Consider the following 55909-nt stretch of genomic DNA (forward strand, 5'->3'; position numbering starts at 1 on the left):
CCGCTACGACCGCAAAGGCGACCACTTCGAAGCCTTCGCCACCATCGCAAGCACCCTGATCTGCTACCGCCGCCTCACCAAATGAGACGCGCCCTAAGTAGTGTCCGCCGCGAGAACGGTGCGATCATCTTGACCGCACCGCCGTGCGAGACACCCCGCCGCTGGACGTGCCGGCTCACCACCTGCCCACCATGTGCCTCCACCGAAGCCGCCAGCAGGTCGAGCTTCGCCCCGGACTCTTTGTCCTTTGCCGAGAACAGGCCTACGAGCACCACGTTGGCGCCCGCCAGCACGGAGGTCGGTGGCGCGGTGCGGTGCGGATCGGTGCCTGCCAGACCCGGGAGATCCTCGGTGACGTGGACGCGGCGGTGACGGTCATCCAGGACTTCGCGGACGGTGCTGACGCGGCGGGGGTTGAACTGCTGCTGTTCCCAGAGTGCTTCCTACAGGGCTATCTGGTCACGGATGAGCATGTGCACCGCCACGCAATCGACGTGCGTTCGACGGAGTTCGCTGCGGTGTTGGCACGGCTGGCCGGCATCCGGCAGATGCTCGTGCTCGGCATGATCGAGCGGTGGCGGGGCCGGTACTACAACACGGCGCTGGTCGTCACGGGCGGTCGAGTGGTAGGCGGGTATCGCAAGACCTTCCTGACCGGCGGAGAGTCGGTGTTCACCGCGGGCGACACCTACCCGGTGTTCACCTACGAGGGTGTGCGATTCGGCATCAACATCTGCTACGACACGCAGTTCCCGCAAGCAGCGGCCGCGGTGGCGGCGGGTGGAGCGCAGGTGTTGCTGGTGCCGGCGCAGAACATGATGCGCCGCGATAAGGCACTCTGGTGGCAGGACCGGCACAACGAGATCCGCGCGCGACGGGTCCAGGAGACGGGCATGTGGCTGATCTCCGCCGACGTCACCGGCGAACGTGACGAGTCTCGGATCGGGCTGGGCCCGACCTGCGTCATTGACCCAGTCGGCCAAGTGGTGGCGCAAGTCCGCACGGGGACGACCGGAATGGCCACCATCGAGATCGACCCGCCGTAAGTCGCCCACCACCGACTTGCTCCACTCGGCTCGCGGCAATTGAGCGCGCTTCTGACGCGCAGCGATTTCCCGCATGGCTGGCCGTCAGCCGCGTCCGAAGGCGGTGTAGAAGGCGCTCGGGTCGGCGGCGAGTGACGCCTTGATGTGGGCGCTCCACTCGTCGGCGACGACCTCCAGTTTGCGGGCTTCAATGCCGTCGAGAGCGGCGCGGACGACATCGGCGGGATCGGTCTTGTCGCCGTCGTAGTCGGCCATCATGTCAGTGTCGGCGCTACCCAGGTGTAGGCCGGTCACCAGGGTGCTCTGGCTGGCCAGTTCAATCCGGATGCCGTTGGTGAGGCTCCAGGCCGCCGCCTTCGCCGCGCCGTAGGCGTTGGCCCCGTCGTACGAGAACCACGACATCGCGGACAGCACGTTGAGGATCGCGCCGCCGCCGTTGCCGCCGAGCACCGGCGCGAATGCCCGCACCATGCTGAGCGTCCCGTAGTAGTGGGTGTCCATCTCCAGCCGAATCCTGCTCAGGTCGCCGGTGACCAGGTTGGTCCAGGTGGAGATCCCGGCGTTGTTGATCAGCAGAGTGACGTCGGAAGCAGCCGCCGCCGCGGCGGCGACCTGTTCCGGGTCGGTGATGTCGAGCCGGAGTGCCTGCACGCCGGGAATGTCGATCCGCTCCGGGTTGCGCGCTGTCGCATAGACCTTTGCCGCGCCGCGCTCCAGCAGTTGCTGCGTGAAGTGCCGGCCAATGCCCCGGTTGGCGCCGGTGACCAGCGCGACAGAACCGGTGATCTTCATGTCTGCCTCCAGGCATTAGGGGGTGGACTGTTCGCGAGCTACGCTAAAACCTGACGTTGACGTGAGAGACAAGCGGTGTGGTCGAGGTCACCCTGGGGAGAGCAGCCATGCGAATCGGTGATCTAGCCGCGAGGACCGGCGTGTCGGTACGGGCGTTGCGCTACTACGAGGAACAGCACCTGCTGACCCCGGTACGCAGCAGCGGCGGGCAACGCCACTACCCGGACGACGCCGCCAACCGGGTACACCTGATCCAGACGCTGTACGCCGCCGGCCTGTCCAGCAAGACGATCCTCGACCTGCTGCCCTGCATCGACGCAAAGGTCAACACACCGGAGTCCCGCGCCCTGCTACACGCTGAACGGGACCGCATCGACCAGCGGATCTCCGAGCTCGTCGCGGCCAGGGACCGACTCGATGCGGTCATCACTTTCAGCGAAAGCCCGGCAAGCGGGTGCACTCGGGTGGATCTCGCACCGGTGTAGCCGGACCAGCGGTCTCGGGCCCAGTAGCGCGCTGCCGGTGCTTGATGACGCTGAACGTCCGCACATCGGCAGTTGAGGATGCCGTCCGAGTGACCAGCGAAAGTCCCGGATCTTGATACCCACGGGGCCGCTGAAGAGGTCAGCTAGCAGGAAGCCCTGCTCAGAAGGTTGCCGGTGGGAATCGTGTCTCGGCTTCCGGGACCCAGACCGGTGCCACCACGACGGATCCAAAGCCGTACCTCGATGCAGCGTGGCCCTTGTGAATGGCGTCAGCGGACCCCCGGACGACAGCCGGTACCAGCCATGCGGGGAGCAGCCCGCCCTGACCACTTCGGTGTGAACTCTCGGCGAGCGGGTCGCGTCGGGTCTGATGCGAGGTCAGCGGGCCTGCTGACGCACTTCTCAGCTCGGTTCGGCTGGCTCGGTTGCTGTACTTCGCTGCTGTACTGCTGGCATTAGACGAGGCGCCGGATACGCACCTTCGGGCGCTCGTTCCTCAGGTGGCCCTGCTTGTGCTGGCGGACCTGTTCGTCCCAGACCTCCTGGTCGTAGTCGGGGTCCGGCGGGATCCACTTGTGAGAGCCGTCGCTGTAGTGGAACTTCTCGTCGCCGGGTCGCAGGATGCTCACCGCAGCCAGCCGAGGAAGCGCTGGTGCAGCACCCCCGCCGGCACCCAGGTCAGGTCTTCGGAGGCGCGCACCAGTTGGGCACCCAGGTAGAGAGCCAGGGAAATCGGAGCGCCATCGAACTCCGCCCGCAGCTCACGCTGCCGGTTACGGCAGGGCCAAGGCGCGTCGCAGCCGCCGCAGCTCCAGATCGGCAGCACCGGGCCGTGTGTGGTCATGCGCGGCCCCCGAGCAGGGCCGCCGTCAGCGACCGCGCCTGCCGGCTGGTCGCCCAGTTCACCTGCCAGCACGGGTACGGCGTGAGCCGCGACCACCACACGCGACAACCGGTGCACAGGCCGTCCGTGCCTGGCAGATGTGCGACCAGGATCCGCTCCGCCTCGTTGCTCATTGCTCCTCCTGGGCGGGCCAGTGCTTCCTGTTAATCGGGATGCGGTGTCGGTTACGGCAGGGCAGGTCGACCCCACAGCGACAGACCCACGCCCACTTGCGCCACGACCATGCCGGGCGGTGTCGCCGCGCCAGGGTCATCGCGACGGCGATCAGGTACTGGTCGTAGGACACTCGTCGCCACGGTGGTGTTCTGTCCCGCATCACTGCCTCCCTCCGCCGGGCAGCGCTCCATGGCCGACCCCGAACCACGGGACCGGATCTGGAACGTTCGGTAACTGCGACGCTACGATCACGGGGACGGCGGTTGGACTCACCCGTAGTACGAGTGAGCCGGCCAAATGCCCTTCCGCAGCGTTGGTTTCACGGCGGGAACGTCGACCACCGGTCAATGTAGGGATGACGGATGGCAGGTCGCGGACGATCGGCACTACAGCGCGGCGGGGTGACCGGCTACCTGTTCAAGCTGATCCGGGAGTCCATCCCGCTGACGCAGGAGCAGCTCGCCGTGGGCCTGGGCGTCGACCGCGTGACCGTGCAGAGCTGGGAATCCGGGCGGCGGCCATTCACCGCGGTGCCGCTCGGGCACGCGGTCTCCGTCCGGCACCGGCTCAGACGGCTCGGCGCGAACGCAGTCCTGCTCGCCGCACTCGACGACGCTGCCGAGGCAGACTTCATCCTCGCCGCAGTCCTCGACGAACAGGTGGACCGCTGTGACATCGCCGAGCAGCCGCTGGGCTGGTCCGTACTCACCCACCGCCTGACCGACCTGATCCTCTGGGCCGTCCTCGGACAGACACCCACCTTCGCCAGAGGGCTACCCATCGCCCACCCGCGGCGAGGTCCGGTCGCGTCCGGGCCGACCCTGGCCGTTGACGAGCAACGCACGTTCTTCGCTCACCTTCACGTGCTCGCCGAACGCGCAGCCGCCGGACGGGATCCGTACGTACTGCTGCACCGGCAAGCCTGCTTCCTCGCCGGCATGGATCCCACCAAGGCGGCGGCAGGATGGCTCACCCGGAGCACAACCGGCGCCGGCCGGATGACCACCTTCCACACCTGGTCAACGCTGTGGCCGGACGCCCGCTCCGTCGTCACGTCCCTCGCCAACCAGGGCGACCCGGAACCTTTGCGGGACTTCATCGCCCACGCACACCCGGACGACGCCTGCGAGCGAGCAGCGCTCAACTACTCGGCCTACTGGGTGGGCGAGATCCCTTACCGCCACCGCGACGACTCCTTCATGCCCGGGACGCTCGCGGACTGGCACGGCTCAATCCTTCTTCGGCACCTGGTTCAGCGCCTGGACCCAGGACACCCCTTCGTCGACCTCAACATCCACAACGTCTGGGCTCTGCTGGCCGCACGACGCGGTCTCGCTCTCGACAATCCCGCCGCGACTCGGTCACTCCTCGACCGCAGTGTCCCGCTCCTGGACAGTGACCGGATCTCCGCGCAGTCGCGGCAGGAACTAACCTCAATCGTCTACAGCCTGCGGGCGGACGGACTCACCGGCACAGGGACGGGCAGATGAGCGACGACCACGACGCCGCCGGAGCGATGAGCTTCATCTTCGAAGCCGGCGTCCTCAAACGTGCCGCCCGTACCGGCTGGTGGTTCGCCGGCGTCAAGCACCCCGAGTCCATCGCCGAGCACTCCTTCCGGACCGCGCTCATCGGGATGATGCTCGCCGCCATGGAAGGCGCCGACCCGGCCCGGGTGTCGATGCTGTGCGTGCTGCACGACACCCAGGAAACCCGGATCACCGACATCCCACACATCGCCAAGCGTTACCTCACCGCCGTACCCAATACCGCCGTCACCGCCGACCAGGTTGCTGCTTGCCCATCGACCGTCGCCGACGTCATCACCGCCGCCGTCGCCGAGTACGAGGCTAGCGAAACCCTCGAAGCCGTCATCGCTCACGACGCCGACAAACTCGAATGCCTCGTCCAGGCCGTCGAGTACCGCCACCAGGGCATCGACAACGTCCAGCGCTGGATCGACAGCTCACGAGCGGCGCTCAAGACAGCGAGTGCCCATCGCCTCGCCGACGCCGCCCTCAGCGGACAACCTCTCGCCTGGCTCACTCCCCCGCCGCCGGAGTGAGCCCGAGCTATTGCTCGGCGGTCGACGCTTGCCCCAGGAACTCCCGGAAGAGCCGGCAGAGATTGGAAACAGCCCGCTTGTGGTCGTGATCGCTGACAAGGCGGTCCTTTGTGGCACCTTCACCGAAGGTCTCCACCAGTACCAAGGACCAGAAGGCAAGGCTGCTGCCATGGTGGCGGGCGGACATCCACTTCTGGAAGGCCGCCAGCTCGCCTCGGCCACGCGCGAGGTCAAATCCCGTCAGCGCCGAGAACCCTCGCTCATACGTTGGCCGCCCGACGTACATGCCTAGCCGATGATCCATATGCCACAGGAACTCTTCCCAGCTCACGGAGGCATTGTCCCTGGCCGGACCACTTCGGTGTGAACGTCGATCTCGCCTGCCGCCAGTTCACAGCCGATACCACGTGATGTCGTCGCGTGCGCTCCAGCCGCCGCCGGAGGTCGCCCCGTGACGGATGACGCCACACCTCGTGCTGACTTCTTGCTGACACAGCGACCGAGGGGTCTGGCCGCGACCGGCTTAGGCAATGCTGCTGCCAGACGCTGGCACCCCGGCGGGGAACCAGGCTGCCCGGCGGATCACCGTCGGTGGCACGACACAGGCTTGTCGCGTGGCTTTTATCCAACGACCGCCAAGAAATCCGAGTAGAACAGGCCGAGGCCGACCGCCACGCAGACGCCGGCCACGATCCAAAACCGGACCACAATATTGACCTCGCTCCATCCGGCCAACTCGAAGTGGTGGTGCAACGGCACCATCCGGAAGACACGTCTACCGGTGGTCCGGAACGAGACGATCTGGATCACCCAGGTCGTCGTGATGATGACGAAGAGCCCGCCGATCATGATCGAAAGCAGCGTGGTGCGGGTTGCCACCGCGAGCCCGCCGATCAGGGCGCCGAGCCCGAGCGAGCCCACGTCACCCATGAAGATCCGCGCCGGGGACGTGTTCCACCACAGGAAGCCCACGCAGGCGCCGGCGGCAGCCGCCGCGATCATGGCGATCTCCAGGGGATCCCGAACCTGGTAGCAATAGTCGTTCACGCGGGCGTACGCGTCGTCGGCGCACCAGTGCCGGTACTGCCAGAACCCGATCAGTGCGTACGCGCTGAGCACCAGGATCGACGCGCCGGTGGCCAGGCCGTCGAGGCCGTCGGTGAGGTTCACGCCGTTCGACATCGCCATGATCACGAAGACGATGACCATGACCGCGCCGACCTTGCCGACGTCCAGCCAGCTGATGTCGCGGATGAGCGAGATGTGCTCGCTGGCCACGGTCTGGCCGTCGGTGCTCGGCACGTAAAGCGCGGCGATGCCGAACCCGCCGCCGACGATCGCCTGGCCGAGCAGCTTGCCTTTGGCGGACAGTCCGTCAGAGTTGCGCCGGCGCACCTTGAGGAAGTCGTCGAAGAAGCCGACCGCGCCGCAGAAGACGAACAGCCCGAGCAGCACCAGGGCCGTCATGGTCGGCCCCTCCTGTGCGATCTGCCGCTCGGGCAGGGTGGTCAGGGCGATATGCCCGGCGACGTAGGCGAAGACGGTCGCCACGATGAAGACGACGCCGCCCATCGTGGGCGTGCCCTTCTTGCCCTGGTTGCTGGCGAGCCCGATGGATCGGATCGGCTGGCCGGCCTTGAGCGCGGTGAAGACGCGAATCGCCACCGGCGTGCCGAACAGGGAGATGATGAACGCGACCGCGGCCGCGACGATGACCGCCCTCACGGGCGAACCTCCACGAGATCCGAATTTCTCACGGCGTCCCCACCCAGCTTCCAGATCAGCGCCTGACGTATCGACCTGAGCTGGCCGTGCAGATCGTCCTTAGCGAAGTCATCGATCACGAGGCAGGATCTTGCCATCCGACGGCGAGCGGAGCGGCCCTGGACCTCACAGCGCCATGGTTCGTAACTCACCGACACGATCCGACGACGATCTTGCAGCGCCAGGCCCATGAGCCTTGCGCGACCAGGAAGCCTAAGCCATCCCGTCTGCCGCCGACCCACACCTCGTGGAGCGGGCCAGGGCCAGGGTGACAAGGTGGAGCGTCCCCAGGCGGTGATGGGCCACGAGGAGCCGTCAACGACGTTGAACTACACCCACCGGTCGGACGGGCGGGATCAACGCATCCGCGACGCGTTCGCTGACGATCCGCTGACGCCCAACGACAACTGACGATGGAATCAGCAAGAGCCACCCTCTTCCGAGGGTGGCTCTTCTGGTTACTTCGATGGTGGGCGATACTGGGATCGAACCAGTGACCTCTTCGGTGTGAACGAAGCGCTCTCCCGCTGAGCTAATCGCCCTCAGCGCCGATGACTCTACCTGATCGTGTGAGCGGACCGGAAATCCGGGTCCCGCGCGCCGCACCCTGGCCCGCCCGCTCCCCGCACCCCGGCTCCGCGACCCCGGTCAGTGCGTGGCGAGGTAGTGCAGCAGCCGGGCCACCAGGTCGATGCCGAGGCTGTACTTGAGCGAGAGCCACACCACCGTGGCGACGAAGATCAGGCCGACGGAGCCGAGGGCGATGCGGACCGGCAGGGTCCGGGAGGTGGCCCAGCGGGTCCAGGCCTGGACGTGCCGGCGGGTGAAGGCGAGCAGCCGGCGGGCCCAGTGGAACTCGACGGCCCAGATGGCGAGGCCGCCGATCACGATCAGCCAGCCGGGGCCGGGCAGCGGGATCAGGGCGAGGCCGACGGTGACCACCAGCGCCCCGGCGATCGCGATGAAGATCTTGAGGGCGACCCGGCCGGTGGGGTTGGCGCGGATCAGGTCGAGACTGGTCCGGACCCGCTGCCGGAAGCCGGTCGGCGGGCGATCAGCGAGGGTGGTGCCGGCGCCACCGGAGGCACGGGTGGGACGGCCGGCGCCGCCGGCGCGGACGGGGCGCGGGGCGGCGCCGCGGGCAGGCGCGCGACCTCGACCGGAGCGGCCGCCGGCGGCAGGCCGACCGGTCCCGTCGTGCTGATCCTTCGGCACCGCGTTCCCCCGCCTTTCGGCTGCTCGGACCCCTACTTTCGGTGAGTCGGTCGCGGCCGTCGCATCCATTGAGGATCGGTTCGTGACCATTTCACCCCCCAGTGTCGCCTCGGCCCGTCACTTGCGCAGACCACTGGACGTTACCGGAGTAAGTCGACGACTGAGCCACCCGACGCCGGGCGGGATCACGCACTGGGCAGACCGGAAATCGTACAAGAAGTTTCACATTCTGGCGGCGCTTCCGAGGCACTTCCCACCACTGGGTGAAGTCAGCGTATGGCGGAGCGTAGCCAGGAGTAGCACCTGAGTATGGGAAAAGCGGGACACGCGCGTTCCGCAGCGGTGCCGGGGGGAGAACGTCCATGAGTGTCATCCGACCGACGACCGTAGAGGTCGAGACGTCGCTAAGGCTCGTCGCACCTGACGCCACCGCCTTGCCGGTGCGTGCCAGTCTGCGTTACGACCCTGCTGACCCGTATGCGGTCCATGTCCTGTTCCACGCCGAATCCGCCGGTGGCGAGGCCGTCAGTTGGTCCTTCGCCCGCGAGCTGCTGGTGACCGGTCTCGACGAACCGGCCGGCATCGGCGACGTCCGGGTCTGGCCCTGGGCCACCCCGCGCGGCGACTTCGTCGCGCTGGCGCTGTCGTCACCCGACGGCAACGCGCTCTTCGAGGTGCCGCGCAGCGTGCTGGTGCGCTTCCTGCGGCGAACCTACGTCGTCGTCCCGCGCGGCCGCGAGGCCGAGCACCTCGACGTCGACACAGCGGTGAACCGGCTGCTCGCCGGCCGCTGACCCATCCGATCGGAGCCGCGCGGATCTGCCGAGTCCGCGCGGCTCCGGCTCACCCGCGACCGGGTACGCCTCAGCCGTGCGTGGTCAGGCCGCCGTCGACGGGTATCACCGCGCCGGTCAGGTACGCCCCGGCGCGGGACGACAGGTAGATCGCGGTGCCCGCCATGTCCTCCGGGCGGCCGATCCGGCCCAGCGGCACCTGCTGTTCGATCGCCGAACGGGACGCCGGGTCCTGCAGGGCGAAGGCCATCATCTTGCTCTCGAACGGGCCCGGGGCGATCGCGTTGACCGTGATCTGCTCACCGGCCAGTTGGTGGGCCAGGCTGCGGGTCAGCATGTGCACCGCCGCCTTGGTGGCCGAGTAGGCGTACACCTCCATGAACGGCACCCGGATGCCGTCGACCGAGCCGATGTTGATCACCCGGGCCGGGTCGTCGGCGGTGGCCGCGGCGCGCAGCGCCGGCAGCAGCGCGGTGGTGAGCCGGAAGACCGCCTTGACGTTCACCGCCCAGAGCTTGTCGAACGCGCTCTCCGGGTACGCCTCCAGCGGCGCGCCCCAGGTCGCGCCCGCGTTGTTGACCAGCACGTCGAGCCGGTCACCGGTGCGCTTCCGCACGGCCGCGGCGAGCCCCTCGGCCCCCGCGTCGTGGCTCAGGTCGGCCGGCACGCCCTCGCACCGCCCCTCGGCGGAGAGCTCCTTGGCCACCGCCTCGCAGACGTCGGCCTTGCGGGAGGAGACGATCACCCGGGCGCCGGCCTGCACGAAGCCCCGGGCGATCATCAGCCCGATCCCCCGCGTGCCGCCGGTGACCAGGACCGTCTTGTCGGCGACCGAGAACAGCTCCGTCATGCCCATCCCTCGCGAGTCGGTGGACCTACCGCTCGGTAACGTAACCGCGCCCCCGACCGGGGACAACCCCCGCGTACGCGACGCCGCGGTCCCGTCGCCGGGATGCGACCACTCCCACCTCCGGTTACCGTCGCAGGTGATGGTCCCTTCCGGTCAGCTCTCCCCGGCAATCCGCCCCGACCTGCCCACCCCCGAGATCGACCTGCTCGACCTCCATGACCTCGCTTCCGAGCCCGGGTGGCGCCGCCCGACGCTGCTCGACGCGGATCTGCTGATCCTGGTCACCGGCGGCCACGGCACGGCCGAGCTGGACTTCCGCGCGCTGCCGTGCCGGCCGGGCACGCTGCTGCGGGCCAGCCCCGGCCAGGTGCTGCGCTGCACCCCGCAGCTCGACGCGACGGTGGTGCGCTGGCGCGGCGAGACGCTGCGCGGCCTGGACGTCGACCCGGACGCCGTGCCGACCCACCACCAGCTCGCCGGCGAGGACGAGGACGCGGTGATCAACGAGGTCAGCCAGTTGGCGGTGGACAGCCGCCGGCACCGCGACAACCCAGCCGCCCGGGCTTTGCTGCGCCATGAGCTGGCGGTGCTGCTGCTGCGCCTGGCGCTGCTCCCCACCGACCGCCCCGGCGGCGCCGACGGCGGTCCGCACCGGTCGGAACTGGCCACCTTCCACCGGCTGTGCCGGGAGATCGAGCGCGGCTACCAGCACACCCGCCGGGTCGAGGACTACGCCGCCCAGTTGGGCTGCTCGGTGCGTACCCTGACCCGGGCCTGCCTGGCGGTGACCGGGCGCAGCGCCAAGCAGGTGGTGGACGAGCGGGTCGCGCTCCAGGCCAGCCGGCTGCTGGCCGCCACCGACGAGCCGGTGGCCCGGATCGGTCGCCGGTTGGGCTTCCCCGAGCCGACCAACTTCGGCCGCTTCTTCACCCGCGAGGTCGGGGTGAGCCCGGGGGCGTTCCGGGCCGCGCGGGAGCAGCCGCTGCGGCGGATCGTCCGGCAGCGTCGGCCCGCCGACCCGGCGGACCGAGCCGGGCGGGCATGATGGCGGGGTGCAGATCTCCGCGCGCGGCGACTACGCGGTACGGGCGGCGCTGAGCCTCGCCACCGCGTACCCCTCGCTGCTGTCCACCCAGGCGATCGCCACCGAGCAGGACATGCCGCGCAAGTTCCTCGAGGCCGTCCTGGCCGACCTGCGCCGGGCCGGCATCGTGCGGGCCCAGCGCGGCGCGGAGGGCGGCTACACGCTGGCCCGGCCGCCCCGCGAGGTCACCGTCGGGGCGATCCTGCGCGCCGTCGAGGGCCCGCTGGCCGGGGTACGCGGCCTGCGCCCCGAGGAGACCCGCTACGAGGGTTCGGCGGAGAACCTCCCCCGGCTCTGGGTGGCCGTCCGGGCCGCCGTCCGGCAGGTACTCGACGAGGTCAGCCTCGCCGAGGTGGTCAGCGGCCGACTGCCCGCACACGTCCGAAAGCTGACCGCTCTGCCCGACGCCTGGGAGCCCCGCTGATGCCCACCCCCACCCTGCGCACCGACCGGCTGCTGCTGGAGCCCTACCGCCCGGCCGACGCCGACGACTTCGTCGCCCTGCTCAGCGACCCGGAGGTGGCCCGGTACATGGGCGACGGACCGATGACCCCCGCCGACGCCGCCGCCCTGTTCGGCCGGGTGTTCACCACGGTCTACGCCGAGGACCTGTTCGACGTGTGGGCGGTGCGCCACGACGGCCGGTACGTCGGGCACGCCGAGATCAAGCGCACCGACGAGGTCGACGGCCACGAGCTGGTGTACGCCCTGGCGAAGCCGGCCTGGGGCGCCGGCCTCGGCACCGAACTGGCCCGGGCCCTGGTCCGGTACGGCTTCGACACCCTCGACCTGACCCGGGTGCACGCCACCGTCGCCGAGGCCAACACGGCCTCGCTGGCGCTGCTGGCCAAGCTCGGCTTCGTCCACCAGCGGGACGTCACCGAGGACGACGGCAGCGTCACCCGGGTCCTCGCCGTCGATCGCGCACCGGCGCCCGCCTGAGCCGACGCCGGCGCGCCCCCCCGGAGTCACAGCGTCCGGATCACCTCCTCGGCGGCCAGCCGAGGCAGCCGGTCATGACAGCCCTTGTCACTTGCCAGTTCCGAATCGCGTGCCGGCAACTCGACGTAGATCTCGGCTGGGCCGAGCAACCTCTGGCCGCCCAGTTCCCTGGCACCGCTTTGGCGGTCGCGCCGAGCGGCGGTTGCGACCTCGTGCCGACAAGGTGCCAGGTGACCGGATCGGGGATGCCCTCAAGGACTTGGCGCCCTGCGCGTCGGAGCCGTATTGACGTTCTCTCCGCCCGCCGGGGCGAAGATTCCCTCCACGCTGCGTGTGAGCCGCGCAGCGTCCGGGTGGATTACCGCTTCGCCGCGCGGCGCCACCATCGCTGGTGGTCTCACCCGCGCTCCACGGTCGTTTAGCCTGTCCGCCCGTCCGGCGGCCAGAATGTTGATGGCGGCGCTGACGTCCCTGTCGTGACAACTACCGCAAGGACATTCCCATGATCGGACATTGAGTGCGATCTTGTCGCTGATGCGCCCGCAGTCCGAGCACGTCCGAGTGGAGGGGAAGAACCGGTCCACCCGCGCGAAGGTCCGCCCATACCGGACGGCCTTGTACTCCAACATGCCGGTAAAACTTGCCCATCCTGCGTCGTGCACCGACTTCGCAAGACGCGTCCGACAGAGTCCGACAACGCACAAGTCCTCGACGTACACCGCTTGGTTATCGCGGATGACCTGTGTCGAGAGTTGATGCTGCCAGTCACGCCGGATGTCAGCGACCTTGGCGTGCGCCCTCGCCACCTTGACGACGGCCTTCTTGCGGTTCTGACTACCCCGCTGCTTACGGGACAGGTCTTGCTGCAACCGTCGCAGTCTGCGGGCAGCCCGCCGCAGGAACTTCGGCGCGGTCACCTTTCTGCCGTCGGAGAGGACCGCGAAATGCATCAGGCCCAGGTCGATGCCGACCTCGGATGCTCGTACAGGAAGCGCCTCCTCCCGGGGCGTGATCACGACGAAGGAGGCGAAGTACCGGCCTGCTGCGTCCTTGACGATCGTCACGGAGGTCGGGTCCGAGGGCAACGGACGCGACCACCGCACGTCCACGTCGCCGATTTTTGGCAGACGCAGCCGACCGTTGTTTAGCACTGCGAACCGTGAGTTCTTGGTGAAGCGGATCGCCTGCCGGTTGTCCTTGCGCGACCGGAACCGCGGCGGGGCGACCTTCCGGCCTTTCCGCTCTCCGGAGAGCGAGGCAAAGAAGTTGCGGTACGCCCTGTTCAGATCGGCGAGGGCTTGTTGGAGCACGACCGACGACACTTCGCCCAACCACCCCCGCTGGGGCGTCTTCTTCGCCTCGGTGATGACTTGCTTGGACAACTCCCCATCTGAGACGTAGGGCAGGTTGTTCTCCCGCGCGCTCTGCCGTGCCCGCAGTCCATCATTGAACACCACTCGAGCACACCCGAACGCCTGCGCTAACCCTCGGCACTGGGCAGCGTTCGGGTAAATCCGGTAGTTGTAGCGGAGCTGCACCCACGCAGATTACCGTCCGCCCGCGTCCTATTTCGAGTAGTGCGCGCTGATCCACACCGGCATTCATCTCGGCGCGACCCATCTCCTTCCACTGGTCGAACGCGCCGCTGTCACTCCGACCTTCAGTCCCGTGAAATGCTGCTGGTAGGGGCGCCACAGGACCGCGTCGACGCCGAGCGACGCGGGTTGGATTGAGGGCTCTGCGACCAGGGAGGCCCGGTGGCGCCGGATATGCCGGCCCTCGCGCGGGGCCCCGGGGGGAGGGGGAGGTAAGGCGGGAAGGACTGCTGGTGGCGACGCCTGGTCCTCTCCCGGTCCCATCGCTGACTTAGTTGGACCCCTTGCCGAGCTGCGTTTACCGCCCGGCAACACCTACCTGCTGAGTAGAGATTGCGGTGACCGTCCAGAGCGGATCGTCGCAGGTTTCACGAATCCGCGGTTCGGGCATGTTCGGTAACGTCAGAGCAGGGCACGAGAGGGAACGGCGAAGGGAGCCCCCGATGGGTCTGATGTTCCGCAAGCGCAAGAAGTACGGGCCGATCATCCTGAACTTCACCGAGAACGGCTTCTCCTCGTGGAGCATCAAGATCGGTCGCTGGTCCTGGAACTCCAAGGCCAAGGCGCACCGTGTCGACCTGCCGGGGCCGCTCTCCTGGAAGCAGGACAAGACCCGGGCGTGACGTCCCGAGGTCGAGCGGGGTGCCGGTGATTCACCGGCACCCCGCTCGACGTTCGCCGGCCCGTACCCGCAACCCGCGGCCCCCGGCCCGGGCGGTGGTCTGCGGGCAGCTGGTGGTCAGCATCGCCGGTGGTGGCCACCGGCGCGTCGGTGCTGGTCAAGCAGTTGACCGGGCGGCTGCGGCCGGGCCGGCGGTGATCAGCACGTCGCCGCCGAGCCGGCCGTGCTCCGGGTCGCGGCGCACCGCGCCGGAGTGCAGCAGGCTGGTGAGCGCGCCGACGGTGTCCGCGGCCCGGTAGACGGTCGCGGTGAGGGTGTGTCGGCGCAGCTCGGTGACCGTACGCGGGCCGGAGCGGGCCAGCTCGGCCAGCAGCTCGCGGCGCAGCGGCCCCGGCTCGGGGTGCAGGGCGATGTCGAGCAGCCCGCCCGCCGGGTCCTCGGGGTCGCGGTAGCGCACCCCGGCGAACTCGTCGACCTCCCACAGCGCGTCCTTGAACGCCTCCAGGCTCTTCTCCAACCCGGTGCCGAACGCGACCCGCCGGGCCGGTGAGCCGTCGGCCGGTACCAGCTCGACCTCGGTGATCAGCGCAAAGCCGGCGTCGGTCAGGGCCGGCCGCAGCGACGCCGGCGCGGGAGCGGTGAGCAGCAGCTCGGCCGGGCGACCGGTCGCCGCGGCGGCCAGCAGCGCCGGCTCGGCGACCGCGGCGTCCACCATGGTCAGCAGCGGTGCGCCGGCCGCGCCGCCCGCCTTGAGCACCACCGGCAGCCGGGACGCGTCCCCCGGGACCAGGTGCACGGCCACGTCGGCCGGCAGCGTCGCCTCGACCGCACCGAGCCGGGCCGGCAGGTCGGGCTCAGCGCCGGCGAGCACCAGGACGGTCAGCCGCCGCCCGCGCAGCCGGTCGGCGAACTCGGCCACCACCCGCAGCGCCGCCTCGGCGGCTTCGGGATCGGGGTACGACAGGGCGAGGGTGGCCCGCCGGGAACGGTGCAGCGCCCCCGGCAGCCAGTGGTCGAGCTGCCGGACGAGCAGTTCACGCAGGACGGTGTCGGTGGCCATCCTGCCGTTGTACCGTACGGCGACCTTAGGCCGGCACGGAGATGCCCACGCCGCCCCGGGTCTGGCCGCCGTAGCGCCGCCGCTCCCGGTCGAGGTCCAGCCGGCCGATCCGCTTGCGCGCCGCCAGCGCCTCGTCGTCGAGCAGGTCGGCCGGGACGATCCAGACGATCTCGAACTCCAGGCCGTCCGGGTCCTGCCCGTAGAGGCTCTTGGTGGTGCCGTGGTCGGAGGTGCCGACCAGCGCGCCCGCGGCGGCCAGCCGCTCGGCGGTGGCGCCCAGCTCGTCCAGGGTGTCCAGCTCCCAGGCCAGGTGGTAGAGGCCCACGGTGGCGCGCCCGGCCTGCGAGCGGCCGGCCGCCGCGCCGATCTCGAACAGGCCGAGGTCGTGGTCGTTGGTGGAGTCGGGCGCCTGGAGGAACGCGGCGCCACGGAACCCGTCCGGGGTCATCGCCACCGGCCGGAAGCCCAGCACGTCGCGGTAGAAGGCGACGCTGCGGTCGAGGTTGCTGACGTAGAGAACGGCGTGGTTGAGGCGGTGGATTCCCATGCACCCCACGCTAGCGCTGTTTGGTTGAGCGTTCAACCATTGCCGCTATGATGGACGCCATGACCCGGTGGCTGGACCCCGACGAGCAGCGCACCTGGCGGGCCTTCCTGACCGCCTCCCGGGCGCTGATGGACACCCTCGACCGCGAGCTGCAACGCGACGCGGGGATGCCGCACGCCTACTACGAGATCCTGGTCCGGCTCTCCGAGGCCCCACGACGGCAACTGCGGATGAGCGAGCTGGCCGACCTGACCGGCTCCTCGCGCAGCCGGCTCTCGCACGCCGCCGCCCGACTGGAGGCGGCCGGGTGGCTCCGGCGCGAGGACTGCCCGACCGACCGGCGCGGCCAGATCGCCGTCCTCACCGACGACGGCTTCGCGGTGCTCGCCGCCGCCGCGCCCGGCCACGTCGAGGGCGTACGCCGGCACCTCTTCGACGCGCTCAGCCCGGCCCAGGTCGACCAGTTGCGCCGGATCAGCGAGACGCTGGTCGCCCACCTGACCGGTTGACGACTCCGATCACCGTCGGGGCTTGTACAACCCGTGGCCGGACGAGCACGATGGGGCGTGCCCTCCGGCTTCGGTGAACTGACCCTCCAGGCGCACCACCTGGTGTCCGCCGGCGACCTCGCCGGCGCGCAGCGACTGCTCGCCGACGCGCTGACCGACGCCGACCCCCGGCCCGACCACGCCTCCCCCGAGCTGGCCGACGCCGCCGGGCTCCAGGCGCGGGTGCTGGTCGCGCTCGGCGAGCCGCACTCCGCGCGCGGCTGGGCGGCCTTCGCGTACGCGGCCGCCACCCGGCTCTACGGGCGCTCGGACGAGCGGACGATCTCGGCGGGAGCGACGCTGGCCGCCGTGCTGCACCGGGTCGGCAGCAACGCCCGCGCGGCGCGGCTCTACTCCGAGGTGATCCTGGAGCTGACCGCCCGCGACGGGCCGGAGTCGCTGCGGGTGCTCGCCGCGCACGCCGACCTGGCCACGGTGGAGTACGCCCGGGGCCAGTGCGCGCAGGCCCGGGAACGCCTCCAGGACGCCTGGGAGCTGCACCGCGAGGTCTACGGCGACGGTAACCCCAGCGGCATCAAGATGCTGGCCCGGCTCGGCGCGATGCAGCGCGACTGCGGCCGGTTCACCGAGGCGCACGACAGCCTGGCGCTCGCCCGCGAACTGGCCCGGCAGCACCTGCCCGCCGACGACCCGCTGGCCCGGCAGGTCGCGACCCTGGCCCGGGCGGCCGCCGACCCGGACCACGTCTGCGACGACGAGCCGCCCCCGGAGCGGGACACCCCGGTGGTGCCGGCCGCCCGCACCGCCCCGGCCGACGAGGGGCCGCCCGAGCCGCCCGCCTGGCCGGTGGGGCCGGCGGCGACCGACCAGGCGTACCCGCCGACGGTGCCCGGCCAGCGGCTGCCCACCGAGGACACCGACATCCCGGAGGCCGACGACCCGTACGCCGACTGGTGGCCGCCGGAGCCGGTCGCCGAGCCGGAACGGGCCGCGCACGAGCGGGTCCCCCCGTCCGTGGTCGGGCTGGCCGACGGGTACGCCGAGGAGGCCGACGGGGTGCACCGGGTGGGTCAGCGCCACCCGGAGGAGTCCCGGCTGCTGCCGGTGGTGGTGCCCCGGCACCACGCGCCGCCACCGCGCCGCAACCGGGCCACCCCGGCCGTGGTCGCCGGGCTGACCGTGGTGGTGCTGGGCACCGTCGCGGTGGTCGCCGGGGTCTCCCAGGTCGACGGCGGTGGCGACGACCCGCCGGCGCCCGCCGCCGTGCCGACCGGCCCGCCGAGCCCCACCGCGTCGTCCGCGCCGACCGGCGCCGGGATCGCCGCCCCGCCCGGCACCCCACCCGCCCGGGTGACCCTGCGCGACCGGCGCGACAACATCGCGCTGGACTGGGAGTACCCGGTGGGGGCGGAGGGGCCGGTGGTCATCTCCGGCGGCCGCGCCGGGCAGGACCCGCGCGCCTTCCAGGAGTTGCCCGCCGGCACGAACAGCTTCGTCGTCTACGGCCTGGACCGCACCAACGACTACTGCTTCACCGTCGCGGTCGCCTGGTCCACCGACACCGTCGCCCGCGCCCCCGAGGTCTGCACCCGCCGCCGCTGACTCCCCCACCCCGCTCGATCTGGCCGCTTTCGGAGAAAGCGTGGCCATCCGGCACCGTAAAGGCACTCTTTCTCGGAAAGTGCGCCAGCGGGCGGCCAGGTGGGATCGGCCCGGTGCGGCGGGCGAAGGGGGTGGCGGGGGGTGTGACGTGGGTGTCCGCGCGGCCGGATGCTTGGTGCGGCGGGTCGCGGCGCGGTATCTTTCTCCGTTCGGAGACACAAAAAGGAATGGCAACTATGGCCATTCCTTCGCCCATGTTAACTGACGAGGAGACGGCTTGTCAACGCAATCCGACGGTTCCGTCGCGCAGCAGCCCGACGACGAGATCGGCCACGAGCAGGAGTACGTCTCGCTGCTCTACGGCCGGCTGGACGACATGCGTGAGCAGGCCGCCCAGCGGCTCACCGAGGAACTGCGGACCACCGGGGGCACGTTGCAGGCCCGGTCCCAGCGCGACAGCGCGGTCCAGATGTACGCCGACCAGGTCGAGCAGTTCTCCGCCGTGGAGAACGGGCTCTGCTTCGGCCGGCTCGACGACACCGACGGGGCCCGGCACTACATCGGCCGGATCGGCATCTTCGACACCACCGGCGACTACGACCCGCTGCTGATGGACTGGCGCGCCCCCGCCGCCCGGCCGTTCTACCTCGCCACCGCCGCCAACCCGCAGGGCGTCAAGCGGCGCCGGCACCTGCGTACCCGGCAGCGGAAGGTGACCGGACTCAACGACGAGGTCCTCGACCTCGCCACCGCCTCCCCCACCGCCCACGAGGAGCTGACCGGCGAGGCGTCCCTGCTCGCCGCGCTCAACGCCGGCCGGACCGGGCGGATGCGCGACATCGTGGAGACCATCCAGGCCGAGCAGGACCGGGTGATCCGGGCCGACCTGCCGGGCGTGCTGGTGGTGCAGGGCGGCCCCGGCACCGGCAAGACCGCCGTCGCGCTGCACCGCGCGGCGTACCTGCTCTACACCCACCGGCGGGAACTCTCCAGCCGGGGCGTGCTGCTGGTCGGCCCGAACGCGACCTTCCTGCGCTACATCTCGCAGGTGCTGCCCACGCTGGCCGAGACGGGCGTGCTGCTGCGTACCCCCGGCGACCTCTTCCCCGGCGTCAGCGCGCGGCGCGCCGAACCGGCCGAGACGGCGGCGCTCAAGGGGCGGACGGTGATGACCGAGGTACTGGCCGAAGCGGTCCGCGACCGGCAGTGGGTGCCCGACGAGCCGCTGGAGATCGAGATCGAGCGGGACACGGTGCGGCTCGACCCGGAGATGGTCCGCCAGGCCCGCGACCGGGCCCGCCACTCCGGCCGCCCGCACAACCTGGCCCGCGCCGTGTTCGACGTCGAGGTCGTCCACGCGCTCGCCGCGCAGATCGCCGAGCGGATCGGCGCCGACCCGCTGGGCGGGGAGAACCTGCTGGAGGAGGCCGACCGCGCCGAGATCCGTCGGGAGCTGCGCGAGGAGCCCGGCATCCGGGCCGCGCTCGACGAGCTGTGGCCGGTGCTCACCCCGCAGCGCCTGCTCGCCGACCTGTACGCCTCGACCGACCGGATCGCCGCGGCCGCGCCGATGCTCACCGACACCGAGCGCGCGCTGCTGCACCGGGAGCCGGGCGGCTGGGCGCCGGCCGACGTGCCGCTGCTGGACGAGGCCGCCGAGCTGCTCGGGGAGGACGAGCGGGCCGCCGCGGCCCGCCGCGAGCGGATCCGCTCCTTCCAGCGCGAGTACGCCGAGGGCGTGCTGGAGATCTGGAAGGGCTCCCGCTCGATCGACGTGGAGGACGAGGCCGACGGCGGCGAGATCCTCGGCGTCACCGACCTGATCGACGCCGACCGGCTGCTGGAGCGGCAGGAGGAGGCCGACCGGCTGACCACCGCGCAGCGGGCCGCCGCCGACCGGAGCTGGGCGTTCGGGCACGTGATCGTCGACGAGGCGCAGGAGCTGTCGCCGATGGCCTGGCGGCTGCTGATGCGCCGCTGCCCGAGCCGGTCGATGACCATCGTCGGTGACGTGGCGCAGACCGGCGCGCTGGCCGGCACCCCGTCCTGGGCCGACGCGCTGGAGCCGTACGTGGCCCGGCGCTGGCGGCTGGAGGAGCTGACCGTCAGCTACCGCACCCCCGCCGAGATCATGGCGGTGGCCGCCGAGGTGCTCGCCGAGATCGACCCCGCGCTGCGCCCACCCCGCTCGGTACGCGCCGGCGGCGTACCACCGTGGGACCGCGCGGTGGACGCGGCCGGCCTGGCCGGGGAGCTGGTGGCGGCGACCACCCGGGAGGCCGCCGGGCTGGACGACGGGCGGCTCGGGGTGATCGTGCCGGCGGGCCGGGCCGACGAGCTGGCCGCCGCGGTGGTGGAGGCGCTGCCGGAGGCGGCGGTCGGCGAGCAGCCGGAGCTGGAGAGCCGGGTGGTGGTGCTGACCGTGGGTCAGGCCAAGGGCCTGGAGTTCGACTCCGTCCTGGTGGTCGACCCGGACGCCATCGTCGCCGAGTCCCCGCGCGGGCGCAGCGACCTCTACGTGGCGCTGACCCGGGCCACCCAGCGGCTGGGCGTGCTCCGCCCCACGTCCTGACCCCTGCTCCCGGCTGCGGCGGCGAGGAGCGATGTGGACGGCAGTGGCCTCACCCGTGCGGGTGAGGCCACTGCTTCGCTGTTCAACGCGATCGTCGCGGGACCGGGTCAGCCGGGGTTCGCGCGATCGTTGGTGAAGTTGCCCACCTGGGAGCCGGTCGAGGACTTGTCGCTCGTCGAGCCACCGGCGGGCGTGCTCAGGCCGCCCGTGGTGGCGTCGCCGGTGGTGGTCGGGGCGACCGTGCCGCGGTGTCGCTCCGGCTGGCGGGCCAACCGGCGCACGCTGGCCGGGCCGGCGGTGCCGCCGGTGGTGGTGATCGCGCCCTGCCCCCGGGTCGGGCCGCCGTCGCGCAGCACGTTCGGGTCGACCGGGGCGTCGGCTGGATCGTCCGGGTCCTGCTCCTGGATCACCCGCAGCACGTCCGTCTGCGGCACGGTCACCTCGTCCAGGGCGCCCTCGCCGTAGACGCCGGCGGTGAGGCGCTCCTCGGCCAGCCGGGTGGACTCCCGCATCATGTCGTTGTCACGCACGTCCATCACCTCGCAGATCTGGCGGTAATCCACTGCCTGCCCGGCCAGGCCGCGACCAAACCGGTCCGCGCCGGTTCACCGGCCGGCCGCCCGCCGCTCGCCTGCCGGCTGTTCCCGCTGCCCATGCTGACCGGCGGGTTGGCGGGAACCGCCCGCCCCCGTAGGAGAGACAGCGTGCGCAGAATGCGCCGTACCGCCATCGCCGCCCTGGTGGTGGCGACCGTGACGTCCGGTCTGGCTGCGCCCGCCCAGGCGCGGCCGGGACCGGAGCGGACCTTCGACCTCCAGGCCCACCGCGGGGGCCTCGGGCTGCGGGTGGAGAACAGCCTCGCCTCGTTCGGCAACGCCCTGCAGCTCGGCGTGAACACGCTGGAACTGGACGTTCAGATCACCGAGGACGGCCAGGCCGTGGTGACCCACGACCGTAGGGTCAGCGGGGCCAAGTGCGTGGACACCGCCCCGGTGCGCCCCGGGGACCCGGAGTTCCCGTACGTCGGCAGATACGTCAACACCCTCACCCTGGCCCAGGTGCGCACCCTCGACTGCGGCTCCCGGACCCTGCCGGACAAGCCCGGTCAGCTGGCCGTGCCCGGCGCCCGGATGCCCCTGCTGCGGGAGGTCTTCGACCTGGTGAAGCGCTACCGGGCCGACGACGTGATGCTCAACGTGGAGACCAAGGTGGAGGCCGGCGCGCCCACCGAGACCGCGCCCCGCGAGCAGTTCGTCCAGGTGACCGCCCGGGAGGTCCGTGCCGCCGGGCTGCTCAAGCAGGTCACCGTCCAGAGCTTCGACTGGGGCGCGCTGATGCGGATGCGCCAGGTCGAGCCGCGGCTGCCCCTGGTCGCCCTGACCAACTACGACTTCCTCCAGGTCGGCCGCCCGGGCGCGTCGCCCTGGCTCGGCGGCCTGGACATCGACGACTTCGCCGGCGACCCGATCCGGGCCGTGCGAAGCTTCGGCGCGAGCGCGTTCTCCCCGGTGCACGGCTTCCCGCAGAACGGCGCCGTCACCGACCCCGGCTACCGGCCGTACGTCACGAAGGACATGGTGGAGCACGCGCACCGCAACGGGATCAAGATGATCCCGTGGACGGTCAACGACGTGCCGACCATGGCGAAGCTGCTCGACGACGGGGTCGACGGGCTCATCACCGACTACCCGGACCGGCTCCGCGACCTGCTGGCCACCCGCGGCCGGCACCTGCCCGCGGCGTACGCCTCGCCGTTCGACATCCAGGCGCACCGCGGCGGCCGGGCCACCCGCCCGGAGAACACCCTGCCCGCCTTCGCGCACGCGCTGGAGCACCCGGCGATCTCCACCCTGGAACTGGACACCGGCGTCACCGCCGACGGGCACCTGGTGGTGCTGCACGACCGGACCGTCAACGGCTCGCACTGCGTCGACACCGCGCCGGCCCGCCCGGGTGACCCGCGGTTCCCCTACGTCGGCAAGCTGGTGCACGAGCTGACCCTGGCCCAGCTGAAGACCGTCGACTGCGGCTCGCGGACGTTGCCGGAGTTCCCGGCCCAGGTGGCCGCGCCCGGCGCCCGGATTCCCACCCTCGACGAGGTGTTCGCCCTGGTGCGCGCCAGCGGCCGCGACGACGTGCGGCTGAACGTGGAGACGAAGATCAGCCCGCTGGTCGACGACACCGAGCCGTACCCGAGCTTCACCCGCAAACTGGTCGGCGCGATCCAGCGGGCCGGCTTCACCCGCCGGACCACGATCCAGTCGTTCGACTGGCGCACCATCCGCTACGCCCACCGGCTGGACCCGCGCATCGAGACCGTCGCCCTGGTCTGGCAGTACGGCCCGGCCGAGTGCGCCTCCCTCGCCGACGAGTGCTCGCTGCGCGCCGTCCACGGCGACCCGTCGGTCAAGAGCCCGTGGACCGGCGGCCTCGACTGGTGGCAGCACCAGGACCTCGGCAAGCTGGTGCGCGCCTCCGGGGCGACGACGGTCTCCGCCAACTGGCAGGTGCACGACCCGGCCCAGGGCAGTGTCGCCTCGGCCGACTGGTACCTGCGGGAGGACCCGGCCTACTTCCACGGCCCCCGGGTGCCGGAGCTGCAGCGGCGGTACGGGCTCACGGTCGTGCCGTACACCGTCAACGACCCGGCGGTCATGCAGCGGGTGATCGACCTGGGGGTGGACGGCATCATCACCGACGACCCGGAGCTGCTCGTCCGGGTGGCCGTGCGCAACGGCCTGCGCTGACGTACCACGCCGGTGGCGCTCTCCCCGCAGGGCGCCACCGGCGACCGCAATCCCCTGGTGAGCCGGTGTTACCTCTCGGGGGCGTCGGGTAGACGGAGGTTGCCCGCGCCATGAACGCGAACCGTGCCGTGGCCGAAACGCGGTAGCGGGGCGAGGGAGTGCAGGTACTCATCAAATCCTGAGGAGGACCAGATGAGCACGCAGGCTGCATCCACCAGGCCTACCAACCGGCCGATGCAGGAAGCGCCCAACCGGGCGATGACCGAGGCTCCGACCCGTCCGATGCCGATGATGGGCGACGGGCGCCGCGAGCAGGCGATCCCCGCACCGGGGACGGAAACCAAGCCGTCGCTGCGTACGACGGAGTTCTGGGTCTACATCGCCGGCGTGATCGGCATACTGGCCGCGTCATTCCTGGTCGGTAAGAACTCGGTCGGGGTGGACATCTTCCGCGCCCCGCAGGCCTGGTTCTTCATCACCCTGCTGACCATCGGTTATCTGGGCAGCCGGGGCCTGGCCAAGGCCGGCAGCAACTTCCGCAGCAGTGAAGAGCGCAAGGCCCGTCACTGACCCACAAGATCAACGCCGTGAGAACGACGGCCCCCGGGATGCGTCCCGGGGGCCGTCGTCGCGTCGGCTCACTCGAAGTCGCCGCCGAAGTCGCCGCCGCCGAAGTCACCCTCGAAGGCGTCCTCGATCATCTCCCCGGCGACCAGGCCACCGGCGACGCCGAGGGCCGCCCCGGCGACCATGCCGCCCATGCCGTGACCCCGGCGGCCGTACCCGTGCGGGGCGCCGAAGCCGGCGGCGCGCAGGCTGCCGTAGCGGGAGGTGGTCTCGCGCAGCCAGCCGTCGACGACCTGCGCCCAGTCGACCCGGTCGGCGTCGGCGTGCGAGACGGTGTACCGGCCGAACGCGTCGTGGCCGGCGCTGAGGAAACCACCGCGCTTGTCGCACTCGAGGATCACCTCGACGCCGTGCGGGCTGGTCACGAAGGTCAGCTCGACCTCGGTGACCGCCTGGGCGTACTGCGGCGCGGCGAAGAACTCGATCTCCTGGTAGAACGGCAGCGTCTGCTGGGTGCCGCGGAGGTGACCGCGCTCCAGGTCGGCGTGCTTGAACCGGAAGCCCAGCCGCTGGAAGGCCTCCAGGATCCGCTCGTGCACCGGCAGCGGATGGATGTTGACCTGGTCCAGGTCGCTCTTGTCGATCGCCCGGGCGATCGCCAGCTCGGTACGCAGACCCATCGTCATCCCACGCAGGCGCTGGCCGTAGACGTCGGTGATCGGGGCCTCCCACGGCACCGGCAGCTGGAACGGGATCGACAGCTGCTGCTTCGGGGCCAGCTGCAACGGCCCGCTGACCGCCATCCGCTGGAACTCCATGATGCCGGCGTACTCGGTGTCGCCGCTCTCGATCTCCACCCGGGTGACCAGGCCGACGGTGATCTGCTCGATGTTCGCCGGGGCGTCGCCGCCGACGAGGTTGACCTGCCCGTCGAGGGTCAGGCCCGGCCGGGTGTTCGGGTTGGCCAGGACCGTGTCGACGCTGGGCCCACCCACACCGAACGCGCTCAGCATCTTCTTGAAGACCATCGGAACTCCCGCTTCCCGCCACCCGCGCTCCACCACGGAGCGCACGGTTACCGAGGGCACCCTAGCTCGGACGACTGTGAGCTGCCTGGGAAGCGCCGCCACGGCGGATCACCACCGGCGCGATGGGACGCCGGCGGCGAGGAACACCGTCATGGACAGCGCCGTGGCGCCGCCGGTGGGCGATTCAGCCGCCGGTCACCGCGGCGGTCACCTCGACCTCCAACACCGCGCCGTCCAGGAAGAGTCGGCTCACCTCCACCGTGGTGCTGGCCGGCTTGGCGTCCGGAAAGTACCGGCGGCGGACGGCGGCGTAGCCGGCCAGGTCACCGAAGTCGGTCATGAACGTGCGGACGTGCATGACGTCGGCGAACGTGGCGCCGTGCGCGGCCAGCAGGGCACCGATCAGCTCGAAGATCCGTTCGGCCTGCGCGCGGACATCGCCGGGTGCCACCACGGCGCCGTCGTCGTCCACAGCGACCTGGCCGGAGAGCACGAGCAGCGCACCGCCCGCCAGGTCGAGGCGGGCCACGTGGGCGAACCGGTCGCCGAACGGCGCCGACACGGTCGCGGGGTTGTCCAAGGTGACGGTCACAATTTCTCCTTGTCAGCGGTGGCGACGGCCGCGGGGCGTACGTCGGTGAGGGTGGCGATGTCGGCGTCGGGCCGCGACGCGGCCGCCAGCACGGACGCGCTGGCACTCAGCACGGGTGCCGGCACGTCTCCGAGCGCGTCGAGAGCGAGCCGGGCGTCCTTGGCGGCCAGCGCGACGGCGAATGCGGCGTCCGTGGCGCTCGCGCGGGCGACCGCGCCGCCGAGCGGTCCGGTGGCGAGCGCCTCCCACGCCGTACCCCGATCCACGCCCACCGCGTCGGCGACGGCCAGCGCGTCGGCGACCGCCGCGACCGCCGTGAGCAGGGCGGTGTTGAGCACCAGCTTCATCGCGGCGCCGGCGCCGGGGCCACCGCAGCGGCGCAGCGTGCCCAGGTTCCCCAGCACCGGGGCGACCCGGTCCACGGCTACCCCCTCGCCACCGGCCAGCACCACGAGCCGACCCGCCTGCGCCGCGCCCGCGCTGCCGGCGACCGGCGCGTCCACGAGCCGTACGCTCCGCGGCAGCCGCTCGGCCAGCTCGCGGACGGCCGGCGGGCCGATCGTGGACATCTCGACAAGGTGGGCGCCCGTCCGCAAGGCGGCCGCCGCCCCGTCGACGTCGAACAGCACCTCCCGTACGGCGGTCGCATCGGTGAGCATGGTGATCACCACATCGGCGTCCCGGACGGCCTCCGCCGGGTTGGCGGCGGCCCGGGCACCGGCGTCGACGAGCGGCCCGGTGCGTTCGGCGGTGCGGTTCCAGACGGTGAGCCGGTGCCCGGTGGCCAGCAGCCGGCAGCCGAGCGCCGTACCCATCGTGCCCGTGCCCAGCAGTGCGATGGCGTCCATGACCGGCAACGTTAGGCGGATGTCACTCATGCGACCAGCGACTGTTTGTCATGTCTGCCATGCGGTGTAAGCATGGCCCGGTGCAGCCACACACCCTTCGGGTCTTCCGCGCCGTCGCCGAGCACGGCTCCATCACGGCCGCGGCCCGGACCCTGCGCTACACCCAGTCGGCGGTGTCCCGGCAGATCGCCGCGCTGGAAGCCGACATGGGTTGCCCGCTGTTCGACCGGTTGCCCCGTGGCGTCGCCCTCACCGAGCACGGCCGGTGCCTGCTCGGCCATGCCACGGCGGTGCTCGACCGGCTCGACACCGCGCGTCGGGACATGGCCGCACTGCGCGACCTGACCGCCGGCCGGCTCCGGGTCGGCGCCTTTCCCACGGCGGTCGCCGCGCTCGTGCCGCGCGCTCTGGCCACGTTCCGCTCCGACCATCCCGACGTGGCCCTCTCCCTGGTCGAGGGGCTGACGTCCGGTCTGCTGGAACGCCTTGTCGACGGCGACGCCGACGTGGCGGTGCTCAGCGCCGCACCGGATCAGCCGCTGGACAGCGAGCGGGTCGACCTGCACCACCTCCTCGATGAGGCCCTGCTGGTGGCGGTGCCCCGGACGCACCGGCTCGCCCGACGGCGCACCGTCCGGCTGCGCGAGCTGGCCGACGACGCGTTCATCGCCGGTTCGGCCACCGCGGAGGAGACCCTGCTGCGCGCCACCCTGCCCACCGGCTTCCGACCCAGGATCGACATCGTGGCCGCGGAGTGGACCGGCAAGCTCGGCTGTGTGGCGGCCGGCCTGGGCGTCGCCCTGGTCCCGGCCCTGGCCGTCCGGGCCGCCCCGCCCGACCTGGCGCTGCTGCGCGTACACCCCGACGACGCGTCCGTTCGGCGGATCTTCGCCGCCACCGTCGCCGGCCGCAGCCGACCTCCGGCGGTACGGCGGTTCCTCACCCACCTCGACACGGCAGCGGCCGGTCTCAGGTGACGTCCGCGCCGGGCCGTCCGGGGTGGCCCGGCGGCCGGGAGGACGCGGGTCAGTCCGGCTCGACGACGACCAGCTCGCCGACCTGCTCGCCGACCTGCCGGCGCCCCTCCGGCGGCAGCTTGGCGTCGGTGATCAGCACGTCGGCCTCCTCCAGCGGGGCGATGGTGGCGATGCCGATGGTCTCCCACTTGGTGTGGTCGGCCAGCACGACCAGTCGCCGGGCGGCGCTGATCAGCCGCCGGTTGACCGCCGCCTCCAGCAGGTTGGGCGTGGTGAACCCGGTCCGCGGGCTCATCCCGTGCACGCCGAGGAAGAGCAGGTCGACGTTGAGGGAACTGATCGCCGCCTCGGCGACCGGCCCGGTCAGCGCGTCCGACGGGGTGCGGATGCCGCCGGTGAGCACCACGGTCTGGTCGGCGCGCGGGTTCTGGTAGAGCGCGTCGGCGACCGGGATCGAGTTGGTCACCACGGTCAGCCCGCGTACGTCGGCGAGCATGGTGGCCAGCGCGGCGGTGGTCGTCCCGGCGGAGAGGGCGATCGCCATGCCGGGCTCCACCATGCCGGCCGCGCGCTCGGCGATGGCCCGCTTCTCCCCCTGCTGGCGGATCGACTTGGCGGCGAAGCCGGGCTCCTCGGCCGAGCCGGGCCCGGCCAGGGTCGCCCCGCCGTGCACCTTGTCGATCAGCCCCCGCTCGGCGAGCACCTCGAGGTCCCGCCGGATGGTCATGTCGGAGACCCCGAACCGGCTCACCAGGTGGCTGACCCGCACGCCGCCGCGCTGCCGGATCAGTTCCAGGATGGCGGTCTGCCGTTGCTGGGCGAGCATCGAGCCTCCTAACCGGGCGGACGGGGAAACGGTACGCAGGTCAGGCCGTCGCCGTCGGCTCGTCGAGCGGGACCGGACCGGCGTGTCCCTCTCGGACCACCGCCACCTCGCCGGCCGGCACGCGCAGCTCACCGGTGCAGCGTGCGCCGCCGAGCAGCTCGGTGCCGGTGACGTCGAGCCGGACCTCGGCGTCGGTGTGGTTGATGACGAATAGCCAGGACCGGTCGCCGTCGCGGCGGCGGACCACCTCGACGCCGGTCGGCGCGGCCACCGGGGGGCGCGCCCCGGCCTCGGCGAGCAGCCGGGCCACCAGCCGGTCGGTGGCCGCCTCGTCCAGCCGGGTGCCGACGTACCAGGCGGTGCCCCGGCCCACCCGGTGCCGGGTGACGGCGGCGACGCCAGGCAGCGGCCCGTCGGCGTACGAGGCGAGCACCTCGGCGCCCTCCGGGTGCAGCCACTCGGTCCACACGTCGGCGGTGGCACCGTCGTCGAGGCGTACCCGCTCGCACTCGCGCAGCGGGAAGAACTCCTCGGTGCGGACGCCGAGCAGGTCGCGGAACGCCCCCGGGTACCCGCCGAGGTGGATGTGGTCGTGCTCGTCGACGATGCCGCTGAAGTAGGTGACCAGGGCGGTGCCGCCGCCGTCGACGTAGCGGCGCAGGGCCTCGGCGTCGGCGTCGCGGACCAGGTAGAGGGTCGGCACGAGGACCAGCTGGTAGCCGCTGAGGTCGGCCGAGGGGTGCACCACGTCGGTGGTGACGCCGGCCCGCCAGAGCGCGCCGTACAGCGCCTGGAGCCGGTCGACGTAGGTGACGTCGACGCTGGGGTGCGAGTCGAGCTCGGCCCCCCACCAGGCCTCCCAGTCGAACAGGATCGCCACCTGGGCGTCGACCCGGCTGCCGCGCACCTCGGCGAGGGCCTTCAGGTCGGCGCCGAGCTGGCACACCTCGCGGAACACCTTGGTGTCCGGGCCGGCGTGCGGCACCAGCGCGGAGTGGAACTTCTCCGCCCCGGCGCGGGAGGCCCGCCACTGGAAGAACAGCACCCCGTCGGCGCCGCGCGCCACATGCGCGAGGCTGTTGCGGCGCAGCTGGCCGGGGGTCTTGGCGACGTTGCGCGGCTGCCAGTTGACCGCGCTGGTGGAGTGCTCCATGAGCAGCCAGGGGTCGCCGCCGGCGACGCCGCGGGTGTGGTCGGCGGCGAGCGCCAGCCCGAGGTGCGACAGCGCGTCGGCGGCGGTGAGGTAGTGGTCGTTGGAGACCACGTCCACGTCGGACGCCCAGGAGTGGTAGTCCAGGTACTTGATCCCGGTGCCGATCATGAAGTTCGTGGTGACGGGCTGCCGGACCAGCCGGGCGAGCACCTCCCGCTCGGCGCGCAGCTGGGCCCGCTGCTCGTCGGAGGAGAAGCGCAGGAAGTCCAGCTGCTGGGTGGGGTTGGCGAAGGTCGGCGCGCTGCGCGGCGGGTTGATCTCGGCCCAGTCGCCGTACCGTTGGCTCCAGAAGGTGGTGCCCCAGGCGGCGTTGAGGGTGTCCAGGTCGCCGTAGCGCTCGCGCAGCCAGTGGCGGAACGCCTCGGCGCTGACGTCGCAGTAGCAGTGCACGTTGTGGCAGCCCAGCTCGTTGGAGATGTGCCACATCACCACGGCGGGGTGCTCGGCGTACCGGCCGGCGACCGCCTCGACCAGGGCGAGCGAACGCTCCCGGAAGATGGGCGAGCTGGGGCAGTACGCCTGCCGCCCGCCGGGCCACAGCACCGTGCCGGCGGCGGTGCGGGGCAGCGTCTCCGGGTGCCGGTGGGCCAGCCACGGTGGCGGGCTGGCGGTGGCGGTGGCCAGGTCGACGTTGATGCCGCCGTCGTGCAGGACGTCGAGGGCCCGGTCCAGCCAGCCGAACTCGTACCGGCCGGGGGTCGGTTCGAGCAGGGCCCAGGAGAAGATGCCGACCGAGACCAGGTCGACGCCGGCGCGGCGCATCAGCGCCACGTCCTCGGCCCAGACCTCCTCCGGCCACTGCTCCGGGTTGTAGTCCGCGCCGTAGAAGATGCCGTCGCCCTGCCAGGTGCCGTGCTGCCGCATGAGTGCAGAGAGTGCCCCCGATGACTGCGCAAGTCAACACTTTCCAACATCGACTCATTTCCAACGTTTACCAACGGGATCCCTTGTCAACGCTGCGGTATCGATCCCCAGCAGCCCTCTTGACACGGCCGCAGGGAGGGGTAGCTTCAAGCGCCACCGGCTGTTCTTGTTCGCCAATGTTGGATCTCGGTGAATCTGTGTTGGCATTCGCGGACACGCCGGCACCTCCACCACTGACCACCTTGGGCGCCGCACCTCTTCATCCGCAGGAGGCACCATGTCCCGTCCCCGTACCGAAGCCGAGTACCTCGCCCGGCTCGTACCGCCCTCCGTCGCCGGCATCGGACGGCGTTCACTGCTCGCCGGCGCGGGCGCGGGCGCGCTGCTCGGCACCGGCCTGCTGGCCGGCTGCGGCTCCGACTCGGACTCCGGCTCGGACAGCAAGACCGTGTCGATCGGCTCGAACCAGTCGGACCCGAAGCCGAAGGAGGTCATCGCCAAGGTGATGGCCGGCTTCCAGACGGCGTCCGGCATCGAGCCGAAGGTCAACACGGTCGACCACAACACGTTCCAGGAGAACATCAACAACTACCTGCAGGGCAAGCCGGACGACGTGTTCATGTGGTTCGCCGGCTACCGGATGCGGTTCTTCGCCGCCAAGGGGCTGGCCGGCGACCTCAGCGACGTCTGGGGCAAGCTCTCCGGCTACTCCGACGCGTTCAAGAAGGCCTCCACCGGCGACGACGGCAAGCAGTACTTCGTGCCGTCGTCGTACTACCCGTGGGCGGTCTTCTACCGCAAGTCGGTCTGGCAGCAGCGCGGGTACCAGGTGCCCACGACGCTCGACGACCTCAACGCCCTCGGCGCGCAGATGAAGAAGGACGGCCTCACCCCGATCGCCTTCGCCGACAAGGACGGCTGGCCGGCGATGGGCACCTTCGACATCCTCAACCTGCGGATCAACGGCTACCAGTTCCACGTCGACCTGATGGCCGGCAAGGAGGCCTGGACCTCCGACAAGGTGAAGAAGGTCTTCGACGCCTGGAACGGGCTGCTGCCGCTGCACCAGGCCGACAGCCTGGGCCGCACCTGGCAGGAAGCCGCCCAGTCGTTGCAGCAGAAGAAGAGCGGCATGTACCTGCTCGGCCTCTTCGTCGCCCAGCAGTTCAGCAACGACGAGCAGGACGACCTCGACTTCTTCACCTTCCCGGAGGTCGACTCGACGATCGGGGCGAAGGCCCTGGACGCGCCGATCGACGGCTACATGATGGCCCGCAAGCCGAAGTCCGAGGCGAACGCCAAGAAGCTGCTGGAGTACGTCGGCTCGAAGGCCGCCGCGGACATCACCGTGAAGAACGACCCGAGCACCCTGGTGGCCAACGGCGGCGCCGACACCAGCGGCTACACCGCCCTGCAGAAGAAGGCCGCCGAGCTGGTCGGCTCGGCCACCGAGATCGCCCAGTTCCTCGACCGCGACACCCGGCCGGACTTCGCCTCCACTGTGATCATTCCGGCGCTCCAGCAGTTCATCAAGAACCCGAAGGACATCGACGGGCTGCTGAACAGCATCGAGAACCAGAAGAAGTCGATCTTCACCAGCTGACGGCGAGAGGGGGAGGACCTCGTGTCCGACCTGCCCCTGATCCAAGCGGATCACGCCGTGCCGTCGCCGGCCGCGACCACCACCTCCACGGGTGGTCGCGGCCGCCGGCTACGGCTCCTGTCCCGCACCGACCGCGTGGTGATCACGCTGATGGTGCTCGTACCGCTGCTGCTCGTCGTCGCGCTGGTCTGGCTGCCGGCGCTGGCCACCGTGGCCCTCTCCGGCACCGACTGGGACGGCATCGGCCCGCTCAGCGAGATCGAGTGGGTGGGCGGTCGCAACTACTCCGACGTGGTCAACATCTACCCGCCGTTCGTGCCGGCGGTGCAGAACAACCTGCTCTGGCTGGCGGCGCTCTTCGTGGTCGCCACCCCGTTCGGGATGTTCCTCGCCGTGCTGCTGGACAAGGAGATCCGCGGCAGCCGGTTCTACCAGACCGCGCTCTACCTGCCGGTGGTGCTCTCGCTGGCGCTGATCGGCTTCGTCTGGCAGCTCATCTACTCCCGCGACCAGGGCCTGCTCAACGCCGTGCTCGGCGGCGACACCGACTGGTACGGCGACCCGAACGTCAACATCTGGGCGGTGCTGTTCGCCGCCGGCTGGCGGCACGTCGGCTACATCATGCTGCTCTACCTGGCCGGCCTGAAGGGCGTCGACCCGTCGCTGCGCGAGGCCGCCGCCGTCGACGGCGCCTCGGAGACCAGCACCTTCTTCCGGGTGGTCTTCCCGGTGATGCGGCCCATCAACATCATCGTGCTGGTGGTGACGGTGATCGAGTCGCTGCGCGCGTTCGACCTGGTCTGGGTCATCAACAAGGGCCGCAACGGACTGGAACTGCTCTCCGCGCTGGTCACCCAGAACGTGGTGGGCGAGGCCAGCCGGATCGGCTTCGGCTCCGCACTGGCGACGATCATGCTGGTGGTCTCCCTGGTCTTCATCACCATCTACCTGGCCACCGTGATGAGGGAGGACCGGCGATGAGCGCGTCGACCATGACCCGCGAGCCGGCGGCCGACGCCCCGGCGAAGCGCCGCGCGCCGCTGCGGCCGGCCCGGGTGGCCCTGCACCTGTTCCTGGGTGCGGTGGCGATCGGGTGGCTCTTCCCGATCATCTGGGCGGTGCTGAGCTCGCTCCGGTCGTACGACTACACCGCCGCGAACGGGTACGCCTCGCTCGGCGGCTGGACCTTCGACAACTACGTCACCGCCTGGCAGACCGCCGAGTTCGGCAAGCACTTCCTCAACTCGGTCTGGATCACCGTCCCGGCGGTGCTGCTGACGCTCTTCCTGGCCTCCTGCGTGGCGTTCGTGATCGCCCGGTTCAGCTGGAAACTCAACATCGTCCTGCTCGGGCTCTTCACCGCGGCCAACCTGCTGCCCCAGCAGGCGCTGCTGATCCCGCTGTTCCGGCTCTTCACCGAGGTGCCGCTGCCGGAGTTCATGAGCGACTCGGAACTGCTCTACGACAGCTACTGGGGGTTGATCCTGGTCAACGTCGCCTTCCAGTGCGGCTTCTGCGTCTTCGTGCTGAGCAACTACATGAAGGCGCTCCCCCGCGACCTGTACGAGGCGGCGATGGTCGACGGCGCGAGCGTCTGGCGGCAGTACTGGCAGGTGACCATGCCGCTGTGCCGGCCGGCCCTGGCGGCGCTGGCCACCCTGGAGGTGACCTGGATCTACAACGAGTTCTTCTGGGCCACCGTGCTGATGCGCAGCGGCGACAAGTTCCCGGTGACCAGCTCGCTGAACAACCTGCGCGGGGAGTTCTTCACCGACAACAACCTGGTCTCGGCCGGCTCGGTGCTGGTCGCCATTCCCACGTTGGTGATCTTCTTCCTGCTCCAGAAGCAGTTCGTCCGGGGGCTGACCCTCGGCGCCTCGAAGGGCTGACCTCGCCGGCCGCCGGGCCTCCGGCTCACGCCCACTGGACATTCGGAGGAGCGATATGCCTGTCAGGCATAAATATGACTGACAGGCATATCGCTCATTGCGATTCGGCCGCCCGATCCCGTCACGGACAGTGACGGACACCGGCGTGCCCCTTACGGAGAGATGAGCGGCCATGACGAATCCGACCGTCATCCACGTCCGTCGAGCGCGGACCAGTTTGGTGCTCGACGCGCGCGGCCCGGGCCTGCCCCGGGTCGTGCACTGGGGCGCCGACCTGGGCCCGCTGCCCGCTGACGACCTGCCCGCCCTGGTCGACGCGACCGTCCCGCCGGTCGTGCCGAGCAGCTTCGACGCGCCCACCGTGCTGTCCCTGCTGCCCGAAGCCAGTGCCGGCTGGAGCGGCCGTCCGGGGCTGGCCGGACACCGCAACGGACGGGACTGGTCGACCGCCTTCCGCCTCGACGGGCTCGACGTGTCGGACGGTGGCCCCGACCCGGGCCGCGTGGCGCTGGGTGGCGATTCGGTGGTCGTATCCGAGGAAGACAGCAAGCCCGACGAGTCCGGCGCGGCGCGGGTGACCGTGCGGGCGTCGGACCCCGGCGCGGCACTGTCGCTGACCATCGAGATCACGCTGGACGCGCATGGCCTGCTGACGCTGCGGCACCGGCTGCGCAACGACGGCGACGCCCCCTACGACCTGCGCGAGCTGACCCCGGTGCTGCCGGTCCCGGCGGTCGCCACCGAACTGCTCGACCTCACCGGACGTTGGTGTCGGGAACGCGCGCCGCAGCGGCACCCGTGGCCGATGGGCGCCTGGGTGCGGGAGGGCCGACACGGGCGGACCGGGCACGACGCCACGCTGCTGCTGGTGGCCGGCACGCCCGGCTTCGGCTTCGGCCACGGCGAGGTGTGGGCGGTGCACACCGCCTGGAGCGGCGACCACCTCACCGTCGCCGAACGCCGGCCCACCGGCGAGTCCACCCTGGGCGGTGGGGAACTCCTCGCCCCCGGTGAGATCGTGCTCGCCCCCGGCGAGGACTACGCCACTCCCCTGCTGTACGCGGTGCACTCCGCCGCCGGCCTGGACGGGCTCAGCGACGTGCTGCACCGCCACCTGCGGGCCCGGCCCGAGCACCCGGGCACGCCCCGACCGGTCACCCTGAACGTCTGGGAGGCCGTCTACTTCGGCCACGACCTGGCCCGGCTCACCGCGCTGGCCGACCGGGCCGCCCAGGTGGGCGTGGAGCGGTTCGTGCTCGACGACGGCTGGTTCCGGGGCCGCCGCCACGACCGGGCCGGCCTGGGCGACTGGTACGTCGACGACGGGGTCTGGCCGGACGGGCTGCAACCGCTGATCGACCACGTGCGCGGGCACGGGATGCAGTTCGGGCTCTGGGTCGAACCGGAGATGGTCAATCCCGACTCCGACCTGTTCCGCGCCCACCCGGACTGGGTGCTCGCCGCGCCCGGCCGGCTGCCGCCCGAGTGGCGCCACCAGCAGGTGCTCGACCTGGCCCACCCGCCGGCGTACGACCACCTGCTCGGGCGGCTCGACGCGCTGCTCACCGAGCACCCGGGCATCGCGTACCTCAAGTGGGACCACAACCGCGACCTCACCGAGGCCGGCCACCGGGGCCGGCCGGGGGTGCACGCGCAGACCGTGGCGGTCTACCGGCTACTCGACGAGCTGCGCCGCCGGCATCCCGGCGTGGAGATCGAGAGCTGCTCCTCCGGCGGGGCGCGGGTCGACCTGGAGATCCTGCGCCGCACCGACCGGGTCTGGGCCAGCGACTGCAACGACGCCCTGGAACGGCTCGCCATCCAACGCTGGACCGGCCTGCTGCTCCCGCCCGAACTGGTCGGCACCCACATCGGGCCGGAGCGCTCGCACACCACCCACCGGGTGCACGACCTGGGCTTCCGGGCCGTCACCGCGCTCTTCGGCCACCACGGCATCGAGTGGGACATCGGGTCGGTCGACGCCGCGCAGCGCGCCGAACTGGCCGCCTGGGTCGCGCTGCACAAGCGGCTCCGCCCGCTGCTGCACTCCGGCCGGGTGGTCCGGGTCGACCACCCGGACCCGGCCGTGCAGGCCCACGGCGTCGTCGCCCACGACGGCTCCCAGGCGGTGTACGCGGTATCCAGGCTGACCACCTCCGCCACGCAGGTGCCCGGAGCGGTACGCCTGCCGGGCCTGAACCCGGCCCGCCGCTACGCGGTACGCCCGCCGGCGGGCCTGCCGGAGCCGGCGGTGCTGCAGCTGGCCGAGCCGGGCTGGCTGCCGGAGGGGGTCACCCTGAGCGGGGCGGTGCTGGGCACGGTCGGGGTGCAACTGCCGGCGCTGCACCCGGAACAGGCGCTGCTGCTGGAGGTCACCGCGGTCGACTGAGAAAGTTCGGAAAATCTTCGGGATGGATGTCGAGAACCGGGGCGGCGGCTTCTACCTACGGGTGCAAGCACCGAGAATCGGTGCTCGGACGTGAGGAGCCAGCCGTGAAGTACATGCTGCTGATGCAGTTCAGCGCCGCCGGGACCGACTTCCCCTCGATCGACACCTGGACGCCGGACGAGATCGCCGCGCACATCGCGTTCATGCAGGAGGTGAACGGCAAGCTCGCCGCCGACGGCGAGTGGGTCCAGGGCGAGGGACTGGGCGGGCCGCAGCAGGCGCGGATCGTCCGGGCCGGCGCGGGCGGCGCGCCGGTGGTCACCGAGGGGCCGTTCGCCGAGACCAAGGAGTTCCTCGCCGGCTGGTGGATCGTCGACTGCGAGACCCCGCAGCGGGCGGTCGAGATCGCCGCGCACATCTCCACCGCGCCCGGCCCCGGCGGTCGGCCGCTCAACATGCCGATCGAGGTCCACCCGGTGATGTCGGCACCGCCGCCGGAGATGTGACGACTGGACACCCCGGACCGCACCGTCGAGGACCTGCTGCGCGAACTGGCGCCGCAGGTCCTCGGCGTGCTCGCGCGCCGCTTCGGTGACTTCGCCACCGCCGAGGACGCCGTCCAGGAGGCGCTGCTCGACGCGGCCACCCAGTGGCCGGCCGAGGGCCTGCCGGACAACCCGCGCGGCTGGCTGGTGCAGGTCGCGTACCGCCGGATGATCGAGCTGGTCCGGGCCGAGACGGCCCGGCGCGAGCGGGAGGACCGCGCCGCCCGGCGGGAGCCCGACCGACGGGGGGCCGCCCCGGCGGCGGACGAGTCGCTGGCCACCGACCGGGACGACACCCTGGTGCTGCTCTTTCTCTGCTGCCATCCCACGCTGTCCACCGCGTCGGCGATCGCGCTGACCCTGCGTGCCGTCGGCGGGCTCAGCACCGCCGAGATCGCCCGGGCGTTCCTGGTGCCCGAGGCCACCATGGCGCAGCGGATCAGCCGCGCCAAGCAGCGCATCCGGGACTCCGGCGTGCCGTTCCGGCTGCCCGACCAGCGGGAGCGGCAGGAGCGGCTGGCGGCCGTGCTGCACGTGCTCTACCTGATCTTCACCGAGGGGCACACCGCCACCCTCGGCCCCGACCTGCGCCGGGTGGACCTGTCGGAGGAGGCGATCCGGCTGACCCGGGCCATGCACGCGCTGCTGCCCGGCGACAGCGAGGTCGCCGGGCTGCTCGCGCTGATGCTGCTCACCGACGCCCGGGCAGCCGCCCGCACCGGCCCGTCCGGCGAGCTGATCTCGCTGGCCGACCAGGACCGGTCCCGCTGGGACGCGACCGCGATCGACGAGGGCACCGCGCTGGTCACCCGGGCCATGACCCGGGGGCCGGTCGGGCCGTACCAGCTCCAGGCCGCCATCGCCGCGCTGCACGACGAGGCGCCGACCGCCGAGGCCACCGACTGGCCGCAGATCCTGGCCCTCTACCAGGTGCTGGAACGGCTCTCCGGCAATCCGGTGGTGGCGCTCAACCGGGCGGTGGCGACGGCCATGGTGGAGGGTCCGGAGGCCGGCCTCGCCGCGCTCGCCACCCTCGCCGCCGACCCTCGGCTGGCCGGGCACCACCGGCTCGACGCGGCCCGGGCCCACCTGTACGAGATGGCCGGGGACCGGGAACGGGCCGTCACGCACTACCGGGCGGCGGCCGGCGGCACGACCAGCCTGCCCGAGCAGCACTACCTGAGGATGCGGGCGGCTCGGCTGTCAGTGGCCGGATCGGTGGGCCATCCAGGTGACTAACGGGCTCGCTGTGCGCGGCTATGAGCACGCCGCGCGGTGCGATGGGAGACACTCGGACGATGACCGGCATGCCCCCGGAGACGTTGTATCACCGATGCCTGGGCTGGCACGCCCCTGCCCTGCGGCGAGCCGTCCTCGTCGCCTCCATCGGGCTCGTTGTCGCTCTCGCGCTCCTGCCGTTCATGACGTGGCAGTTGGCCGCGGTCGGGGGCTGGGACGCCGCCGCGCTCGCCTTCCTCCTCAGCATCTGGCCGGTCATCATCCGAGCGGACAGCTCCCACACCGAGATGATGGCCATGCGTGAGGACGAGACGCGGGTGACCGCCGCAGTGCTGCTGGTAGCAGCGGGCGTCACCAGCCTGCTGGGTGTCGGCCTTGCTCTCGCCCTCGCCGGCAAGCAGAGCGGCTCGATGCGGGTGCTGCTCGTCGGCGTCGCAATGCTGACCGTCTTGCTGTCGTGGACCGTTGTCAACACGGTCTTCACCCTGCGCTACGCCGACCTGCAATTCCGATCGACGACCGGGGGGATCGGCTTCGAGGGCCAGCCTGTGCAGGGGCAGACCACCTACCGCGACCTGGCCTACGTCGCCTTCACGATCGGCATGACCTACCAGGTATCGGACACGGCCATCGGCGATCCGAAGATCCGGGGCAGCGTGCTGTCCCATGCCGTCCTGTCGTACATATTCGGTGTGGTGATCGTGGCGGGCTCCGTGAACCTCATCGCCGACCTGGTCCGCTGACGATGTCGGACCACCGACCGGTTGGTGGCACGCGCGGAGCTCAACGAAACGTGCTTCGCTCGCGGCCTCTGACGTACCACTCCCAAGCGGCGCCGCAGAGCATCCGTCTATCCAAGATCAAACGCCCCGGAGGCATTTTCTGGTTCGATCTCGAGCCGGTCCTCCAGGACCGTGACGGGACCTGGCTGCGAGGCCCGGCTGGCTCACCATGGGGTGCTCCGCACGACAGTGGCACTTTTCCGATACCCGTCGTGGTCCTACTTCTGACGGGCCGCCCCTGGGTGGCGTGGTGGGTCGGCGACCCTACCGATCGTCGGCTTGAGATCGACGTGTGCCTCCCGCCGGAGCGTACCGAGGCAGGCTGGCGGTATATCGATCTCGAACTGGACCCAGTGCTCCATGAGCGGGATTCGCGTGTCGAGATCGAGGACTGGGACGAGTACGAACAGGCCTGCCGCGACGGCTGGATGAGCGCGGATGACGCCAAGCTCGCAAAGTCCACGGCCGAAAGCCGGGCCGAGGCACTCCGGCGCCGGGACGAGCCCTGGCAGGAGCGCGGATGGCAGCTGCTCTTTCATTGGACGTGAGGACTCGGATGCCGCACGCTCATCGGCGGTTCAAGGTGTCGGCGGGGCCGATCACCCACCGTGACGGCTAATCGCTGGCCGACGCCTGCTGGGTCGATCGGTAACTGTGTAGCGTGTTGTTACGCCTGTTGGGACACTGCCTCGGTGACCGGTCCTGCGCCGCTTCGACCTCGTGCCCTGAGACCCGGTGATCTCGTCGTAGTCGCATCGCTGTCCGGGCCGCTCCATGCCGCTTACGAGCCCGACCTCGAGCAGGCGGTAGTCGTGCTCGAGCGGATGGGATTCCGCGTGCGTCGGGCACCGCTACTCGAAGCAGGGCGGCACCATTGGTGGAGCGCGGCTACGCCGGCGGAGATCGCCAGGGAATTCAATGCTCTTCTGCGTGATCCTGAGGTGCGCGCCATCATCGCGCATGACGGCGGCCAGACGGCGCTCGGCTACCTCGACCTGATCGACGTTGAGGCGATCGCCGCCGACCCCAAGCCGATCCTCGGGTACAGCGACATCTCGCTGCTGCATCTGGTGCTCTACGCACGCACCCGTCTGGTCGGGTTCCACGCCGACTTGGCCACGCCTGGACTCGGCGGGGCGTGGCAGGTTGCGCCCGCAGCGCGCCGAGCGGAACTTGAAAAGCTCTACTCGGCGTTGCTGACCGGTACCGAGGCGATCGGTGCGCTGCCTGCCACCCCGTCGTGGGAGTGCTGGCGTCCCGGTCGTGCCGAAGGCCGGCTGATCGGCGGGGTGCTCAATCGCATCATGCGGGCGCAGGCGACGCGTTACGCGCTGCCGCTCGAATGGTTCGACGGCGCGGTGCTGTTCTGGGAGGAGATGGGCGGCCAAGCGTCGTGGGTGTGGAGCGATCTGCAGGTGCTGCGGCACTGCGGCATCCTCGATCGGATCTCCGGCATGGTCGTGGGCGTCCCATACGCGATCGACGGGCTCGGGGCGCCCGACGGGTCCCCGACCCTGCCCGAGATAGTCCTCGACGTCCTCGGCGACCGTGACATCCCGGTCCTGGGCAACGTCGAGTTCGGACACGCCGGCCCGAATCTGCCGATGCCGGTCGGCATCCGCGTCGGCCTCGATGCGCAGCAGTGGACGTTGTCGCTGCTCGAACCGGCGGTACGGCCGCACGCGACAACGGGACCGGTCGGCTGAGCAACGCGGATCGGTGGGCTTACGGTCTCGGCAGCACCCGGGGGCCGGCTCACGGCGCCCTCGAACTCCATCACGGCATCAGGCCACGCAGAACTCGTTGCCCTCGGGGTCCGGCATGACGACGTGCCCCAAGACGTCGCCGTACCTACCCCAGGACACGTGCCCAGAAGGTTGCGATCTCCTGGGGATCCTCGGCATCGCATCCCAGGGTCCAGTGGGTTGCCATGGCGCCAACGTACGTGAGCCAGGACGCGCTGTCATCGGCAGGCCAGTTCACCCTGGCAGCTCCGCTGAGGCGAACGACGCAGCTCTTCGCGTACCCGACAGGGGAGGTGGCCGGGTCCGTGCGGACCCGGCCACCGGTGATACGCCAGGGCTCAGCTCGCGGTGCAGGTCACCGCGGGCGCGGGGTTGGTGCCGTTCCAGCTGGCGATGAAGCCGAAGCTGGTGCTGGCGCCGGCGCCGAGCCGGCCGTTGTAGTCGACGTTGCGGGCGGTGTACGCCGCACCGGAACTGCTCAGCGCGGCGTTCCAGGACTGGCTGACCGTCTGGCCTCCGGCGAAGGTCCACTTCGTCGTCCAGCCGGTGATGGCGGCCGAGCCGGCGGTCACCTTGACCTCACCCTGGAAGCCGCCCTGCCACTGGTTGACGATCGTGTAGCTGGCCGTGCAGCCGCCGGCCGGGGGCGTCGTGGGCGGCGGCGTGGTCGGGGTGGGGGTCGTCGGCGTCGGCGTGGTGCCGGAGTAGACCGAGGCCTCCTTGGCGGTGGCCTTGATGCCGTTGGCGCCGTTGAAGATCCGCTGGCCCCAGCTGGTCAGCTGGGCCGGGTCGAAGTTGGTGGCCATGTCGAGGTACTCGACGCCGCCGCCGTTGCCGCTCCACGACCAGCCGAGCCAGCCGATCCGGTTGGCCTGGCTGTAGGAGAGGATGGTGTCCTCGTCCGGGTTGCCGTCGGAGTGGTTGAAGCCGAACTCCCCGACCACGATGGGCAGCCCGGCGCTGCGGAACCGGCCGAGGTAGTCGGCGATCTCGGCGGCGGTGTCGAAGACGCCGTACATGTGGATCGAGAAGACGGTGTTCTTCGCCGGGTCGGCGTTGAACACCGTGGCGGCGTTGTCCCGCATGGTGAAGGACCAGTCCTGGCCCCAGTTCGGGGCGTCCACCATGATCGTGTGCGTGAGGCCGCCGGCGCGCAGCCGCTTGATCGCGTTGGCGCTGTCGGTGGCCCAGGTGGCGTAGCCCTGGTTGCCGTACGGCTCGTTGCCGATGTTGACGATGACGTACTTCTCCTGACCGTTGAGCGCGTCGGCGATGCTCAGCCAGTAGTCGACCGCCCGGTCCAGGGTGATCGCCCCGCTCTGCTCGCCGTAGCCGGTGGTGTCGTGCACCTCCAGCACGCAGATCAGCCGGTTGGCCTTGCAGAGCGAGATGACGTTGCTGACGTCGGCGGCGCTGTTCTTCGCCCAGCGGTCGCCGGTGGCCAGCACCACCCGGACGGTGTTCGCGCCGAGCGCCTTCACGTTGGCGAAGGAGCTGGTCTGCTGCGGGTACCAGGTGTGGGCGTGATTGACGCCGCGCATGACGAACTCGGTGCCGTTGGCGTCGTAGAGGCGGCCGTTGGCGACCGAGAACCCGGCGGCGGCGTGGGCCGGCTGGACGAACGCGAAGACGGCGGCGAGGACGGTGAGCAGGGCGGCGCCGGCGACGGAGAGTCGCTTTCTCATGGCTTTCCTCAGGAAGTGTCGACCCCGTTGCCCTGGCGGGGTTGCGGTGGTTGGTGACGGTCGTGGCGGCTGTAGCCCGGCAGCCGCCGCTCGACTCCCTGGTCGTGCGCAGGGATCAGCGTAGGACGATGCGATCGGGAAAGCAACCGGTTAAGTGAGCGGCCCGCTCGGCGGGACGGCCTGTGGCGGCCCCCGCCGACCGCGAGCCGCCACAGGGGCGGTCATCCCCACCACAAGGATGTGACGCCACCGGCTCTGAACCGGTTAAGCCTGGACCCTAGGCCCGCCTCGCGTTCCCGTCAAGGGTGACCACCGGGGAGCCGCCGCACCGACGGGGCGAGGATCACCGCCACGGGTGACGGCCGCGCCGGAACGGGACGGGTGGGGTTGACCGGCACCGGGCGGGGTATCCCGTGACGATCGTGGGGCGGAAGGAGAAACCAGGATGGTCACCGTCGGCTACACCCTGATGTGCGAGCAGGCCGGCCCGAAGCAACTGGTCGACTACGCGGTACGGGCGGAGGCGGCCGGCTTCGACCAGCTGGTGATCTCCGACCACTACTACCCGTGGCTGGACTCCCAGGGCCACTCCCCGTACGCCTGGTCGGTGCTCGGCGCGGTCGCGCACGCCACCAGCCGCGCCGAGCTGATGTCCTTCGTGACCTGCCCGATCCTGCGCTACCACCCCGCCGTCGTGGCGCAGAAGGCCAGCACCGTCGGCGCGCTCTCCGACGGCCGCTTCACCCTCGGCCTCGGCGCCGGCGAGAACCTCAACGAACACGTGGTCGGCGGCTGGCCGCACGTGCAGCAGCGGCACGAGATGTTCGAGGAGGCGTTGCAGATCATCCGGCCGCTGCTCAACGGCGAGACGCTGACCTTCTCCGGCAACCACTTCGACGTCCCGGAGGCGTACCTGTGGGACCGGCCGGACCAGCCCGTCGGGATGGCCGTCGCGGCCTCCGGGCCGTCGTCGGCCGCGCTCGCCGCCGAGTACGCCGACGGCATCGTCGCCACCGAACCCGACCGCCGGATCATCCAGCTCTACGACGACGCGGGCGGCGCCGGCCAGCCCCGCTACGGCCAGGTGGCCATCTGCTACGGCCCGGACGAGGCCGAGTGCCGCAAGCTTGTGCACGACCAGTTCCGCTGGTTCGGCATGGGCTGGAAGGTCAACGCCGACCTGCCCGGGCCCGAGGCGTTCGCCGCCGCCACTCAGTACGTCCGCGAGGAGGACGTCGCCGAGGGCATCTCCTGCGGCCCCGACGTCGACCGGCACGTCGAGGCGTTCAAGCAGTTCGTCGACGCGGGCTTCACGCACGTGGCGATCGTGCAGGTGGGCGGCGAGACCCAGCCGATGTTCCTGGACTGGGCGCAGGAGGAACTGCTCCCCCGGCTACGCGAGCTGTGAGACTCCGGCCCACCGCGCCCGGGCGTTTCGGGGCGTCCGAGCTGCGGCTGGCCCTGGCCGCACCCCGCCCGGCCGCCGGCCTCACCAGTGAGTGGCGGCTGGTGGACGGGCTGCGGACGCACACCCGTCGCTCCCGGAACCCGGGCAGCGACGCGCCGCCGGTGGTGCTGGTGCACGGGCCTCGCGGTGTCCCACCGCTACCTCACCCCGCTGGCCGTCGCGCTCTCGGCCACCCATCCGGTGTACGTGCCGGACCTGCCCGGCTTCGGGCTGACCGCGCGCCCCGGGCGGGCGTACGACGTCGGCCGGCACGCCACGTTCCTGGCGGCCTGGCTGGCCGCGTACCGGCTGCCGCCGGTCTGCCTGGTGGGGCACTCGTTCGGCGCGGAGGTCGCCGCCGCGCTGGCGGCCCGCCGGCCCCGGGCGGTCCGCGCGCTGGTGCTGGCCGGTCCGACCAGCGACCCGGCCGCCCGGTCCCGCCGGGGCCTGGTCGGCCGCTGGCTGCTGGACACCGTGGCGGAGGCGCCGCTGCAGGCCCCCGTCCTGCTCCGCGACGTGTGGGACGCCCGCCCCTGGCGGGTCTACGCCACCGTGTCGCACTCGGTGCGCAACCCCGTGGAGGAGGACCTGGTCCGGGTCGCCGCGCCGACCCTGGTGCTGACCGGAGCCCGGGACACCGTGGTGCCGCCGGCCTGGAGCGCCCAGGTGACCCGGCTGGTCCCCCGCGCCCGGGCGGCGACCGTGCCCGGTGCCGCGCACAACGTGGTCACCACCGCGCCCCGGCAGGTGGCCGACGCGATCCGTGCCCTGCTCGCCCCCGACCCTGACAAGGTGGACCCATGCGCATCGGAAACACGGAGGTCCGATTCCTCGGCGGCGGCCTCGGCTGCCTCCTGATGATCCTCTTGTCGATCCTCGCCTCGGTCGTGCTGACGGTGCTGCTCAACGTGATCATCTAGCCCCGCTGTCCGGCCATCGCCATCTCCGACGACGGTGGCCGCCCGCTCAGAGTGGACGCCAGGCGGCCGGATCGTCGCTGCCCTCGACCATGCGGATCGACGCGGCGACGTCGAGGGCGCCGTCCCGCCCGCCGACCGAGGCCCAGCCTGCCTCGCTCTCCAAGTTCACCTCCGCGACGCAACCCGCGCAGCCCGGTACCCGCGCCACCCGGTACGCCCCGAACCCCTTCGGCCCGTCTTCGGCGGACGCCGGGCGGCCGGCCACCGTCAGCTTTGTCCTCCCGAAGTCCGAACCGTTCCCGGCGTACATGCCGTCCGTCACCCCGATGATGACGTCCCGACCCGTGGCCCGGCCCGCTCCGGACGACATCACGTAGTACGCGAACACGCTGAGCCAGCGTCCCCGGAAGTTCCGCACCTCCACGCCGTCGAGGGTGGTGCCGGGCGGAGCGGCGACCGGCGCGAACGGGACCGTCATCCGGGTCGTCTCCCAGACCAGACCCGCCACCACCTGACGCGCGACCGCCTCCGGACTGGGCAGATCCCACACCGTGACGGCGATCGACCCGCCCGGCGCGTACTCCCAGGAGAGCACCGTCTCCCCGTCCCCGGTCCAGAGGTGGGCGGGGTGTCCGTCCACCGGCGCGACCGGGGTACCCGGCAACGGAGCCGGGGTCCCGCCGCCCAGGCTGGGTTCCCGTTGCTCGGCGAGGACGTCGACCCCACGCGCCCCCATCCGCACCGTCACCGAGCCGGAGGATGCCATGATGGGGCCCGCCTCGACCGGACCGCCCGGGCTGATCGCATCCGGCACGTCCGCCCTCGCCACAATCATCTTTTGGTCGGACTGGTACGACTGGTGACCGGCGTTCGGCGGAAGCGAACCGAGGCGGAACATCCTCAGCGTCGGATCGAACCGTTCGGGGGCCAGCGTTGGCGCGGCGCCACGGGTTGCCGTCGGCGCGCTACGGGTTGCCGTCGGCGCGCTACGGGTTGCCGTCGGCGCGCTACGGGTTGCCGTCGGCGCGCTACGGGCGACCTCCGGTGATCGGTTGTCGCCGGGCGTCACTGCGGGGCGCACTCCCCCCATCAGGACCGCCGAGCCGAGAAGGATCGCCGCGGAGACCCCCGCCACCGCACCGGCGGCGAGCCCACGACGACGGCGCACCGCCCGCTGCCCAGCGACCAGCAGCGTCTGCGCCGGCACGCCACCGGCCGGCAGGTCGTCCGCCGCCCGGGCCAACAGCGACCGGATCTCCGCCTCCTCGTCCCGGTTCACCGGTTCACCTCCGTCCCGTCGCCCAGCGGCAGCCGCCGGCGCAGCGCGGCCAACCCCCGCGCCGTCTGGCTCTTCACGTTCCCGGTCGAACAGCCGAGCACCTCGGCGGTCTGCTCCACGCTCAGGTCGGCGTAGAAGCGCAGCACCAGCACCACCCGCTGGCCGGGCGGCACCGCCGCCAGCGCGGCCCGCACCGCCACCGCGTCCACGACGGACTCGTCCGGGCCGGACGAACCACCGCGGGACTCGGGCTCGGGTGCCCGCTCGAAGAGCTGCACGCCGAACCACCGCGAGCGGCGCTCCTGCCGGAACGCGTTGACCAGCATCCGGTGCACGTACGCGCCGACGTCGTCGGCGCCCCGCGCCCGGCCCCACTTCACGTAGAGGCGGGTCAGGGTCTGCTGCACCACGTCGTCGGCCCGGTGCGTGTCACCGGTCAGCAGGTACGCCGTCCGTCGCAGCCTCGGTGTCGCCGCCTCGACGAACTCGACGTACTCCTGCCGTTGCGCGGCATGCATCGACCACTCCCCGTTCCCGGACGCCGGCGTCCTCACCGTACGGATGGGCGCGGGGCCCGCAACGGTTGCACGGCTCACGGAAGCCGCCAGGCGGACTCGTCGCCGGGGCGGTCGACCAGCCGCACGGCGGCGGCGAGGGCGAGGGCGCCCTCCGGCCCGCCGAGCGCGGCGAGACCCCGGATGGTGAGTGCCACGACCTCGCCGGCGCACTCCTCGCCCAGCCCACCCACCCGGTACGCCCCTAGGCCGCCCGGCGCGGCGTCGACCACTCGTCCGGCGGCCGTCGTGCCGGTCCGCACCACGCCGACGGTCAGGTCCTCGTGCGGCCCCGCCGCGCCGAGGACCCGGTACCCGCACCGCGCCCGGTGCCACCGGCCGTCGCGCCAGTCGACCACCGTCGTCTCCCAGCGCGCGCCGTCCGGCGGGGCCACGGCGAGGAAGGGCACCCGGGCGGGCTCCTCCGTCCAGACCAGCCCGTCGGCGATCCGCCGCAGCGTCCGCGCCGGGGCGGGCAGATTGGTGCCCAGGACGGTCACCGCCGTGCCGGGCCGGTGCTGCCAGGTCAGCGAGGTGTGCCCCTGGTCCGGGTCGGCGTACAGCGCCGCCGGGCGGCCCTGCACGGACACGTCCGGGCCCCGCCGCCAGCGGCGGTGGGTGGCCGAGACGTCCACGGCGGACCCCACCCGCACCGACAGCACCCGACTGCCGGCCATCGGGCCGGTCACCGGGCCCTCCCAGGCGATCAGGGACCCTTCCCCCCGGTGGCTGGCGCATGTCCGGTGGGTCATCCCGTCGGGCAGCCAGTCCGTCCGGAAGTGCGGCCGTACCAGGTCGAGATCGGTCCTGCCGTGCATCGGTCGCTCCCCCGCGTCGTCAGCGCTGTCACCCAGGTGATGGCCGTGACGGTGTGAAGGGTTGCACCCGGGAGTTCAGCGGCGCAGCCCCGGCGGCCGGCGCCTGCAGGGGTGGCGGCCCGGACGACGTCGATCGACACCACATGCGGCGTGTCGCGGTGACCGGCGGCGAGGATGCCGCGACCCGCCGCGACCGGCGTCGATCAACCGCCGCGCACGCCCGCCGGCCAGCGGGTCAGGCCGGGTGCAGCTCCAGCTCGGCGACGACCGGGTAGTGGTCGGAGGCCCGGTCGGCGTCCCCGCCACGGACCACCCGCACCTCGCGGGTCAGCGCGGCGACCGGCGCGGTGCCGAGCAGGTAGTCCAGTCGCATGCCGGCGAACTCCGCCCCGCCGTGCCGGGTCGGCACCGTGTGGCCGTCCGCCTCGGGCGCGCCGGCGGCGCGGGCCGGCCAGAGGTCGACCAGGCCGGCGTCGAGCAGCCGGGCGACGGCCCGGGTGTCCACGGTGCGGCCGTCACGGCGCAGGTGCCGGCGGCGGTAGTGCGTCGGCAGGCCCGCCAGCCGGTCGGTGTGCTCCGCCGTGGGCTCCAGCGTGTTCAGGTCGCCGGCGAGCAGCGCCAGCGGACCGCCGGTACGTCGCACGGCGGCCGCCAGCCAGTCCGCCTCCATCCGTCGCCGGCCCCCAGAGTACGGGTTGAGGTGGGTGCTGAACACCGTCAACGGCCCCTGCCCGGTGTCCACCCGTACCCAGGCGGCGGCGTGGTGGAACGGCCGGCGGACCCGGCCGGCGGCCAGCACCCGCAGCGGCGGGCGGACCAGCACGGCCACCGGCTGCCCGAAGCAGGAGCGGGCCAGGTGCGGACGCATCCCCAGCCGGCCCGCCACGTCGTCGAGCAGCCCACCCCGGTCGAAGCCCCGCAGCTCCTGCAGGGCCAGCACGTCCGGCCGCTGCGCGGTGACCACCCCCACCACGAGGTCCCGCCGGTCGGGCCCGGTGCGGTCCCGACCGCCGGTCCTGATGTTCCAGGTCATCACCCGCAGCATGGGCGGCGTCGTCACTGCGGCCGGGCGGCCTTGGCCAGCTCGTCGTCGAGCTCGCCGACCTGCTCCGACTCGATCGCCGGCCGGTTGCCCTCGTACACGTCGGCGTTGGGGCGGACCACCCAGTAGAGCAGCCCGATCCAGAGCGCGCTGAGCAGGATCGCGCCCATGAAGTCCGTCGGGTGGTGCATGCCCCGGTACATCCGGGAGACGGCCACCCCGACCGGCATGATCACGGCCAGCGCCACGAACAGCCAGCGCCACCAGCGGTCGGTACGCGGCAGGACGATCAGCGTGATCGCCACCCAGACGCAGATCGTCGCCGCGATGTGGCCGGAGGGGAAGGAGGAGGTCGGCATGGGGCCGTCGAGGTTCCCCACCGGCGGGCGCGGCCGGTCCACCGCCGCGGCGGAGGCGAGGAAGAGGCTCAACTCGCCGAACATGGTCAGCGCCACGAAGAGCACCGGCCGCCAGCGCCGCCACACCGCCAGCACGAGCGGGCAGAAGACCAGCGAGATGAGCAGGATGGCGTGGGTGTCGCCGGCCTTGCTTAACCAGTGGCTGACCTCGTCCCGGCCCGGGGTGCGGTGCTCGGCGAACCACCTCGGCACCTCCGTGTCCAGGGTGGCGAAGAAGGTCCCGCCTGCGTGGTAGCTGACGAACATCCCGAAGCCGTAGAGCGCGCCGAGCACCAGCACCCAGCCGACCAGCAGCTCGAAGACGGCCGCCCGAGGGTGCGGCAGCAGGTGCGCCTCGTCGGGTGCGGGGGCGACCTCGTGCGCGGCCTCCGGCTCCAGCCCCTCGGTCAGCGCCGGCACCCGGCGGCCGCGCTCCAGCCGCCACAGCCGGAAGGCGTACGCGGTGACGCCGAGCCAGGCGGCACCGAGCAGCCAGGCCCCGAGCACGTCGGAGACGAAGTGCACGCCGAGCGCGATCCGGGTCAGCCCGATGAGGAAGACGAGCAGGGCGACCAGGGCGATCGCCGGCTTGCGCCAGCGGGGCGACAGGGCCGGCAGGAACACCAGCAGCAGCGCCCCGTACGCGACGAAGGAGCCCAACGCGTGACCGCTGGGGAAGCTGTCCCCGGCGTAGGAGCCGATCGGCACCTCCACCTCGGGACGCAACCGGTCGACCAGGGTCTTGAGCGCCGGGTCGAGGATCAGCGCGCCGAGCCCGGTCACGATCAGGAACACCGCGAGCCGGCCCTGTCGGCGGATCAGCAGCCCGATCACGGCGACCGAGACCAGCCAGATGATCACCGCCCGGCCGCCGAGGTCGGTGAGGGCGTTGAGCACGGTCACCAGCGGCCCGTGCGGCGCGACCAGATCGTTGAGCCAGGCCGCCACGCCGTGGTCGACGTCGTAGAGCGGGGTCCAGCGGACCCGAACCAGCACCAGCAGCAGCCCGAACCCGACGCCGGTCCCGAGCACGAGTGCCAGGCCGGCGAGCGTCCGCTCGGTGAAATGACCCAGGGGTCGTCGTAACCCGTCGATGACCGCGCTCACGGCAGCCTCCCTCTCGCTCCTGGCGGAGCGCTGTACCCGATCGGGGCTCCGCGTACACCGGGGGTGCCGGAACGAGGGTCTACAGCGAGGTCATCTCACCGGTGTCCTGCAGCTCCTCCCGCTCGGCCTCGGGCTCCCACAGGTCCGGCTGGGCCGGCTCCTGCACGCCGATCCGCATCGCCTCCAGCTGGGCGGCGAAGGCCAGCCCGCCGAAGAGCGCCATGCCGGTGAGGTTGGCCCAGAGCAGCAGTGCCATCATGCCGGTCAGCGCGCCGTAGGTCTGGCCGAACCCGTCGCTGAACGTGACGTACCCGGCGAGCAGCAGGCTGGCCAGCCACCAGAGCGCGGTGGCGATGCCGGCGCCGAAGAAGAGCCAGGACAGGCCGGGCTGGTTGCGGCGGGGCGAGTGCCGGAAGAGCACCGCCACGGCGAGCACGGTCAGCCCGAGGCTCAGCGGCCAGCGGATCACGTCCCAGAAGCCGTGGGCGAACGCGCCCCACTCGTAGTGCCGCTGCACGGAGTCACCGATCGCCCCGCCGCCGACCAGGATCAGGAAGCCGGCCAGCGCCGGCCCGCCTGCGGTCACCGCGAGGACGGCGGCCCGGACGTACTTGGCCAGGGCCGGGCGGTCCCGCTCCACGCCGTAGATCCGGTTGGCGCCGCGTTCGATCTGGGCCATCGTGGTGGTCAGCGCGACCAGCCCGGTGAGCAGACCGAGGGTCAGCGCCAGCTCGCCGGCCCGCTCGGTGCGTTCGCCGTCGCCGAGCAGCTCGCGGACCACCGACTCGCTCTGCCCGGGGGTGAGGGCCAGCACGGTGTCGGCGACCACCTGGCCGCCCTCCTCCACGCCGAGTTCGCTGATCAGGCCGGTCAACGCGATCATGAACGGCACCACGGCGAGGCAGAGTTGCAGGGCGAACGCCCGGGAGTGGCTGAAGCCGTCGCCGTAGCGGAACCGGATGAAGGCGTCGCGCAGCAGGCACCAGCCGCCCTGCCGGCGCAGGGTGCGCCAGGCGTCGTCGGCGGAGAGGTCGTCCTCCGCCATCAGCCGGGTCTCGGGGACGAGCTTGGTGCTACTCACGGCGCGCCTCCTCGATCAGCCGCTCGCCCCGCTCCGCCGCCGCGTCGGCGTCCATCGTCAGGTCGGGGTGGCGCTCGGGGCGCGGCACGCAGAGCCAGAGTGACTGCGGCTTGATCTCGGCGGTCAGTGAGCGGCCGGGCTCGATCAGGTCGCCGTCGAGCTCCCGGGGCTGGGCCCGGTTGCTGGTGATCTGCACCCGGCGGGCCCGGAAGACCTCCATCCGGGGCACGCTGCCGCGCCGGCGCACCAGGGCCCAGCCCATGGCCAGCCAGTGGCCGAGCGTACGGGGGGTGAGCACGGCCACGTCGAGCCAGCCGTCGTCGGGCTCGGCGTCGGTGAGCAGGCGCACCCCGCCCTGGAGCCGGCCGACGTTGGCGACCAGCACGGAGCGGGCCCGGCGGCGCAGCGGCGGCCGGTCGTCGATGCGGATCGAGACCCGCATCGGCCGGTCCCGCAGGTGCTTCGCGGCACCCATCACGTACGCGGGCCAGCCGATGCGCGCCTTGGTCGTCTCGGAGGTGTCCCGGAGCATCTGGGCGTCGAAGCCCATCCCGGCCATCACGGCGAAGTACCGGTCCTCGACCGCGCCGACGTCCAGCCGGCGCATCCCGCGCTCCACGGCGACCTGCAGGCCGGCGGCCAGGTCGTTGGAGAGCCCGAGGTTGGCGGCGAGCAGGTTGCCGGTGCCCTGGGGCAGCACGGCCAGCGCGGCGTCGGTGCCGACCAGCCCGCTGACGCAGGCCATCACGGTGCCGTCGCCGCCGCAGGCGAAGACCACCTGGGTGCCGGCGGCGACGGCCGTCTCGGTCTGGCCCCTGCCCGGGTCCTCGACCGTGGTCTCGTACCAGGTCGGCTCGGGCCAGCCCGCGGCGGCGAGGGCGTCGTCCACCGTGCGGCGGAACTGGTCCAGATCGGTCACCTTCGAGGGGTTGACCACCACCGCCGAGCGCGGCGGGGCGTCGTCGGCGGTCACCGGGCGCGTCTGCTCTCCACCATTCACGGCGCAAGTGTGCAGCAAGCGGGGCCGGTCAGCGAGCCGGCGCGGGGCGACGTTGCACTGGCCGCAATCAGGTTTGAAACGCCCCGCCACCGGTTGGCCCGCTCACTGCGGGCCGCGCCCTCGGCCATCTCGGTCACCCGCCGGGCGCGGGTGGCCGGGACGATCCACCCCCGGAGAAGCGGGAGCCGAGGCACCGGGTACCGGTCAGGCCGCCGTCCGCAGCGCCGTCTCGACCCGCCGGCGCAGGTCGTCGAGGTTCAGCCCGGCCTCGGTGAGCACCACGGCGGCGAGGCCGCCGCCCTCGCGCAGCAGCCCGAGCAGGATGTGCTCGGTGCCGATGTGGTGGTGGCGCAGCCGGAGCGCCTCGCGCAGGGAGAGCTCCAGCACCTTCTTGGCGCGGGGGGAGAACCGCCCGTCGTCGTTCCGCCGGAAGCCCCAGCGGCGGCGCGGCGCGGGCGCGGCCTCGCGCAGCGCGTCGGGACCGAAGGACTCCTCGATCCGGGCGACGATGGCGGTGAGGTCTATGCCGATCTCGCGCAGCGCGGCGGCGTCCGCCTCGCCGAGACCGCTGGCGCCGGGCGCGGTGTGCCGGGCGATGGCGGCGCGCAGGTCCTCCGGGCGCACCCCCGCCTCGGTGAGCACCCGGCTGGCCAGCGCGTCGCCGTCGGCGAGGATGCCGAGCAGCAGGTGCTCGGTGCCGACCGGTCGCTGCCGCTCGGCCCGCGCCTCGTCGACCGCCCGGTGGACGACCGCACGGGCCCGGTCGGTGAACCGTTCGAACATCACGCCTCCCAGGTTCCTCGGACCGCCGGTCGCCCGGCGTGCTTCTTGTGGACCGCCTGCCGGCTGACCTCGAGCGCGTCGGCGATGTCCTGCCAGGACCAGCCCTGTCGACGGGCGTTGTCCACCTGGACGACCTCCAGCCGTTCGAGGAGCCGGCGCAGGGCGAGCACCGCCCGGAGCCCGACCTTGGGGTCGGTGCTGCCGGCGGCCGCCGCGAGTTCCGTTGCCTGACTCATGTCGTCAACTTACGTTGACAGCGCCACCCTGTCAACCCTCGTTGACAGCACGGACCTCCGACCCGGCGCGCGGACCGACCGCCCGACACGAGCGCCGACGCCCCGACCAGGGGCTTCGGCGGTGCTACGGTCCGCTGATGTTCCGCCGCGCTCCGTCCGACCGACCCGAGCCGCTGACCTGCCGTCTCGCCGCCGGGCGGGTCGCCCTGGAGGTCGCCGGGGGCAGCGTGGTCGGCCACCGCTATCCGGCCAACTTCGACGTGCTGCACGTCGACCCGACGCTGCCCTTCGTGGCCGTCGTCGACGGCATGGGCTCCGGCGAGGGCGCCCGGGTGGCCGGCACCACGACGATGACCACCCTGGTCGAGGCGGTCCGCGGTGACTGGCCCACCGTCGGGGCGCACGAGCTGCGCGCGGCGGTCGCCGACGCCCGCTCCCTGGTCCGCGCCGCCGGCGCGCGGCTGACCGAGCTGACCGGCTGCACGCTGACCGCCCTGCTGGTCGAGCCGGACGGCGAGCAGGTGTGGCTGGTCCAGCTCGGCGACTCGCGGGCGTACCGGCTGCGCGACGGCGTGCTGGAACTGATGACGGTCGACCACACGGCCGCCTGGCTGGGGCTGCTGCACGGCTGGTACCGGGCCGGCTCCGCGGAGGCCGCCCGGGCCCGCTACCAGCTGCTGCGCTACGTCGGCCACCCCGACAACCCGGACGCGGACCTGCTCGCCGTGCCGCTGCGGGTCGGCGACACCTGGCTGCTCTGCACCGACGGGGTGAGCGACCAGGTCGACTACCACCGGATGCGGGAGGCCCTCGCCGGCGGCGACCCGAAGCGGGCGGTGCGCAGCCTGCTCACCAGCAGCCTGGCCGAGGGTGGGGAGGACAACGCCACCGCCGTGGTGCTCCGGGTCCGGCCCGGCGGCGTCGAGGGTGAGGGCGAACACCCTTGACGGTCTGACAATCTGTGCAAGCATTGTCAGCATGTCGAACGACCGGTTGGCGGCGATCCTCGCCGCCGCGTACGAGTGCTTCACCCGGCACGGCGTGCGGCGTACGACGATGGACGACATCGCGGCCACCGCCGGGATGTCCCGCCCCGCCGTCTACCAGTACGTCCGCAACAAGGACGACGCCTACCGGCGACTGGCCGAACGGCTCTTCGCCGACTCCCTCGCCCAGGCCCGCCGGGCGGCCACCGCGCCCGACGCCGAGCTGCGGCAGCGGTTGCACGACGTGCTCGCCGCCAAGCTCGAACTCACCCTCCGGCTGCACCGGGAGAGCCGGCACGCCGCCGAACTCCTCGACACCAGCACCCGGCTCACCGGCGACCTCGCCGAGGCGTACACCCGGGAGCTGACCGACGTGGTCGCCGGCGCGCTCGCCGACGCCGCCGGGCCGCGCGCCCGCGCCGTCGCCGACGTGCTGGTCGCGCTCACCCGCGGCCTGGAGGCCGACCTCACCGACCCCGACCTGCCCCGGCGGCGGCTGCGCGAGGGTGTCGCGCTCCTCGTCGCCGGCCTCGACCACCCGGGAGCCCCCGCATGACCACCTCCGTCCTGATCACCGGCACCTCCTCCGGCATCGGCCGGGCCACGGTCCGCCAGCTCGCCCGCCGCCCGGAGTTCACCGTCTACGCCACCGCCCGCAAGGTCGAGGCGATCGCCGACCTCGCCGACAGCGGCGCCGGGCTGCTCCCTCTCGACGTCACCGACGAGGAGTCCATGCGGGCCGCCGTCGCCGCCGTCGAGGCCGCGCACGGCCAAGTCGACGTGCTGGTCAACAACGCCGGCTACGGCGAGTACGGGCCGATCGAGGAGGCCCCGCTGGACCGGGTCCGGGCACAGTTCGAGACCAACGTCTTCGGGCTCAGCCGGCTCACCCAGCTCGTGCTGCCCGGCATGCGGCGGGCCGGCCGGGGCCGGATCGTCAACGTCAGCTCGATGGGCGGCCGGCTGGTCTTCCCCGGCGGCGGCTACTACCACGCCAGCAAGTACGCGGTGGAGGCGATCTCCGACGCGCTGCGCCAGGAGGTGCGGCCGTTCGGCATCGACGTGGTGGTCGTCGAGCCCGGCCTGATCCGGACCGGGTTCGGGGCGGTGGCCGCGAAGTCGCTCGGCGCGGGCGGCGCCCCGGCCGGGCCGTACCGGACGATGGTCGCCTCGGTCGACGCGGCGATGGCCAAGTCCTACGCCAACCCGATGCTGGCCGCGACGCCCGAGACGGTGGCCCGGGTGATCGAGCGGGCGGTCACCGCCCGCCGCCCCCGCACCCGCTACCTGGTCACCGCCGCCGCCTGGGCGATGGTGCACACCCGCCGGCTGTTCGGTGCGCGGGTCTTCGACGCGGTCGCCCGGCTCCAGTTCCGCTGAGCCGCCCGGCGGCCCCGCCGATCGGTCCCGGCGCGCCCCTGCCCGGTGTGCCGAGCGGCACGCCGGACACCCACGCCCCGGTGTGCCGATCCCGGCCCGCCCGGGCGGCGGCGCGACTAGCGTCGGTGGGGTCGGCGTGGCCGTACCGTGCGGGGCGCCCGGGAGGTGAGCCGGATGACCGGATCAGCCGGCGCGCCGGTGGTCGTCGGCGTCAGCGTGTTGCCGCAGGCCATGGAAGTCGTCCGGGAGGCCGCCCGGGCGGCCGCCGCGCACCGCCGCGACCTCACCGTGCTGCACGCCTTCAACTGGCAGGCGGCGTTCGAGGCGGCCTCGGTCGCCGAGCCCCGCGCCGAGGCCGAGGAGCTGATCGCCCGGGCCGCCGCGACCGCCGCCGAGATCGAGCCGGAGCTGTCGGTCAGCGGCGAGATCGTCGAGGGCCCGCCGCTGGACGCGCTGATCCGCCGCTCCGAGTCGGCGTTCCTGGTGGCCGTCGGCGACGGCGGCATGACCGGGCGCGGGGACTGCGTACCCGCGGACGCGCCGGCGGTGCAGCTCGCCGCCCGCGCCGGCTGCCCGGTGCTGGTGGTCCGCCGCGAGCCGCCCGTCGCCGGGCCGGTGCTGGTCGGCGTGGACGGGTCGGCGAGTTCCCGGACCGCGCTCGACTTCGCCTTCGACTGCACCGCCCGCCGGGAGGCCCGGCTGCTCGCGGTGCGGGTCATCGAGCCGGGACGGGCC

General features: G+C 72.0%; 58 protein-coding genes and 1 tRNA gene (1 of these 59 cut by a window edge). 31 read left to right on the forward strand and 28 right to left on the reverse strand.

Translation table 11 applies throughout. The features are described 5' to 3' along the window. Nucleotides 1–314: 314 nt before the first annotated feature. Nucleotides 315–1046 (forward strand): carbon-nitrogen hydrolase family protein, encoded by a 732-nt coding sequence (locus M2302_RS01895; protein WP_280836517.1) that lies wholly within the window; start codon nt 315–317, stop codon nt 1044–1046. An 84-nt stretch (nt 1047–1130) separates the two neighbouring features. On the opposite strand, the gene M2302_RS01900 is transcribed toward M2302_RS01895, so the two are convergent. Then, nucleotides 1131–1838 carry an SDR family oxidoreductase gene (locus tag M2302_RS01900; protein ID WP_280836248.1) on the reverse strand — a complete coding sequence of 236 codons (708 nt, stop codon included), beginning with the start codon at nt 1836–1838 and terminating at the stop codon, nt 1131–1133. A gap of 107 nt (nt 1839–1945) precedes the next feature. On the opposite strand from M2302_RS01900, the gene M2302_RS01905 reads away from it, so the two are divergent. Then, nucleotides 1946–2323, forward strand: a complete 378-nt coding sequence (locus tag M2302_RS01905) for a MerR family transcriptional regulator (RefSeq protein ID WP_280836518.1) — start codon at nt 1946–1948, stop codon at nt 2321–2323. A gap of 455 nt (nt 2324–2778) precedes the next feature. Here the strand turns inward: M2302_RS01905 and M2302_RS01910 are convergent, their stop codons facing one another. From M2302_RS01910 to M2302_RS01920, 3 genes are read right to left on the reverse strand one after another with little or no spacing between them, the layout of a single operon-like run. Next, the gene (locus tag M2302_RS01910; RefSeq protein WP_280836249.1) at nt 2779–2952 is read right to left on the reverse strand and encodes a hypothetical protein; all 174 of its coding nucleotides are present in this window, start codon (nt 2950–2952) and stop codon (nt 2779–2781) included. Further along, entirely contained in the window at nt 2949–3167 is a 219-nt protein-coding gene (locus tag M2302_RS01915; RefSeq protein ID WP_280836250.1) for a hypothetical protein, read from the reverse strand. The genes M2302_RS01910 and M2302_RS01915 overlap by 4 nt, the downstream gene beginning before the upstream one ends. Next, entirely contained in the window at nt 3164–3340 is a 177-nt protein-coding gene (locus M2302_RS01920) for a hypothetical protein (protein WP_280836251.1), read from the reverse strand. Before M2302_RS01920 ends, M2302_RS01915 begins: the two co-directional genes overlap by 4 nt. Before the next feature lie 405 nt (nt 3341–3745). Between M2302_RS01920 and M2302_RS01925 the strand changes: the two genes are divergently transcribed. Then, complete coding sequence (locus tag M2302_RS01925) at nt 3746–4873, forward strand: helix-turn-helix transcriptional regulator (protein WP_280836252.1); 1128 nt, start codon at nt 3746–3748, stop codon at nt 4871–4873. Continuing rightward, the gene (locus M2302_RS01930) at nt 4870–5448 is read left to right on the forward strand and encodes an HD domain-containing protein (protein WP_280836253.1); all 579 of its coding nucleotides are present in this window, start codon (nt 4870–4872) and stop codon (nt 5446–5448) included. The genes M2302_RS01925 and M2302_RS01930 overlap by 4 nt, the downstream gene beginning before the upstream one ends. 7 nt (nt 5449–5455) lie before the next feature. Here M2302_RS01930 and M2302_RS01935 read toward each other — a convergent pair whose 3' ends face one another. Next, nucleotides 5456–5779 (reverse strand): hypothetical protein, encoded by a 324-nt coding sequence (locus M2302_RS01935; RefSeq protein WP_280836254.1) that lies wholly within the window; start codon nt 5777–5779, stop codon nt 5456–5458. Between the two features lie 290 nt (nt 5780–6069). After that, entirely contained in the window at nt 6070–7173 is a 1104-nt protein-coding gene (mraY, locus tag M2302_RS01940) for a phospho-N-acetylmuramoyl-pentapeptide-transferase (RefSeq protein WP_280836255.1), read from the reverse strand. Nucleotides 7174–7488: 315 nt separating this feature from the next. Here mraY and M2302_RS01945 point away from each other — a divergent pair, with 315 nt between their 5' ends. Further along, nucleotides 7489–7623: a hypothetical protein gene (locus M2302_RS01945; protein WP_280836256.1), complete on the forward strand. Its 135-nt coding sequence runs from the start codon at nt 7489–7491 to the stop codon at nt 7621–7623. A gap of 56 nt (nt 7624–7679) precedes the next feature. Here M2302_RS01945 and M2302_RS01950 read toward each other — a convergent pair. After that, nucleotides 7680–7754: transfer RNA gene (locus M2302_RS01950), tRNA-Val, on the reverse strand. 106 nt (nt 7755–7860) lie between these two features. Then, nucleotides 7861–8517, reverse strand: coding sequence for a TIGR02611 family protein (locus M2302_RS01955; RefSeq protein WP_348529396.1), 657 nt, complete (start codon nt 8515–8517; stop codon nt 7861–7863). Nucleotides 8518–8789: 272 nt separating this feature from the next. Between M2302_RS01955 and M2302_RS01960 the strand changes: the two genes are divergently transcribed. Further along, the gene (locus M2302_RS01960) at nt 8790–9221 is read left to right on the forward strand and encodes an SsgA family sporulation/cell division regulator (protein WP_007457244.1); all 432 of its coding nucleotides are present in this window, start codon (nt 8790–8792) and stop codon (nt 9219–9221) included. Nucleotides 9222–9291: 70 nt separating this feature from the next. Here M2302_RS01960 and M2302_RS01965 read toward each other — a convergent pair whose 3' ends face one another. Beyond that, complete coding sequence (locus tag M2302_RS01965; RefSeq protein ID WP_280836258.1) at nt 9292–10071, reverse strand: SDR family oxidoreductase; 780 nt, start codon at nt 10069–10071, stop codon at nt 9292–9294. A gap of 139 nt (nt 10072–10210) precedes the next feature. Here M2302_RS01965 and M2302_RS01970 point away from each other — a divergent pair, with 139 nt between their 5' ends. Genes M2302_RS01970 through M2302_RS01980 form a run of 3 tightly spaced genes read left to right on the forward strand, consistent with a single transcriptional unit; the run spans nt 10211 to nt 12097 of the window. Then, the gene (locus M2302_RS01970; protein ID WP_280836259.1) at nt 10211–11116 is read left to right on the forward strand and encodes an AraC family transcriptional regulator; all 906 of its coding nucleotides are present in this window, start codon (nt 10211–10213) and stop codon (nt 11114–11116) included. Between the two features lie 7 nt (nt 11117–11123). Beyond that, entirely contained in the window at nt 11124–11579 is a 456-nt protein-coding gene (locus M2302_RS01975; protein WP_154943001.1) for an Rrf2 family transcriptional regulator, read from the forward strand. Further along, on the forward strand, nt 11579–12097 hold the full coding sequence (locus M2302_RS01980; RefSeq protein WP_280836260.1) for a GNAT family N-acetyltransferase: 519 nt from the start codon (nt 11579–11581) through the stop codon (nt 12095–12097). The genes M2302_RS01975 and M2302_RS01980 overlap by 1 nt, the downstream gene beginning before the upstream one ends. Nucleotides 12098–12348: 251 nt before the next feature. Here the strand turns inward: M2302_RS01980 and M2302_RS01985 are convergent, their stop codons facing one another. Further along, the gene (locus M2302_RS01985; RefSeq protein WP_280836261.1) at nt 12349–13635 is read right to left on the reverse strand and encodes an RNA-guided endonuclease TnpB family protein; all 1287 of its coding nucleotides are present in this window, start codon (nt 13633–13635) and stop codon (nt 12349–12351) included. Nucleotides 13636–14135: 500 nt separating this feature from the next. Between M2302_RS01985 and M2302_RS01990 the strand changes: the two genes are divergently transcribed. Continuing rightward, entirely contained in the window at nt 14136–14315 is a 180-nt protein-coding gene (locus M2302_RS01990; protein WP_088963206.1) for a DUF4236 domain-containing protein, read from the forward strand. Nucleotides 14316–14471: 156 nt separating this feature from the next. Here the strand turns inward: M2302_RS01990 and M2302_RS01995 are convergent, their stop codons facing one another. Continuing rightward, nucleotides 14472–15374, reverse strand: a complete 903-nt coding sequence (locus M2302_RS01995) for a hypothetical protein (RefSeq protein ID WP_280836262.1) — start codon at nt 15372–15374, stop codon at nt 14472–14474. Nucleotides 15375–15399: 25 nt separating this feature from the next. Beyond that, a complete protein-coding gene (locus tag M2302_RS02000; protein WP_280836263.1) occupies nt 15400–15921 on the reverse strand; it encodes a VOC family protein in 522 nt (173 codons plus the stop codon). A 50-nt stretch (nt 15922–15971) separates the two neighbouring features. On the opposite strand from M2302_RS02000, the gene M2302_RS02005 reads away from it, so the two are divergent. The 3 genes from M2302_RS02005 (at nt 15972) to M2302_RS02015 (ending at nt 20604) form a co-directional block, all read left to right on the forward strand. Beyond that, complete coding sequence (locus M2302_RS02005) at nt 15972–16430, forward strand: MarR family transcriptional regulator (RefSeq protein WP_280836519.1); 459 nt, start codon at nt 15972–15974, stop codon at nt 16428–16430. A gap of 57 nt (nt 16431–16487) precedes the next feature. Next, a complete protein-coding gene (locus M2302_RS02010; RefSeq protein ID WP_280836264.1) occupies nt 16488–18032 on the forward strand; it encodes a tetratricopeptide repeat protein in 1545 nt (514 codons plus the stop codon). Between the two features lie 277 nt (nt 18033–18309). Beyond that, on the forward strand, nt 18310–20604 hold the full coding sequence (locus M2302_RS02015; RefSeq protein ID WP_280836265.1) for an AAA family ATPase: 2295 nt from the start codon (nt 18310–18312) through the stop codon (nt 20602–20604). 107 nt (nt 20605–20711) lie between these two features. Here the strand turns inward: M2302_RS02015 and M2302_RS02020 are convergent, their stop codons facing one another. Next, the gene (locus tag M2302_RS02020; protein ID WP_280836266.1) at nt 20712–21134 is read right to left on the reverse strand and encodes a hypothetical protein; all 423 of its coding nucleotides are present in this window, start codon (nt 21132–21134) and stop codon (nt 20712–20714) included. Between the two features lie 183 nt (nt 21135–21317). On the opposite strand from M2302_RS02020, the gene M2302_RS02025 reads away from it, so the two are divergent. Both M2302_RS02025 and M2302_RS02030 read left to right on the forward strand, forming a co-directional pair. Next, a complete protein-coding gene (locus M2302_RS02025) occupies nt 21318–23351 on the forward strand; it encodes a glycerophosphodiester phosphodiesterase family protein (protein ID WP_280836520.1) in 2034 nt (677 codons plus the stop codon). Between the two features lie 192 nt (nt 23352–23543). Beyond that, on the forward strand, nt 23544–23921 hold the full coding sequence (locus M2302_RS02030; protein WP_210777204.1) for a hypothetical protein: 378 nt from the start codon (nt 23544–23546) through the stop codon (nt 23919–23921). A gap of 68 nt (nt 23922–23989) precedes the next feature. Here the strand turns inward: M2302_RS02030 and M2302_RS02035 are convergent, their stop codons facing one another. From M2302_RS02035 to M2302_RS02045, 3 genes are all read right to left on the reverse strand, one after another. Beyond that, complete coding sequence (locus M2302_RS02035) at nt 23990–24946, reverse strand: sporulation protein (protein ID WP_280836267.1); 957 nt, start codon at nt 24944–24946, stop codon at nt 23990–23992. A gap of 184 nt (nt 24947–25130) precedes the next feature. After that, on the reverse strand, nt 25131–25538 hold the full coding sequence (locus M2302_RS02040; RefSeq protein WP_280836268.1) for a RidA family protein: 408 nt from the start codon (nt 25536–25538) through the stop codon (nt 25131–25133). Continuing rightward, nucleotides 25535–26386, reverse strand: coding sequence for an NAD(P)-binding domain-containing protein (locus M2302_RS02045; protein ID WP_280836269.1), 852 nt, complete (start codon nt 26384–26386; stop codon nt 25535–25537). Before M2302_RS02045 ends, M2302_RS02040 begins: the two co-directional genes overlap by 4 nt. Nucleotides 26387–26466: 80 nt before the next feature. Here M2302_RS02045 and M2302_RS02050 point away from each other — a divergent pair, with 80 nt between their 5' ends. Next, the gene (locus M2302_RS02050) at nt 26467–27363 is read left to right on the forward strand and encodes a LysR substrate-binding domain-containing protein (protein ID WP_280836270.1); all 897 of its coding nucleotides are present in this window, start codon (nt 26467–26469) and stop codon (nt 27361–27363) included. 49 nt (nt 27364–27412) lie between these two features. On the opposite strand, the gene M2302_RS02055 is transcribed toward M2302_RS02050, so the two are convergent. Further along, a complete protein-coding gene (locus M2302_RS02055) occupies nt 27413–28189 on the reverse strand; it encodes a DeoR/GlpR family DNA-binding transcription regulator (protein ID WP_280836271.1) in 777 nt (258 codons plus the stop codon). A 40-nt stretch (nt 28190–28229) separates the two neighbouring features. After that, nucleotides 28230–30266, reverse strand: coding sequence for a beta-galactosidase (locus tag M2302_RS02060; RefSeq protein WP_280836272.1), 2037 nt, complete (start codon nt 30264–30266; stop codon nt 28230–28232). 277 nt (nt 30267–30543) lie between these two features. Here M2302_RS02060 and M2302_RS02065 point away from each other — a divergent pair, with 277 nt between their 5' ends. The 9 genes from M2302_RS02065 (at nt 30544) to M2302_RS02105 (ending at nt 40419) form a co-directional block, all read left to right on the forward strand. Further along, nucleotides 30544–31869 carry an ABC transporter substrate-binding protein gene (locus tag M2302_RS02065; RefSeq protein ID WP_280836273.1) on the forward strand — a complete coding sequence of 442 codons (1326 nt, stop codon included), beginning with the start codon at nt 30544–30546 and terminating at the stop codon, nt 31867–31869. Nucleotides 31870–31890: 21 nt separating this feature from the next. Further along, the gene (locus M2302_RS02070) at nt 31891–32850 is read left to right on the forward strand and encodes a sugar ABC transporter permease (protein ID WP_280836274.1); all 960 of its coding nucleotides are present in this window, start codon (nt 31891–31893) and stop codon (nt 32848–32850) included. After that, complete coding sequence (locus M2302_RS02075) at nt 32847–33758, forward strand: carbohydrate ABC transporter permease (protein ID WP_280836275.1); 912 nt, start codon at nt 32847–32849, stop codon at nt 33756–33758. Before M2302_RS02070 ends, M2302_RS02075 begins: the two co-directional genes overlap by 4 nt. A 172-nt stretch (nt 33759–33930) precedes the next feature. Next, nucleotides 33931–36147: an alpha-galactosidase gene (locus M2302_RS02080; protein WP_280836276.1), complete on the forward strand. Its 2217-nt coding sequence runs from the start codon at nt 33931–33933 to the stop codon at nt 36145–36147. Nucleotides 36148–36260: 113 nt separating this feature from the next. Continuing rightward, the gene (locus M2302_RS02085) at nt 36261–36653 is read left to right on the forward strand and encodes a YciI family protein (RefSeq protein WP_280836521.1); all 393 of its coding nucleotides are present in this window, start codon (nt 36261–36263) and stop codon (nt 36651–36653) included. Between the two features lie 3 nt (nt 36654–36656). After that, nucleotides 36657–37931, forward strand: a complete 1275-nt coding sequence (locus M2302_RS02090) for a sigma-70 family RNA polymerase sigma factor (RefSeq protein ID WP_280836522.1) — start codon at nt 36657–36659, stop codon at nt 37929–37931. A 59-nt stretch (nt 37932–37990) separates the two neighbouring features. Continuing rightward, on the forward strand, nt 37991–38674 hold the full coding sequence (locus tag M2302_RS02095) for a DUF1345 domain-containing protein (protein ID WP_280836277.1): 684 nt from the start codon (nt 37991–37993) through the stop codon (nt 38672–38674). 251 nt (nt 38675–38925) lie between these two features. Further along, on the forward strand, nt 38926–39261 hold the full coding sequence (locus M2302_RS02100; RefSeq protein ID WP_280836278.1) for a DUF402 domain-containing protein: 336 nt from the start codon (nt 38926–38928) through the stop codon (nt 39259–39261). 144 nt (nt 39262–39405) lie between these two features. Beyond that, nucleotides 39406–40419 (forward strand): LD-carboxypeptidase, encoded by a 1014-nt coding sequence (locus M2302_RS02105; RefSeq protein WP_280836279.1) that lies wholly within the window; start codon nt 39406–39408, stop codon nt 40417–40419. Nucleotides 40420–40796: 377 nt separating this feature from the next. On the opposite strand, the gene M2302_RS02110 is transcribed toward M2302_RS02105, so the two are convergent. Continuing rightward, nucleotides 40797–42143, reverse strand: coding sequence for a cellulase family glycosylhydrolase (locus M2302_RS02110; RefSeq protein ID WP_280836280.1), 1347 nt, complete (start codon nt 42141–42143; stop codon nt 40797–40799). Between the two features lie 445 nt (nt 42144–42588). Here M2302_RS02110 and M2302_RS02115 point away from each other — a divergent pair, with 445 nt between their 5' ends. Further along, nucleotides 42589–43551, forward strand: a complete 963-nt coding sequence (locus M2302_RS02115; RefSeq protein ID WP_280836281.1) for a TIGR03557 family F420-dependent LLM class oxidoreductase — start codon at nt 42589–42591, stop codon at nt 43549–43551. 186 nt (nt 43552–43737) lie between these two features. Continuing rightward, complete coding sequence (locus tag M2302_RS02120) at nt 43738–44448, forward strand: alpha/beta hydrolase (protein ID WP_280836282.1); 711 nt, start codon at nt 43738–43740, stop codon at nt 44446–44448. A 108-nt stretch (nt 44449–44556) separates the two neighbouring features. Here M2302_RS02120 and M2302_RS02125 read toward each other — a convergent pair whose 3' ends face one another. The 9 genes from M2302_RS02125 to M2302_RS02165 all read right to left on the reverse strand — a co-directional run bounded on the left by M2302_RS02125 (nt 44557) and on the right by M2302_RS02165 (nt 52808). Next, the gene (locus M2302_RS02125; RefSeq protein ID WP_280836283.1) at nt 44557–45789 is read right to left on the reverse strand and encodes a hypothetical protein; all 1233 of its coding nucleotides are present in this window, start codon (nt 45787–45789) and stop codon (nt 44557–44559) included. After that, entirely contained in the window at nt 45786–46307 is a 522-nt protein-coding gene (locus M2302_RS02130) for a SigE family RNA polymerase sigma factor (RefSeq protein WP_280836284.1), read from the reverse strand. Before M2302_RS02130 ends, M2302_RS02125 begins: the two co-directional genes overlap by 4 nt. A gap of 74 nt (nt 46308–46381) precedes the next feature. Further along, nucleotides 46382–47161, reverse strand: a complete 780-nt coding sequence (locus M2302_RS02135) for a hypothetical protein (protein ID WP_280836285.1) — start codon at nt 47159–47161, stop codon at nt 46382–46384. Between the two features lie 235 nt (nt 47162–47396). Then, nucleotides 47397–48206: an endonuclease/exonuclease/phosphatase family protein gene (locus M2302_RS02140; RefSeq protein ID WP_280836523.1), complete on the reverse strand. Its 810-nt coding sequence runs from the start codon at nt 48204–48206 to the stop codon at nt 47397–47399. Nucleotides 48207–48217: 11 nt separating this feature from the next. Next, on the reverse strand, nt 48218–49708 hold the full coding sequence (locus M2302_RS02145) for a phosphatase PAP2 family protein (RefSeq protein ID WP_280836286.1): 1491 nt from the start codon (nt 49706–49708) through the stop codon (nt 48218–48220). A 79-nt stretch (nt 49709–49787) separates the two neighbouring features. After that, nucleotides 49788–50789 carry a YihY/virulence factor BrkB family protein gene (locus M2302_RS02150; protein WP_280836287.1) on the reverse strand — a complete coding sequence of 334 codons (1002 nt, stop codon included), beginning with the start codon at nt 50787–50789 and terminating at the stop codon, nt 49788–49790. Further along, on the reverse strand, nt 50782–51789 hold the full coding sequence (locus M2302_RS02155) for a diacylglycerol kinase family protein (protein WP_280836288.1): 1008 nt from the start codon (nt 51787–51789) through the stop codon (nt 50782–50784). The genes M2302_RS02150 and M2302_RS02155 overlap by 8 nt, the downstream gene beginning before the upstream one ends. Before the next feature lie 204 nt (nt 51790–51993). Further along, entirely contained in the window at nt 51994–52572 is a 579-nt protein-coding gene (locus M2302_RS02160; protein ID WP_280836289.1) for a Clp protease N-terminal domain-containing protein, read from the reverse strand. After that, nucleotides 52572–52808 carry a helix-turn-helix domain-containing protein gene (locus M2302_RS02165; RefSeq protein WP_088963234.1) on the reverse strand — a complete coding sequence of 79 codons (237 nt, stop codon included), beginning with the start codon at nt 52806–52808 and terminating at the stop codon, nt 52572–52574. Before M2302_RS02165 ends, M2302_RS02160 begins: the two co-directional genes overlap by 1 nt. A 137-nt stretch (nt 52809–52945) precedes the next feature. Between M2302_RS02165 and M2302_RS02170 the strand changes: the two genes are divergently transcribed. From M2302_RS02170 to M2302_RS02185, 4 genes are all read left to right on the forward strand, one after another. Then, nucleotides 52946–53755 (forward strand): serine/threonine-protein phosphatase, encoded by an 810-nt coding sequence (locus M2302_RS02170; protein WP_280836290.1) that lies wholly within the window; start codon nt 52946–52948, stop codon nt 53753–53755. Between the two features lie 31 nt (nt 53756–53786). Continuing rightward, nucleotides 53787–54350, forward strand: coding sequence for a helix-turn-helix domain-containing protein (locus M2302_RS02175; protein ID WP_280836291.1), 564 nt, complete (start codon nt 53787–53789; stop codon nt 54348–54350). Next, entirely contained in the window at nt 54347–55174 is an 828-nt protein-coding gene (locus M2302_RS02180) for an oxidoreductase (protein WP_280836292.1), read from the forward strand. Before M2302_RS02175 ends, M2302_RS02180 begins: the two co-directional genes overlap by 4 nt. A 174-nt stretch (nt 55175–55348) precedes the next feature. Further along, nucleotides 55349–55909, forward strand: partial view of a universal stress protein gene (locus tag M2302_RS02185; protein ID WP_280836293.1) — the 5' portion only. It continues 270 nt past the right edge of the window; the window shows 561 of its 831 coding nt (coding positions 1–561); the start codon lies at nt 55349–55351; the stop codon falls past the right edge of the window.

Origin of the sequence: Micromonospora sp. A200 (assembly GCF_029893845.1) — a bacterium.
In the GTDB taxonomy this organism is placed as follows: Bacteria; Actinomycetota; Actinomycetes; order Mycobacteriales; family Micromonosporaceae; genus Micromonospora; species Micromonospora purpureochromogenes.

Bases quoted from the DNA above. Each gene is read 5' to 3' on its own strand.
- M2302_RS02170 (WP_280836290.1), top strand. From the start codon at position 52,946: ATGTTCCGCCGCGCTCCGTCCGACCGACCCGAGCCGCTGACCTGCCGT.
- M2302_RS01990 (WP_088963206.1), top strand. From the start codon at position 14,136: ATGGGTCTGATGTTCCGCAAGCGCAAGAAGTACGGGCCGATCATCCTG.
- M2302_RS02000 (WP_280836263.1), bottom strand. From the start codon at position 15,921: ATGGGAATCCACCGCCTCAACCACGCCGTTCTCTACGTCAGCAACCTC.
- M2302_RS01915 (WP_280836250.1), bottom strand. From the start codon at position 3,167: ATGACCACACACGGCCCGGTGCTGCCGATCTGGAGCTGCGGCGGCTGC.
- M2302_RS02060 (WP_280836272.1), bottom strand. From the start codon at position 30,266: ATGCGGCAGCACGGCACCTGGCAGGGCGACGGCATCTTCTACGGCGCG.
- M2302_RS02065 (WP_280836273.1), top strand. From the start codon at position 30,544: ATGTCCCGTCCCCGTACCGAAGCCGAGTACCTCGCCCGGCTCGTACCG.
- M2302_RS02095 (WP_280836277.1), top strand. From the start codon at position 37,991: ATGACCGGCATGCCCCCGGAGACGTTGTATCACCGATGCCTGGGCTGG.
- M2302_RS01965 (WP_280836258.1), bottom strand. From the start codon at position 10,071: ATGACGGAGCTGTTCTCGGTCGCCGACAAGACGGTCCTGGTCACCGGC.
- M2302_RS02110 (WP_280836280.1), bottom strand. From the start codon at position 42,143: ATGAGAAAGCGACTCTCCGTCGCCGGCGCCGCCCTGCTCACCGTCCTC.
- M2302_RS02140 (WP_280836523.1), bottom strand. From the start codon at position 48,206: ATGCTGCGGGTGATGACCTGGAACATCAGGACCGGCGGTCGGGACCGC.
- M2302_RS01995 (WP_280836262.1), bottom strand. From the start codon at position 15,374: ATGGCCACCGACACCGTCCTGCGTGAACTGCTCGTCCGGCAGCTCGAC.
- M2302_RS01980 (WP_280836260.1), top strand. From the start codon at position 11,579: ATGCCCACCCCCACCCTGCGCACCGACCGGCTGCTGCTGGAGCCCTAC.
- M2302_RS02080 (WP_280836276.1), top strand. From the start codon at position 33,931: ATGACGAATCCGACCGTCATCCACGTCCGTCGAGCGCGGACCAGTTTG.
- M2302_RS02130 (WP_280836284.1), bottom strand. From the start codon at position 46,307: ATGCATGCCGCGCAACGGCAGGAGTACGTCGAGTTCGTCGAGGCGGCG.
- M2302_RS02165 (WP_088963234.1), bottom strand. From the start codon at position 52,808: ATGAGTCAGGCAACGGAACTCGCGGCGGCCGCCGGCAGCACCGACCCC.
- M2302_RS02025 (WP_280836520.1), top strand. From the start codon at position 21,318: ATGCGCCGTACCGCCATCGCCGCCCTGGTGGTGGCGACCGTGACGTCC.
- M2302_RS02160 (WP_280836289.1), bottom strand. From the start codon at position 52,572: ATGTTCGAACGGTTCACCGACCGGGCCCGTGCGGTCGTCCACCGGGCG.
- M2302_RS02180 (WP_280836292.1), top strand. From the start codon at position 54,347: ATGACCACCTCCGTCCTGATCACCGGCACCTCCTCCGGCATCGGCCGG.
- M2302_RS02045 (WP_280836269.1), bottom strand. From the start codon at position 26,386: ATGGACGCCATCGCACTGCTGGGCACGGGCACGATGGGTACGGCGCTC.
- M2302_RS02075 (WP_280836275.1), top strand. From the start codon at position 32,847: ATGAGCGCGTCGACCATGACCCGCGAGCCGGCGGCCGACGCCCCGGCG.
- M2302_RS01930 (WP_280836253.1), top strand. From the start codon at position 4,870: ATGAGCGACGACCACGACGCCGCCGGAGCGATGAGCTTCATCTTCGAA.
- M2302_RS02085 (WP_280836521.1), top strand. From the start codon at position 36,261: ATGCTGCTGATGCAGTTCAGCGCCGCCGGGACCGACTTCCCCTCGATC.
- M2302_RS02135 (WP_280836285.1), bottom strand. From the start codon at position 47,161: ATGCACGGCAGGACCGATCTCGACCTGGTACGGCCGCACTTCCGGACG.
- M2302_RS02055 (WP_280836271.1), bottom strand. From the start codon at position 28,189: ATGCTCGCCCAGCAACGGCAGACCGCCATCCTGGAACTGATCCGGCAG.
- M2302_RS01955 (WP_348529396.1), bottom strand. From the start codon at position 8,517: ATGGTCACGAACCGATCCTCAATGGATGCGACGGCCGCGACCGACTCA.
- M2302_RS01960 (WP_007457244.1), top strand. From the start codon at position 8,790: ATGAGTGTCATCCGACCGACGACCGTAGAGGTCGAGACGTCGCTAAGG.
- M2302_RS02035 (WP_280836267.1), bottom strand. From the start codon at position 24,946: ATGGTCTTCAAGAAGATGCTGAGCGCGTTCGGTGTGGGTGGGCCCAGC.
- M2302_RS02115 (WP_280836281.1), top strand. From the start codon at position 42,589: ATGGTCACCGTCGGCTACACCCTGATGTGCGAGCAGGCCGGCCCGAAG.
- M2302_RS01900 (WP_280836248.1), bottom strand. From the start codon at position 1,838: ATGAAGATCACCGGTTCTGTCGCGCTGGTCACCGGCGCCAACCGGGGC.
- M2302_RS02030 (WP_210777204.1), top strand. From the start codon at position 23,544: ATGAGCACGCAGGCTGCATCCACCAGGCCTACCAACCGGCCGATGCAG.
- M2302_RS02175 (WP_280836291.1), top strand. From the start codon at position 53,787: ATGTCGAACGACCGGTTGGCGGCGATCCTCGCCGCCGCGTACGAGTGC.
- M2302_RS01905 (WP_280836518.1), top strand. From the start codon at position 1,946: ATGCGAATCGGTGATCTAGCCGCGAGGACCGGCGTGTCGGTACGGGCG.
- M2302_RS01920 (WP_280836251.1), bottom strand. From the start codon at position 3,340: ATGAGCAACGAGGCGGAGCGGATCCTGGTCGCACATCTGCCAGGCACG.
- M2302_RS01925 (WP_280836252.1), top strand. From the start codon at position 3,746: ATGGCAGGTCGCGGACGATCGGCACTACAGCGCGGCGGGGTGACCGGC.
- M2302_RS01970 (WP_280836259.1), top strand. From the start codon at position 10,211: ATGGTCCCTTCCGGTCAGCTCTCCCCGGCAATCCGCCCCGACCTGCCC.
- M2302_RS02005 (WP_280836519.1), top strand. From the start codon at position 15,972: ATGGACGCCATGACCCGGTGGCTGGACCCCGACGAGCAGCGCACCTGG.